The following is a 57,671-nucleotide window of genomic DNA, read 5'->3' as shown; positions in this document are numbered from 1 at the left end:
TAAAGATTTGGAAATCACCACAACTCGATCTGGTGGTAAAGGTGGGCAAAACGTCAACAAAGTAGAAACTGCGGTGCGGATTGTTCACCTTCCTACAGGTCTTGCAGTGCGCTGTACAGAAGAGCGATCGCAGCTGCAAAATAAAGAGAAAGCCCTAAATCGCCTCAAAGCAAAGCTTTTGGTCATCGCTAAGGAACAACGCGCCCAAGAAATTGCCGAGATTCGTGGTGATATGGTAGAGGCTTCCTGGGGAAACCAAATCCGTAACTATGTATTTCATCCTTACCAAATGGTGAAGGATTTACGCACAAACACAGAAACAACGGCAATTGGCGATGTAATGAATGGCGAACTTGATACATTCATTCAAGCTTATCTGCGTCAAGAAAATAAATTAGTAGAAAACACTTCTGCATAATTTGGAATTATTTACAAGTGCTAAGTAATGATTTTTATATTACTTAGCACTTGTTATTTATTTTTGAGAATTTCAGATTAGCGCGACACCAATAGCGATCCCTGCGGGTAAGCAAGCTACGCGCAGCGTCTCCTAGAGAAGTTTTAGCAAGTATTCAAGGGTCATAGCCCGTCGTAGACATCGCATAAAATTCCCTCTTAGCCCGCATTTCTCACAAGCTCCAAAGCGATTGATGATGAGTAATAAGTAATGGGTAATGAGTAATAAGTAATGGGTAATGAGTAATAAGTAAAAGAGCAACAGGCGCAAAAAAGCGTGCAAGAACTTCTTACTTCTTACTATGCACTCCTTACTCACTACTGGTTGCATAGTAAGAAGTAAGAAGTAATGAGTAAGAAACAAGAAATAAGATATTGAAGTATTCGCTCATAACTCATTACTCACTACTCATTACTCCTCCATTCGAGATGTGGTGAGAAATCCGGGTTAGGGACTTTCAAAAAATAAATTATCCGATTTCACCGAATCAAAACGATTTTCTCTCCCCTGCTCCCTGCCCCCCTGCCATTCCCTTCTTGGGGCGTTTTCAGAGAATTTCTGAGCAATATACAGGCGATCGCTATTCTAGCCCAGACCAACTGTTACAGTTATAAAAGAGTCTGTAGACAAATAACTATGAGCAACTCTCCTTCAACAGAACCTCAACCTAGCTACGTAAAACTTGCCATGCGAAACATGGTGCGGAAGGGTGCAACTTCCCTGAAGCATTTTGGATTGACCGCCGTAGGGCTTTTAGCTCTCTTGGTTGGTCTTGCTTATCTAACTCACTAACGACAAAACCGTAAACCTCAGATAAGGAGACTATGTGCCGCTGAGTGTTGAACTATATGTGGATGATTCTTTTTACGAGTTGTCCCCAACGACATCTGTAAAAATTGCGGACGCTGATTCCCGAATTTCTCCTGAAACTTGGGAAAATTGGTTTAATCACTGGTTGGAAATACTTCACCCTCACATTCCGCCAGCGCCAAGTTATGAAATCGGATTGCGTTTGACAGACGACTCGCAAATTCAAGAACTGAATGCTCAGTATCGTCAACAAAATAAGCCTACAGACGTTTTAGCTTTTGCTGCTTTAGAAGTGGATTTTCCACAAAGCAAAGAAATGCTTGCCTCTGTACCATTATACTTAGGTGATATTATTGTTTCTGTAGATATAGCACAGCGTCAAGCTCAACAGCAGGAACATAGCTTACAAACTGAGCTAGCTTGGTTAGCATCTCACGGTTTATTACACCTCTTGGGCTGGGATCATCCTGACGAGGAAAGTTTGGGGCGAATGTTAAAACAGCAAGTAAGATTGCTGAACGCAATAGGTATTGCTATTGACATTGAATAGCAGTAGTTATGTGTTCTTAATGTTAATTTTGGGTAATGCTTTTATAATACTTCTGTGGAAAATTGCTTAAAGATTGCCTCAAAGTTAATTCTGCCATTAAGATCGGCGAATATTCCCACTGTAGCAACTCTATTTTTGTATTTTTAAGTCTATGTCCCCAAAAATTTCTCCATCACCAACGTCTACCTCGTTACAAACACTGGTGTCTAACGAACGGGAATTTTCCTGGAAAGTAGCCTCTAATCTATTTGTGAGTTTTAAATATGCTTGGGCTGGAATCAGCTATAGTTTTCAAACTCAACGTAATTTTCGCATCCACGTAAGTGTTTGTGCAATGGCGATCGCTTTAAGCGTCTTTTTGCACCTGCAAGCCGTGGAAATAGCGGTAATTGGTATAACTAGTGGTTTAGTTTTGGCATTAGAGTTATTAAATACAGCGATCGAGTCTCTTGTGGACTTAACCGTTAAGCAGACATACCATGAATTGGCGAAAATTGCTAAAGATTGTGCGGCTGGTGCAGTTCTTGTGTCTGCTTTGGTAGCCGTACTGGTAGCTGGTACGCTGTTGCTCCCTCCTTTGGTAAAGTTAATTATATCGACTTTGTAAATATGATTTGCGTAGGCGTAGCCCAACCCAGGTATCGCAAAGTGACTTGGTAAAAGGATTGCACTCTACCCGCATTTTGAGGAAGACATTATAAGCAATTCAAAATTTTAGAAGTGGCCGGTTGTAAAGTAGCCGCTTTATATTTATCTGTCTACTTTAGCGTTATTTTTATATCTAGCGAACAATTAGCATCAGTAATCTGATGAGAGCTAAAAACCAGGGGTGATGAGCTTTGATTATAGTTATCGACAATTACGACAGTTTTACATATAACTTAGTGCAGTATCTGGGAGAATTAGCAGCAGAATTCCCAGTGGCAGATGATATTAAAGTTTTTCGTAACGACAAGATATCCATAGATGAGATTCGGGCATTAAAGCCGGAAGCTGTGGTTATTTCTCCTGGGCCTGGTCGCCCGGAAGATGCCGGTATTTCCTTAGAGTTAATTAAACAGCTAGGCCAAGAATTGCCAATCTTGGGTGTCTGTTTGGGACATCAAAGCATTGGTCAAGTATTCGGTGGTAAAATAATTCCTGCTCCAGAATTGATGCATGGCAAAACCTCTCAAGTGTCTCATACTGGAGTGGGGGTTTTCCGGGGATTAGAAAATCCTCTAACCGCCACCAGGTATCATAGTTTGGTCATCGAACGTGAGACTTGCCCAGATGTGTTAGAAATCACCGCTTGGGTTGAAGATAACACCATTATGGGAGTGCGACACCGGAACTATCCTCACATTCAGGGAGTCCAGTTTCACCCAGAGAGTGTCCTGACATCTTCAGGAAAACAGTTATTGCGAAATTTTCTGGAACAGTTACAGTCGAGAACATAATTAATGAAACGACGACAATTGATGGGCTATGCTGGGGCGGGGTTGGCCACAGCTTTAGTTACTACCTTGACTGAATCTCAAGCTGACGCACAATCTAGCGGTTTATCAGTTCAGTGGCTAGGTCATACTTGCTTTCTTTTTACTGGTGGCGGTGCGAAAATTCTTGTCAATCCATTTCGGTCGGTCGGCTGTACTGCTAAGTATCGTCCACCAAAAGTTGCAGCAGATTTGGTACTAATTAGCAGTCAACTGCTAGATGAAGGTGCTGTAGATGTACTACCGGGAAATGCAAAACTCATCTACGAACCAGGAGTTTACGAGTTTAAAGGTATTAAGTTCCAAGGAATTGCCATAGACCACGATCGCAAAGGTGGTAAACAGTTTGGCTCAAATACTGCTTGGAGTTGGAAGCAAGGTGGAATTAATATCCTACACTTAGGCGGGGCTGCTGCACCTATTTCCATTGAGCAAAAAATCTTGATGGGACGGCCCGATGTAGTATTCATTCCAGTAGGAGGCAGCGCAAAAGCCTACAATGCTCAGGAAGCAAAGCAGGCTATTCAAGTATTAAACCCTAAACTGGTGATTCCAACCCATTACCGGACACAGGCGGCTGATGCTGCTAAGTGCGATATTTCACCACTTGATGATTTTTTGACTTTAATGCAAGGCATGAAAGTACGACGCAGCAACGGAGATAGTATTTCTATTAGCCCTAAAGATTTGCCAGAAAATGGGGAAATTCAGGTTTTGACTTACAAATTTTAACGATCTGGAGATGAAGGAGTAGGAGAAAATGAGAAAAAACAAAGGCTATTAATCGCGTCTTTACTCCCACCTTTTGTACAGACGCGATTAATCGCGTCTCTTGACTTTTAGAACGTATACCAGCCTGCACCAAGCTTATCTGCATCGCTGATAGTATCTCTAATTGCTGTTGTCCCATCCATAGTCCAAATTCTGTCTGAACCTGCTGTCTGATCGCGCCAGTAGATATCGGTCTTACCGTCGCCGTTGAAGTCGCCAAAAGATGGTGTCAAGTCCGCCTTATTAGTTGGTAAGAAAGCTTCAGTAGTAACTGTTGTACCATCCATCAACCAAGCAGTGTTCTCGCCTGTGGTTCCATTGCGCCAAAAGATATCGGTCTTACCATCGCCGTTGAAATCACCAATTTTGGAAGTCCAGGATGAGTCAAGTGTTCCCAAAGCGCCTTCTGTGACTAAGATACCATTCATCGTCCAAACCTTATTCTCGCCGGTTCCAGCGTTTCTCCAGAGAATGTCAGTCTTATAGTCGCCGTTGAAATCACCAAGGTTAGCAGTCCAGGCTGCGTCTTGGGATTGTAGTCCAAGTTCAGTCTTTTGCGTACCATCCATAAACCAAGCGCTGTTATCGCCAGTTGTAGCGTTGCGCCAGAAGATATCACTCTTGCCATTGCCGTCGAAATCAACAATGGTAGGAGTTAGTGCTGGGTCTGTAGTGTCTAGAACAGTTGCACTCAAAACTGTTGTGCCATCCATCTCCCAAATAGCGTTCTCACCGGTTGTACTATTGTGCCAGAAGATATCGGTTTTGCGATCGCCATTGAAATCCCCGATTTGAGGACTCCAAGCTGCATCAACGCTAGTTAGAGAAGCTGCATTAGCAACTTTGGTTCCATCCATCAGCACAACGCTATTCTCACCGGTTGACTTATTGCGTAATAAGAAGTCGGTTTTGCCATCATTGTTGAAATCCGCAATTTTGTAATCGTATGCGGATAGGTCATATTTACCCAAAGAACCCTGTTCAAGAACTTTTGTGCCATCCATCAACCGAATGACAATCTCACCGGTTGTAGAATCGACCCAAACTTTGTCTGTTTTGCCATCAGCGTTGAAGTCAGGAGTAATCGCCGCGCTAGTTAAGTAAGGATTAGGATTAGGATTTGCTGATGCTGTGATGGTATTGCTAGCTTGGGTAGATAATTCAGGTTGTAATGTTTGCGAGGAACTATTACTTTTAAATTCCAAATCAGAATTTAAAGTTGTCAAGCTTTGTGATTTTGTAAAAGAGTCTGATGCCCATTTAGATGTATTCAAAGACAAGTTTGAGGAATCTGACTTTCCAAACATGATGTGTTTTTATTACTGGTTGTCATATTTTTTTAGCTTTTTTTGGAAAGGCTTTTCTGTAATCAAATAACATTTACTAAGTTTTCCATATTTCTTTATAACTATTTCTTTTTGATAAATGTCAGTCTTTGAAGATAAAATTATGTTTATTTTAAATAATTGCAACTAAAACTTAAAGTTCACATAAATCATTCAAGAATATCTAGCTGTATTTTATGTACATATAAATGGTAAAAAACTTATTTTATGAATATTCTAAATTCCTCAATCAGAACAGAGCTTTCGAGTTATTAAAAAATTCTAAAAAATGAGTTTTTCAAGATAATTGATTGTTTTCCAATGATTTATGACTTGAGTGGAAACAAATATTGGTTAAAATAATTTAGATTAGCAATTAACGAAAAGCATGAATTGTGCAGTCGCTGGTTGCCAAGAGTGTAAAATAACACGATACTTTAATACATATATCAGTTATGCAAGCAGAATATCGGCAGCGTCGTGAGCAGTTAATGGCAAAAATTGGTGATGGTACAGCCATTTTTCGCAGTGCGCCAATGGCAGTAATGCACAACGATGTCGAGTATGTTTATCGCCAAGACAGTGATTTTTTCTACCTGACTGGTTTTAACGAACCGCAGGCAGTAGCAGTATTAGCACCGCATCATTCAGAACATCGGTTTGTGCTGTTTGTCCAACCGAAGGATCGCGAAAAGGAAGTATGGACTGGTTATCTTTCTGGAGTAGACGCAGCCAAGGAAATGTATGGTGCTGATGAAGCGTACCCCATTAATGAGTTAGATGAAAAGTTGCCGCAGTATTTAGAAAAAGCTAGCCGCCTTTATTATCATTTAGGACGCGATCGCACTTTCAATGACCAAATCCTGAGACATTACCAAAGTTTGCTGCGGACTTATCCTAAACGCGGTACTGGGCCGATAGCTATTGAAGATACTGGCCCTGTTCTCAACAGCATGAGACTAATTAAAAGTGAAGCAGAATTGGGATTGATGCGTCAAGCCGTTGCGATCGCAGTCGAAGCACACAATTACGCCCAAGAAATCACCGCACCCGGACGTTATGAGTATGAAATTCAAGCGGAGATGGAACGCATTTTTAGAGTGCGGGGTGGAATGGGGCCAGCTTATCCTTCGATTGTGGCCTCTGGGGTGAATGCTTGCGTACTCCACTACATTGAAAATAATCGTCAAATGCAGGATGGAGAATTACTGCTAATTGATGCTGGTTGTGCTTACGGTTATTACAACTCGGATATTACGCGGACATTTCCTGTTGGGGGTAAATTTACGCCAGAACAAAAGACACTGTATGAGATTGTATTGGAGGCGCAAAAACAAGCGATCGCTCAAATTAAACCAGGTAATTCCTTCAAATTAGTTCATGATACAGCAGTGCGCGTTATCACAGAAGGTTTAGTTGAACTTGGCATCCTCAAAGGTGAAATTGATAAGTTAATTGAAGAAGAGAAATATAAGCCATATTATATGCACCGCACCAGCCATTGGTTAGGTTTGGATGTTCATGATGTGGGTGTTTACCAGCACGGTGAAGATAAACCGCAGATTTTACAACCAGGTCAAATTTTGACGGTGGAACCGGGACTATATATTGTGCCTGACACCAAACTGGCAGAAGATCAACCACAGACCGATCCTCGATGGATTGGCATTGGTATTCGCATTGAGGATGATGTGTTAGTTACATCTGATGGACATGAGGTGTTAACTGCGGGAGTTCCCAAAGCAGTGGATGAAGTAGAAAGATAAAAAATGGGGATGGTTCGTACCATCCCCAAACTAAAATTGAGGACAAGCCATCAGGGTAGTTGTCAGAATTCCTAAGATTTTGTCTATTTCTTTAATAAAGTAATCATTTTTATCGATAAAGATGGTATTTCCACAAAGTTTGAGAAATTTCCAATCTGTTCCTGTTGTAACTACACCATAAATTTCATCGATAATATTTCCTTGTTGCTGGTTAAACAATTGAGATGCAATCATTGTCGCAATACATTGTCCTAAACCAGATTTAATACTCTCATTTTTAGCTTCTACAATAGTCACGACAGGACTAGTAATATCATATTGTTCTGGTGAACAACTGAGAATAAAATCACAGCGCCCTTCTAAGCCTTTAGCAGCATCTACATTAAACTCTGAACCAGAAAATATACTAATTTGGTATTTAAAGAAGCGTTTAACTTCAATTAAAACAGGCATAATAATTAGTTCAGAACGAGCTTTTTCTGTATTTATTGCTGTCACCAATGGTAGATGCTCAGAGAAAATCAAATTTAGATATTCAGTAGGTGAAACTATCTGCACATCTGTAAATAAATCTTGATTTTCAACAAAGATTAATTTAAAGTCTGTTTTTACTTTGCTAAGATTAAAGGCGCTGTACGGCACTGTATCACCCCTCAATCACGCTTAACTGCATAGTATGATCTTGTTAGGCATCGCTAAGAAAGTAAGTTTGATGATATCTCAGATCAAGAACAGCCTTCAACAAATTCAACTTCCGGTAGTTTACCTGAGCGAAACTGAGTGACACGCTTACCATCAGTCTCGAATACCACACGATAGTTTTGGTTAACACGGTCTTTCGGGACAAATGTCAAGTAGTGTCCGCCTTGGACGTATTTATGAGGTGTGACTTTAATTTGTCCTGGGTAGAGAGACTTTATTTGCGCTTCGGTGTCGCCAATTTTTGCACCTTTAAGGGTAGTAATTTGGGTATTCTGCCGTACATCTACTCTAGAAATGCGACCTTTTGTAACCATAAACAAAAGATTTTTGGGTTCGTTTTGTGGCTTAACATAGTAGCAACTATTATTCGGCGAATCTCCCGCTAGCTTAGTACCAGCAGCTTTTGCCGCTTGGGAAACAGTCATCCCAACTCTTACCTCTCCGATACCATTGATGGACAATTTCGATTTATTTGTCAGTTTCGTCTGTGCTACAACTGTGCCGACAGTTAGAAAAGAAACTGCCAATGTTAAGGAAGCAAGAGTCAATAATTTGACTTTATTATTCATAAATTGTGGGAATAAAGGTAGGTAGATTTTTACATACAGTACCTATTTAAGCGCACAATTTGGTCATAATCTGCTAGTGCGCCTTTATCATCATGCAATCCCATACGCGCCCGCGATCGCTTGATATAAGCATCGACATCATTGGGATTTGTACGTAAAGCAGCAGTTGTAAGCTCAATTTGTTGTTGCCTATTTTTTCTGATCTGCTCAATTCTTTGCTGACGATTTTGAGAGTAATAAGTTAAGAAACAAGGCTGAAGGGATTACGGTATAGGCGTTTTAGCCTTTTAGGAAGAATTCTTAACAAGGGGTCAAAAACGGGGTAAATTTTTGTAGATTTAATGTTGAATCTGTTCCCCCAGGTTGCCTCAAACAATTGTAGATTTGAGATTGACGATAGCGTTCGCGCAGCGTCTCGTAGAGAGCGTCTTTGAGATTGACTGCACCCACTCTTGGATGCCGATTGTAGATTTGAGATTGACAATTTTAGATTTATTCCGCCCACTTTCCTGCTGGGCTTGTACCAAAAACAAACAATAATAATAAAAATTCAGCATTAAGGGGTATGAGTAGCATTCGCGCAGAAAACCAGGTTAAGAGGTATTACAGGAGTAATACAAGCATATTCAAAGGCTGAAACCCTTGTTTTCTCGTTGAGTAGTGAGTCGGTAATAAGTTGAAGTTAATGACCTTCGTTATCAGGAAAATCCTTAGCGAATAAGGCTTTTAAGTTTATCCCGATTTTTTGTTCTGATGATACTCATACCCGAATGGCACTAAGAAAAGCTGAAAGCTTTGCCTGGAGTGGGTGTAGGAGGTGTGGGGAGTGTGGGGAGAATGAGGAGGAATTGAGAATGGGTACGGCATCTATCGCTTGGGAGCAACCCAGTACCTCCCACACTCAAAAGCCTTATAAATAATGGATTCGCCGTTATCTTAGTGCCATTCTACTCATACCCCAACACCTACATTCTTTATGAGAGTAATCTATGGTAACAACAACTCGACAGCAGCGGTTTGATGTAATTGTGATTGGCTCTGGAATTGGTGGGTTGACGGTTGCCGCGATCCTATCTAAGCTTTATCACAAAAGCGTTTTAGTGTTAGAACAGCATTTCACCCCTGGGGGATTCACCCATACCTTCGAGCGCAAGAGAAAATTTAGTTGGGATGTGGGGCTGCACTATGTTGGAAATATGGGAGATGGAGGCACTGGCAAAGCTGTGTTTGACTATCTCACCAATGGCAATTTGAATTGGCACAAGATGCCCGATCCGTTTGAAAAATTTGTCTACCCGGACTTCACCTTTGAGGTTTATTCTGACCCCAATCGCTTTGAATCTGATCTAATCCAGCGCTTTCCTCACGAGCAGACAGCCATTCGGCGGTACTTTAAGGATGTCCAGAAAGCAGCATTTTGGTTTGGAGCGCATTCAATGTTGGAGCTATTTCCGGTATTGCTGCATCCTCTACTCAGGCGGTTTGTTCGTCATTTCGGGGCTATTGCTAGACAAACGACCCAGCATTATTTGAACAGACATTTTCAAGATGCCCAACTCAAAGCATTACTGGCTTCCCAGTGGGCAGATTATGGCTTACCGCCATCCCAAAGTTGCTTTGGCATTCATGGTGCGATTGTTACCCATTATTTTAAGGGCGGCTGGTATCCTGTGGGTGGGGCAAAGGCGATCGCCCAAGCCATTATTCCCGTGATTGAACAGGGGGGTGGTGTCGTCATCACCCAACGCCGAGTCACAGAAATCTTGTTGGAATCCGGGGTGGCAGTGGGGGTGAAAGCCCAAGATACAGCACATCCCAAGGCAGACCTGGAAACGTACTTTGCACCTATTGTGGTGTCTGATGCCGGAGCCTTCAATACTTATGTGAAGCTGATTCCACCCAACTACGCGCTGGCAGAGCGCCAGAAAATTCAAGCGTTTCCAAAAAGTAACAGTATGGTGACGGTATATTTAGGGTTCAAAGAGAGTCCACAGCAACTAGGGTTTCAGGGTGAGAACCATTGGATTTACACGACCTATAACCACGACGCAATTGCCCAAGCTCCACCCATTCCTACCGATAATTTAGCTAAATTCTGCTATCTCTCATTTCCATCGCTCAAAGATCCATTAGCTGAGGTGCATACGGCAGAAATCATTGCCCACGTTGACTATGATTTCTTTTCGCAGTGGCGGGAACAATCCTGGCGACGGCGAGGCGCGGACTACACTGAACTGAAAACCCAAATTACCCAATCCCTGATTCAGTTAGTGGAGTACCACTACCCTGGCTTTCAGGATTTGATTGAGTATGCCGAACTCTCGACTCCACTGACGGTGGAACACTTTGATGCTAGCGATCGCGGTGCTATCTTCGGCATTCCCTGTATTCCTGAACGCCTGGATCAATCCTGGATCGGGGCTAGAACACCAATTAAAAATCTATACCTGACCGGAGTCGATACACTTTCACTCGGCATTATGGGAGCGATGATGGGTGGAGTGAAAACAGCAGGTGTTTTAAATGGAGCATTCGGCTTTTTTAAGATTATGACAACCATTATGAGAAGGTGACAGAGAAAGCTTTAAATTAAGTTTCATCATCTGTTGATGTCCTAACCACCAAGGCTTGTGCTATTTTTACTTAAAAAAAATGGGTATAGCCTTTTGAGCATACCCATTTCAGTGATTTTAGAACAGTGGTTACAGTTGCGGTACGTACTGCTGTTTCTCAGGAACTTCAGCGTACTCAGCCACAATTTGGCGGAATTCTTCGCCGTCAATGGTTTCTTTTTCGATGAGCAAATCGACTAAGCGATCGGTGACAGTGCGATGGTCACGGACAATCTTCTTAGCGTTTTCGTAGCATTCTTCCACGATCGCTCGTACTTGTCCATCAATGCGGGAAGCGATGGATTCAGAATATTCAGATCGGGTTGTCCAATCACGACCCAAGAATACTTCACCCTGTTGGCTTTCTAACGACAGCGGCCCTAAGTCAGACATCCCGAAACGAGTCACCATCTGCCGCGCCATTCCCGACAACTGTTGCAAGTCTCCACCAGCGCCAGTTGTTACTTCCGCAGCCCCAAAAATCACCTCTTCAGCAGCGCGACCGCCCAAAGCACCAGTAATCCTGGCTTTCAACTGTGAACGAGAAATTAATCCTTGTTCTTCATTGGGAGTAAACCAAGTTAAACCCTGTGCTTGTCCTCTTGGAATTAAAGTAACTTTCTGCACTGGATCATGGTCTTTTAACAAAGTGCCAACTAAGGCGTGTCCAATTTCGTGGTAGGCAATTAAGCGCTTGCTCTTGCTATCTACCAAAGGAGTGCCTTCCATCCCTGCGACTACCCGATCCACCGCATCATCAATTTCGCGGAGGGTGATCGCTTCTTTACGTCTTCTCGCAGTCAAAATTGCCGCTTCGTTGAGCAAGTTAGCTAAATCAGCACCAGTAAATCCAGGAGTGCGGCGAGCGATCGCATCTAAAGATACGCTAGTGTCTAGTTTCTTGTTCCGCGCATGGACTTCCAAGATTTCCAAACGCCCTTTGATATCGGGTGCATCGACTGTTACTTGTCGATCAAAACGACCGGGACGTAATAAAGCTGAGTCTAATACGTCGGGACGGTTAGTAGCAGCAATAATAATGATGCCTGTGTTACCTTCAAACCCGTCCATTTCGGTGAGCAACTGGTTGAGGGTTTGCTCTCTCTCATCGTTACCGCCACCGATACCAGCGCCCCGTTGCCGTCCTACTGCGTCGATTTCATCGATGAAGATAATGCAGGGGGCGTTGTCTTTGGCTTTCTTGAACAAATCGCGGACGCGGGATGCACCCACACCAACGAACATTTCTACAAATTCCGAACCGGAAATACTGAAGAAAGGTACGCCTGCTTCGCCAGCGATCGCTTTTGCTAATAAAGTTTTACCAGTTCCCGGAGGCCCAACTAACAGCACTCCTTTGGGAATTCGTGCGCCTACAGCAGTAAATCTTTCTGGCTGCTTGAGGAAGGTAACGACTTCTTGCAGTTCTTCTTTAGCTTCTTCAATCCCAGCTACATCATCAAATTTGACTCCAGTTTTCGCTTCCATTTGGAAACGCGCTTTGGATTTGCCAAAGTTCATTGCTTGACCTGGGCCGCCAGGGAGGTTGCTAGAACGCCGGAACAAAAAGAACAGCCCAGTAATCAATAAAACTGGAAATATGAGATTGCCCAACAATCCCCAGATTGCGCCATCATTCCGCATGGGGTGAGCATCAAAACTAATATCTTTTTCTTTGAGCTTGCTAATTAACTCAGGAGCATTAACAGGCAAATCCACCCGCCACCTTTGGACGCGATTTTCGATGTCTGGATCGCGGGCTTCGATAATAGCTGTCCTACCGCCTTCGTACAGATCCACACTGCTGACGCGATCGCCATCTAAGTATTCTAGAAAGCGCCCATAAGTCATGCGGGTATTGGCTGCATTCTTACTCATGTCAGTAGGAGCGCCTGCAAAGGCCCCTTGCCAGAAGAAAAAGCCAATTACCAAAGCCGGCAATGTCCAGAGTACTACGACTTTCCAAGAGAATTTCATCTTAATTTGCCTCTAGATGCCTATACAACTCGTTAGCATTAGCAACCGAATGTTTAATCACTCTGTCACTTTAAGCTGTTAAACGGATGTCTATAAATCCATTTTGTTTAATTTGATCTCTTTTATGCATTGCCATAGAGCGATTGGCGCATTATGGCGATGCCAACAAGAATCTTAATCAAAGTTAACTTAATTTTAATACAATATCGCACGAGAAAAGGGAGCGCAACGGGATGTAAGCTAATGTTGTTCCAACCCGTGACATAGCAGAGATGGGGGAGCAGGGGGGACAAGGTGGACAAGGGGGATAGGGGTGAATTATTGAACAATTGAACAAGTCTCTCTCTTGTCTCCCCCCTCTTCCTTGTCTCTTCTTCATGCCCAAGGCCCAATGCCCCATGCCCAATTCCCTACTTAACTTCTGTAATTTTTAGAGTGTAAGGAAGGTACTTGCCTTTTTCGTAAGAACCAACCCAAATCTGATAACTTCCAGGCAGCCATTCACCAATAATGCCAGCATTTTTGCCATCAAAATCATCATTGCACCAAGTACCACCCGGGCCCTTGACAATTATGGTGGTGTCTTCAGGACTTTGGACTTGCAACTTTAGGTAGTCGAATTTACTTGTTAGCGCTAATGTGTGGTCTGGTGTTTCATCAACAAATCCGGTACAAGGGCCAGTGGCTGTTTCGCTTCTCCCACCTACTTTACTCCCAGGTATTGAACCACCACTCATCCCACGAACTGTCAAGGGGTCTGGCGAAAACTGGGGGCTAATAGTTACATCTCCAAATATCGTTGGCGCTTCTTGAGCATCAGTCACAGCGTTAACTGTCGATGTGATTAAGAGCGTAACTATCATCAACGATAATCTCATCCCTTTATTGAGCGCTTTTGTCGGCATTGTAATTACGTTCGCTTCTAAGTGTTTTTGAAGACATCATTTTTACACACCAAGTTCCCAACATGAGGAGAATTGACTACCTATTTTAGATTTAAAATTAAGGATAATTCATTAGTAATTAGTCAATGATTTCTTGTTCTTATAGTTGCTCTACCTTATAAATCAATACGCTTGGGTTAAGGACTACTGGTAAAAATTTTGGGTTTTTGAGACGCGATAAATCGCCGTCTCTACAAGTGTTTTGGTCTTATCTGAACTGTATTGCCTTATAAACAGGGGCACACCTTTGTGCGCCCCTAAAATCGAAAATATTTCTAAAATTCGGAAGTAATTGCTAATTAGCTTCTGTTATTGCCTGACTCAAGCGTGACTTATCTAAACCAATCTGATTTAGCAGTAACCAAGATTGAATAAGGTCGGGGCCATGAACATCTCCAGTTAAGGCTGCTCGGAGCGATCGCATTACTAAGCCTTTTTTAACTTTTTGCTCTTTCACCACTTGTTTGATAATGTCCTGGGCGGCGGCTTCTGACAGCTGCGGCTGATTTTCTAAAGCTGTGACAATCGCCTCAAGGACAGCAGTAGAACCCTCTTGTTTCAGTTGTGTGCTGCCTTCTTCGCTAAATTCAACTGTATCGCTAAAGAACAGTTGGCTTTGAGATACTGCATCTACTAAACGAGTCAAGCTTTGGCTAATTAAAGTTACAAGCTGTTCTAACCAGGGGCGTTCTCTTCCACCATCAAATTTATACCCAGCCGCTTGCCAATAGGGTATAAGTAAATCTGTGAGTTTATCTACTGGCGCATGGTGGATATACTGACTGTTTAACCAATCCAGCTTGTCCCAGTCAAATTTTGCACCTGCTTTATTTACACGCTCAAAACCAAATTCTTTGGCTGCTGTTTCTAAGGTAAATATTTCTTGCGTCGAGTCTGGTGGCGACCAACCCAACAATGTCATGTAATTCACCAAGCCTTCAGAGGTAAAGCCCATTTTCTGAAAGTCAGAAATAGAAGTAACTCCATCCCGCTTAGAAAGCTTGCGCCCTTCCATGTTCAAAATTAACGGTGTGTGGGAGAACTCTGGGATTTTTGCACCCATAGCTTCATACAGCAGAATTTGCTTGGCGGTGTTGGCAATATGGTCTTCTCCGCGAATGACATGGGTGATTTGCATATCGATGTCATCCACTACAACGACAAAGTTATACAGTGGTTGACCGCTACCCTCTTCTGAGGCGCGGGCGATGACCATATCACCACCTAAATCGCTACCTCGCCAAGACATTTTTCCCCTTACTAGGTCATTCCAGACAATTTCTCGCCCATCTTCAATTTTGAAGCGAATTACAAAAGAACGACCTTCTGCTTCAAAAGCAGCACGTTGTTCTGGTGTGAGGTTGCGGTGACGGTTGTCATAGCGGGGAGCTTCGCCCCTAGCTTTCTGAGCTTCTCTTAGCGCTTCTAGTTCTTCGCTGGTGGTGTAGCAGCGATAGGCTAATCCTCGATCTAACAGTTTTTGTACTGCTTCTTTGTAAAGATCCAGGCGTTGAGATTGGAAAAATGGCCCTTCATCCCAGTTAAGACCTAGCCAGCGCAATCCTTCAAGAATATTATCGGTGTATTCGGGACGCGATCGCTCTAAATCTGTGTCTTCTATTCTTAGTATAAATTTACCGCCGTGGTGACGGGCAAATAACCAGTTAAATACAGCCGTTCTAGCTGTACCAATGTGTAAATTTCCAGTTGGACTCGGTGCAATACGGACTCTGACAGTCACAGTTAATTCTCTCTTTCGGAAAGCATGATAAATGTAGCTTATATTCAAACCCCCAATTCTGGGTCAATCCTTTTGGGGAATTCCAAATCAAAAATCACCGAAGTTGGGTTTGGTGATTCACTACTCATAAATTTAGAACGGGACTGACGGGGCTCGAACCCGCAACTTCCGCCGTGACAGGGCGGTGCTCTAACCAATTGAACTACAGTCCCTTGTTTGGTCAACTTTGCTATTATCACTATTTTTTTTCTGCTTGTCAAGCATTTTGGAGAGAAAAATTAGAAGTTATTTTTACCCCATCTCTCCAAGGTGCAATACCGTTAAATAGACCTTGATAATACAACCTGGGGCTTAGATTCCAGATGCTGCAATATCCGGGATTGAATTTGTTTATACTGCTGTTTTAATAGCTGTTTGCTCATGTGGGGCACAGAAGTGGATGGTAGGCTATGAGTTTGTTGCACCCAAGTTTTCAACATTTGTCGCTGAGTTGGCTCAATACGACTGCTGAGAACGTTAGTACAGGAATGTGGTGCTTCCAGAGAAAATAAAATCAACGGATAGTGTTCATGTTCAGCCAGTAAAGTTACCATTCTAAGATTTTGGGAATTTTGCATATCTAAGTAACAGGGTAGCCACTTAGGAGTCAATTGCCGATTGTAGAGTACAGTTACCCACAACAGCATTGGGTGCGGGGATGTCATGAAGATAAATTGGTTGTAACGGGTAGAAAGAGCATAGTTTTTGATTTCTTGTCTAGGCAACATCAACCATAGTGCTGTCATAAATCCTTGTGCAGTATCTATAAGCTGGGGAAAAACAATTTCTTGAGTTGGTTTATTTTGAGGCCACAAAAGTTGCCGACAGCTTTGTTCTACTGCAATTGGTAATCCAGAATCTAAGGGGCGATTCAGGATGGAATCAGAAGATAAATTTGTTGGTAAACTGCTAGGATTAGATTGTTCTAAGCTATTTAATACTTGCAAAATTTGAGCAATATTTTGTGGGCGATCGCAAGATTTCTTGGCAAGACAAGACATAATCAAATTATTTAGCTTCTGAGGTATTTTGAGATTGGGTTTAACATCTGCGATCGTTTTTGGTGCTTCAAAATGATGTGCTTTATACCAGGCACCAAAATAATCAGTTTCTGGTTCCCAGGGTTTGTTGCCTGTGAGCATTTCAAACATCATCACACCCAGGCTATAAATATCAGAACGACTATCCAATTTTTCTCCATCTAGCTGTTCTGGAGAACAATAAGGCAAAGTACCATTAAATCCTCTATTTGTACTAGCTGTTGATGCATAATTTACAAATTTAGCAATCCCAAAATCCAGAATTTTAACTAATTGACCCAATATCGGATCGGGAATAACTAATATATTGGCAGGCTTAATATCTCTATGAACCAACGGACAAATTTTACCGTCAATATTAATGCCTTGATGGGCACATTGTAAACCCAAACAAATTTGGCGAGAGAGAGTTAAAAACATCGGCAACGGCAAGGGGATTAAATCTTTTAAACTCTTACCGCATAAATATTCCATAACGTAGTATGGTTTTCCTTTCTCATTTACACCATAATCATACGCCCGCACTATATGTAAACTTTTTTGACTCAAAGCTGCACTCATTAAAGCTTCACGAACAAAGTCTTGTTGCATCTTGATATTGACAACAGTTTGAGTCAAAAATTTGATAGCAACTGGTATGCCTCCTAACAAAATATCATTTGCTAAGAAAACTTCACCCATACCACCGCTACCAATTAATTGCTTTAGTTGATAACGATTGGCAAGCAAGCCCGTACTATTTGGAGATGTAAATGGGCTTTGATTCACTTTCTTAACCTCTGCTACTGAGTCCATTTAAAGTCAGCAATACATACATAAAAATCATAAAAATATAGTTAGGTAATGTTGGGAAGCATTTTGACAACGCACTTTCAAGAGCGCGATAAAAGTTTAAAAAAAATTTCAAATAATTTATTCATCCAATTTTTTAAACCTTCTTTCTCAGCTTTTTGATCTGCGGCTAATTTTTGTAAAATGTCTAATTTTAGTTTCTCGTACTCTGCTCTTAGAAGACTTTTTGCTTGATTAGGCAAAATTAATTCATTTGACCGTTGACTTATATCTAACCAATCTACAATTTGCTGGCGCTGATTAGCCGTGAGGCTTAGGGTTGTTACATGAGAGCAACGGTTTGGATCTTCTAGGGAAAAAAATAGTAGATGATAGTAACCTATCTCTGCTAAACTACGTGCTATATTCTGTCCTTTATTATCTTTTAAATCTAGGAAATAAGGTAGCCACTTAGTCATAGAAGGTTGTTCATCATATAATACTGTTACCCACAGAAGCATCGGATATACATTAATTTGACTAATGAATTCAGTACCATGTATTTTATCTAAAAACTTTGTAATCTCTTCTTTAGGCAACATTGCCCAAAAAGTTGGTATAGGTCTTTGAATAGTTTGTAGTAAATGGGGAAAACCAATTGACGCAATTGGTTTATTCTTAGGCCAATTTTTCTGCAAACACTCTTGTTCTGACAATAAAGTTGCAGGTACTAATTGAACTGGAAGTGAGAGTTTAATCATCTCACTACTATTACTAGGTATACCATCATTGAACTGAATATTAACCTTTTCTAAATCTTCTAATATTTGGTTGACATTTTGTGGGCGGTCGCTCACTTCCTTAGCTAAACAACTCATCAATAATTTTTGTAACACCTGTGGGATTTTGACTTGCGGATTAACTTCTTCAACTGTAGGTGGCATTTGAAAGCGATGCGCTTGATACCAAGTACCAAAGGAATTACTTTTTGTCTGAAATGGATGTTTTCCTGTTAACATCTCAAACATTAGTACTCCCAAACTATAAATATCTGAGCGCACATCTAAGAGTTTGCGCCCTTCCATGTGTTCTGGAGAACAGTAGGGTAAACTACCAATAAAAGAATCTGTCAGAGTCATCCCACTCCGCTCTGTTAAAAATTTAGCAATGCCAAAATCGAGTATTTTAACAATTTCTCCTTGTTTACTTTCTTCACAAAGAAATATATTTTCGGGCTTGATATCTCTATGAACAATGGGATAAATCTCTCCTTTGAGGCTAATACCTTGGTGGGCACATTGTAAGCCTAAACAAATTTGATTACAAATCTTCAAAAACTTCGGTATTGTTAAGGGCTGAATTTTGAGAATTTGTTTGAGATTTTTTCCTTGGAGATATTCCATTACATAAAAGGGGGTTTTATCTTCAGTAACGCCATAACTTAAGATGCGAACAATATGTTTACTTTTACGCCCCAATTGAGCGCCAATAAAAATTTCTCTAGCAAAGCGTTGCGACATTTGCTGATTTGCTAAACTGAGTGATAAAATTTTGATTGCTATCGGCATACCGCCTTTAGCAGTATCTTCTGCTAAATAAACCCTACCCATCCCCCCTTTGCCAATCAAATCTGTAATTAAATAGCGATTATTTAAAAATTGTCCAATGTAATTGTCTAATTCTGGTTTTTGCCCTACCATATTCTCAAGTTTTTTTGGTGCCATAAAAATCATTTATGAAAAATAGTGTTGGCAAATTACTTTAATAAGTCTAGATAATTACTAAAATTAAATCTAAAAATATCAGAGGTTGTAGGCAAATAATCATATACTGCCATTATGATTAATCTGTCTGCAAAGCTCCCTACACATTGTGTAACATATTTATTAAGGAATACGGTTGAGAAATTACACGTAAAGTACAAATAGTCTAGATAAATTTGCTTAATAGATTCAGTGAATACACAGGAATAAGCTTCAACCAAGTAAATAGCTGTAAAAGGACGATACTCTGTACAGTTAACGGTTGAGATTCGGCAGAAAACGGCGTAATAATCTCATCAGTGGTGTTTCAATTTTTATTTTAAAAGCTAATATCTGGGTACGTTGCAGCGAGTTAAAATTGTTATCACTGATGAGAATTAATGATTGTTGACCATCGGGTAGTTTAGGGCCAAGAGTTAAGCCTTCGATGTTGTCTAGCAATACATCTAGGGTTCTCAAATCTAACAGTAGTTTTTTCTGAACTGGTTTAATCTTTGTGGAGTCAACTGCTAAAAGGCTATCAATCTTATGAATATCATCAGCTTCTTCTAAAGAAATCTGAAATAAGGAAATAGCAAACCCTAAACCAGTAAAAGACCTTTCTAAACTTAGGAAGTGTCCTTGATTGTCAAGAGCAAGTAAATCAGGTAATCCACTAGCAAATTTGCCAGTCAAATTCAAAAAAGGTGAAACTGGTTCAGTTTTGTAAAGAAATTCCTTTTCTGGCTGGCTATTGAGCAAGTTGTATTGCAAAATGCGGCAAGGGCTACCGATATTGGGTTTAGCGGCGACACCATCTTGAATTAGAGCATTTTCGGTAGCTGTAAATAGATGCTTGTTATCAGGTGTGATGGTGAGACTTTCAAAAGCTAAATTGTTGCGGATACCTTGTTGACCGCTTTTATCTGGCAAAAATTTGTTTGGAACAGGGAGTGTTTTAATTTCCTTTCCAGAAGATATTGAAAACTCTTTAATAAAAGGATTAATTAATTTTGTGACATCGCCTTCAGAAGAAATAAATACAGTTGCTTTATTAGTTAATGCAATACCTTCTGTATCGGTTTCACCAGGGCGAAATGCTTGACCTTTTTCATTTAATAATGTGGTTAAACTTACAGGAAGAACTTTACCCTTTTGTAGAGAACCCTTGCTTAAGTCTATTTTCAGGGTATAGAAACGGGCATTACCTTTTTGCCCACGGTCATCGGAAATAGCATAATAAAGGTTCTCTTTTGCATCGTATGTAATTCCAGATAAACCTCCGAGTTCAATATTTTTGAAGATTAAACCTTTTGGTAAAGTTGCTTCTCCGATAAACTCTATGCTACTAACTTCAACAGCACTTAATGGTAAGCTTTTGAATAAAAAGGTTATAACAAAAATAATTATGAATAAGAAAATAATTTGTGGTAGTGCGAATATTTTTTTGATTAGCTGCATAGAGTTTTTATGAAAATATGAATAAAATCTTGATTTTAATACCATTTATGAACAAATTTAGCGAATTCAGTGCTGATAAATATCTGCCGCAAATATAAACAGATTACATCAACCTCAGCCTAAACTTAACTCGGCTGCAAAATTTAGTTAGTAGAATTGACAAGCAAAAAGCGATCGCAACTTAGAAAACTTCATCAGTAGCGCAGATATGGGGTTAGTAACCAGCTAAATTACATCTTCAGTGTTAATTGCTGAAATTGCAAAACACCATTTTTCTTTACAACAGCCTTTTTTTGGAGCGTTGTTGCTGGAGTGCTAACCAGTATAATAGCCTGGATATTCTTTAAAAAAATTCGTCGCTAATCACTTTTAGCTTTGCGTCCTTTGCGGTTCGATATCTTAAATCATGTCTACTCAACCTACAATCCAAAGCATATATACCGATGGCGCTTGCACCGGGAACCCTGGCCCTGGCGGTTGGGGAGTTGTCGTCTACTTTAGCGATGGCTCAATCCACGAAATGGGTGATGCATCCCCTAATACCACTAATAATAAAATGGAAATGCAAGCTGCGATCGCAGCCCTGCAATTCCTGCAAACATCTCAACAAGTTGAACCAATCACCCTCCATACCGATAGCGAATACCTAATTAACTGCGTTACCAAGTGGGTGAAGGGCTGGAAAAAGAAAGGTTGGAAAAAGTCAGATGGTAAACCTGTCCAAAACCAAGAACTTTTGGAAACTCTTGATGAACTCAATACGCAACAGGTAAAATGGCAACACGTCAGGGGACATTCTGGTAACATAGGTAACGAACGTTGTGATGCGATCGCTCGCAGCTATGCTACTGGCAAAATTCCTCCGCTACAACAATTAACTCCAACAAATTTTTATAAATCTTTACCTGCCAAAAATGACCTAAATGTAGCAAAAGTAGCTGATTATGAAAAAAACTCTCGAATAATTAACCAAAGTCCTCAAGAAATCAGTACTTCTGCACCCGAAATAACCGTTATGGAACCATCAACTGGGCCAAATGCGGCCGCTACCGATGAGAAACCTCCAGAAATGAGGGTTTCGCAACTTCGTAGCTTGGTCGAAACTCTGCGTATCGCTGACGAAATTTCCGAAAAAGGCTACTTAATCACTAGTTCTGAGTTAGCAGACTTGATGGATGTTCACGCCAGTGCTGTTACTAGTCGAGGAGATCAATGGCGCTGGCGAAACTGGATAGTGTCACGGGTACGCCGTGAAGGAAATCAAATTCTCTGGGAACTAGAACGCGGGGATCAAGTAGGAAGTGAAGAGGAGTAGGGAATTGGGAATGGGGAATGGGGACAAGGAGAATAACTATACTCAATTCCCAATGCTCAATTCCCAATTCCCAATTCCCCACTATATATACTTGCGTCCTCGCCACTCGCGTGGCTTGCGGAATGCAGATAAGAAAATTCGCAGCACAGCTAGGGGATCTGCTAAAGGTGAAAGCCAGAATAACCAGCCACCTTTAGCATTTTTGCGATCGTAAGAAGGTGCGATCGCAAAAAGCATTGCAAAGCGAATCACCACTAAGAATAAATTCAGTCCCAATAAAAGGATTAAGGGAGTGGGTAGAGACGCGATTAATCGCGTCTGTGGGGGAGAAATCAATAAAAAACTGAGGACAATTAAAAGGGGTAGACCTTGAACAGATGTAAGTAGCCATAAATCTCCCCACAACTGCGAACGAGAAGTTGCATCTTTAAGATCGAGACTTCGCCCCCATTCCTTCCACGTCTCCATCGCCCCTTCATACATCCTTACTTTTAACACCTTTGCGCCATCTAAAAAGCCCACTTTATACCCAAGAGTTGCAATATTTCTTGCCAAGGTGACATCATCACAAAAAGAACTACTGGCACTGCTATAGCCACCCACAGCAGCTAAAACGGAGCGACGACACAAAAAACACTGCCCATTTGCCATCACCCGTTCAGGCTGCTCTGCATTGATCCCAGCAGGATCAAATCGGTAAAGCAGAGTCATTAACAAAGCTGGTTGTAGCCAGCACTCTCCTGGATATTTGAGGATGAACTGAGGTGAAAGGGAAATCAAGTCATAGCCTTGTGCTTCGGCCGTTTGTACCAAACTGGCAACTAAGCCAGGATGTGGTTTAATATCAGCATCTAGCCCCAGAAACCACTGACTACCCTCAGAACTATATAGAAAACCGTTATGCAACGCCCAAGGTCGCCCCACCCAACCAGAAGGTAAAGGATCGTCCGTCATCACACGAAAACGCGGATCTTTTTGCTGTGTCGCTTTTACTAAGTCTGGTGTGCCATCACTAGAGTTGCTGTCTACAACGATAATTTCCCGAACTTCGTAGCTTTGCTGACTTAAACCAGCTAACAGAGGGCTAATACGAAGCGCCTCATTCAACGTGGGAACAACGACACTAACCTTACCCAAAAGTTCCAGTGTTGGCTGTTGTGGTTTTATTGGTGGCAGCCGTCTTGGCCCCTTTAGCAGACGCGAAAACAGAATCGCCGTTGCTGGTACTTGGATAAGTAGGAATAAAAGGGATATGGCACTTTCTAATATTAAAGCTTTGTCTACTGTTGTCAAAATACTTATCAATTAAAATTACGACTATACAAAATAATTGGGAATTGGGAATTGGGAATTGGGAATTGGGAATTGGAAATAGATTATTTCCTAGTCTCCAATCCTAGTCCCCAGTCCCCAATCCCTAGTCCCTAGTCCCTTACCTATTTCAAGGCAACTTCAACCTTTGCTACTGATACTTCTTGGGTTACTGGTTCAACAGCAACTTGATTGGGTGTGGTTGAACTCCTCAACCACAGCGTCACGGCGGGAACCACACCAAGGACTAAGCCCAGCAATACAGGAATGGAGAAGCCAGCAGCTAAACTTAGTCCGGCGGCGAAGGCAAAGTTAGTTAAATAAACGACTAAGGGTAGATTGAGTTGCGATCGCTCTAATTTAATCGATGTATTTCTCCACAACAAGCCTGCCACACTCATAAACAGGGCACTAGTACCAAACCAACCTGCATAATTCTGGTAAGGTGTACCAAAGAAAGCTCCTGGTTGTTCCCAATACCAAAAAGGCAGAGAAGTTTGACTCATAGCTGGCTCAAGGGCAAAATCCCAACAAGTGAAGAGTAAAGCACCAACGGCTATAGCCGCAATATGGCGACCCCAACTGGGTTTTTGAGCCACTTTCAAACCACTTCTCGCAATTAAATAAGATGACAGCCCAACATAGAACCAAGATAAAGGAATTGTGAAAGGAACTAGCCCCGCAATCTTATAACCCAAACCACTTAAGTAGCTATAATCACCAAATGGGAAACCTGTACTGGTTCCCAGTAGTTCACTTCCCAAAGAGATAAACATAGCCGGCAGCATAAATGCTAGCCAAGTTCCTAATCCTAGCGTCCGGTAGGCATAAATAGAGACAGCTATTGTCCCCAAGATGATATCAACTACACCGCCACCAGCCATACTTAACTGTACGGCCGTTTCTCCAACCTGCGATAAGTTGAAAATTATTTCGGCATTAGGTACGACTAGTAGCATCCCTACCAGTCCAAAGGCTTTTGACACGATATGACCAATCAGGCATACGCGTTCAGCGATAACAAGTTGTCTCATGATAATTCCTTAACAAGATGTGACACGCGGCTACTCGGCTGCTAACAGTTTACAAATGTTTAACAACATATTTAAATACTTTGTGCCGCAATTCTCTACAAACTTGTTTGGCTTTCTTGGTAAGAGCATAACAACCGATTGATTGAAGCTATATATGAGAAATATGATGATAAACCTACTAGTCTAATCTATATACTCAAAATCTACATAATTTCATCTGTAAAAACTTCTGGTTTCTTGTCCTAGTGATACCCGTATGCTAAATAACTCCTTTCATTCAAGGATCTCTTTGAGGGAGGATAACCATCATAGATTAACTAAGTCTGAAAGTAAAATAAAGTCTTTAGCTAACTCGGACGAAAGCCCTACATCTCAAAGTTTGCACAGCGTTATATTTGCGTAGCGGGCGATCGCCTGAGAAGAAAAGGATACGTTTAGTAACTGTTAAGAATGATACATTTACCCCAGACAATCACACCAGGGACTAGGAAGTATACCGTAATCTAGAAGTTGTCGATGAATAACTTCTAACTTAATGACTAACAGACGGCAATTTTTCAAAGGGATAGCAGCACTTTCTAGCTTATCTTTAGCTGGTTGTGGCTGGAGGCTGGCTGAAGTGCGTGCTAATTCTAATACTTCTAGTCAGCGTGACCAACTTTATATCTTTACCTGGACACAATATACTGACAACCAATTACTGAAAACCTTTAGCACCCAAACTGGTATGAAAGTGCTAGCGGATGTATATGATTCTAATGATGTCATGCTGGCTAAGTTGCAAGCTGGAGGCGGTGGTACTTACAGCATCATCTACCCATCTGATTACATGGTGCAGAAGATGGTAAACAAAGGTTTGTTAACAGAAATAAATCACGATCGCTTAATCGGTTTAGAGAATTTATTCCCCCGGTTTCAGAATCCTGGTTATGACCTCAATAACCGATATAGCATCCCTTTTAACTGGGGGACAACAGGTTTACTTTACAATTCCGAAAAAATCAAAGATGCGCCACAAGACTGGGATTACCTTTGGCAGAACCAAGAAAAACTTAATCAACGGATGACCTTGCTTAATGATGTTCGAGAAGTGATGGGTGCAACATTACGGATGTTAGGTTATTCTTACAACTCGAAAAACGAACAAGAAATCAAACAAGCTTATGAAAAGTTGAAAGTTCTAAAACCTGCGATCGCACGTTTTGACACCGATGCTTGGCAAAATCAAATTCTGGCAGGAGATTTACTGTTAGCAATGTGCTATTCAGCAGATGCGGTGAGAATATCTCAAGAAAACCCTAAACTCAAATATGTAATTCCTCGCAGTGGTTCTTCATTATGGACAGACACTATTGTAATTCCTAAAACAGCCCCCAATTTAGCAGGAGCTTATGCTTGGATCAACATGATTCTGCAACCAGAATTAGCAGCCCAAATCAGTCAACGTCTGAGTATTTCTACGCCTAATAAGGCTGGATTTGAGCAATTGCCAAAAATAATTCAAAACAATGGTAATTTATTTCCCTCAGAGTCGCTTTTAGCAAATTGTGAACGGGTTACTCCTGTCGGAGATTTTGAAGAGGTTTACGATCGCTATTGGACTGAATTAACTAGTAGTTAAAGGAATTAGGAGTTAGGAGTTATAAGTGATGAATATTGATAAAAATGGGATTTCCCAGATGGAAAAATTTAATCGCCTACCAGGAAATTGGCTGCAACCTTTGATATTACTTTCACCATCGGGTATTTGGCTATTACTTTTGTTGGTGCTGCCAACTTTGATAATTTTCGAGTTGAGTTTAGTTGCAGATATCCGTCCGGGAGATTTGGTTAATCCTAATGGATTTCAAAACTATATCCGAATATTCGATCCGCTTTATGTGCAAGTAATTGGGCGATCGCTATTTTTCGCCTTTGGAACCACCATAATTTGTTTAATTTTGGGCTTTCCAGTCGCCTATTGGATTGCTCAAATAGCGCCGCAACGTTGGCGGAATTTGCTGCTATTAGGCTTTGTTTTGCCTTTGTGGACTTCCTCGTTACTCCGCTCTTATGCTTGGATTACAATCCTTCGTCCTACTGGTTTATTGAATAGTTTACTCAACACTTTCGGTTTACCTACTTTGCAATTACTTAACCAGAGTCAAGCTGTATTTATTGGTATGAGTTACAGCTTATTACCCTATATGGTTTTGATTTTATATGCGTCTCTCGAAAAACTAGACAAGCGTCTGCTAGAAGCGGCGGCTGATTTAGGTGCAAATCCTGTGGAAACTTTTTTCCAAGTAACCGTACCACAAATTTTACCTGGAATTACAGCTGCCTCTATGCTGGTATTTATCACAGGCTTGGGGGATTTTGTCGATCCAGAATTACTTGGTGGTGCTTCTAGTATGACAGCAGCGCGGTTAGTTTATAACCAGTTTCTTGGGGCAACCCAAAATTGGGGATTTGGTTCAGCTTTAAGTATGACGTTAATTTTGCTTGTTAGTATTGCGATCGCACTTTTAATTAAGTTTGGCGAACCTGAAGCCAAACGCTAACTTTTCGTCACTCATTTATAATAATGGCATCAAACGCCAGCGAGACAACGGTTATGTTCTCACCCGATCTCAAAAATGCGTTACCAACTACTGATGAACTTCCCTGTTCTGACGATACGCCAGTGGATAACGAAGATCAAAATTTTTTGCCCAATATTTTACTTTTCTTACTTAACTCCATTTGGGCAAATAGCCTAAATTGGTACTTCGGAGTAGATATGGGTGTTTATCACACCACAGGGATAAATCCTAGAGTACCTGTAGTGCCAGATGCCTTTTTAAGTGTGGGAGTCGAACGGAAAAAGGGAGGTAAATCACGCAAAAGTTACGCGGTTTGGGAAGAAAATGGCATAGTTCCAATATTCACATTAGAAATGGTATCCCACACTCCCGGAGGTGAATATGAAGAGAAGCTAAATATATACAGAAAACTGGGTGTATTGTACTACGTAATTTATAATCCTGAATTTTGGCGACGTGACCAACATCAACCCTTTGAAGTGTATAAGTTGATAGATGGAAATTACCAACTACAAATAGGTGAACCTTATTTAATGCCAGAGGTGGGGTTAGGTATTGGGCGACACCAAGCTGTAATTGCCGGGATACAACAGGAATTTTTATGTTGGTATGATGAGCAAGGAAACCGTTATTTGACAGATGCAGAACAAGCACAACAAGAGCGATCGCGGGCTGAACAAGAACGACAAAGGGCTGAACAGTTAGCGCAGTATTTACGGTCTTTAGGTGTAGATCCAAATAATCTACCTACTTAATTAAAGCGATCGCATTTCCAAAATTATCAGTAATTAATTAGTAATTCTTAATAATACTTGAGCCTATTGATAAAGAAGATAATTACCAATTACTAATTATTTGATACCATAATCAAATCGTTTAAATCATCTGCACGGCTGTTAATTAAAGTTTTAATTGTAGAAAGGAATTCATGTTCTAAATAAGGCTTGGTTAAGTAAGCTTTTGCACCCAATTCTTGCGCGAGTTGGCGATGCTTTTCAGAACTGCGAGAAGTGAGAATCACAACAGGAATTTTGGTTAAATTAGGATATTGACGGAAATTGCCCAACAACTCAAAACCATTCATTCGTGGCATCTCTAAATCAGAGACGACAACTTGAATTTCTGGATGTAACTGCAACTTTTCTAAAGCTTCTACACCATTTTGAGCTTGTATTACTTGATAGCCAGATTTTTGTAGAGTGAGAGAGATAGTTTGGCGTAGACTAATTGCATCATCTACTACTAAAACAACTTTTGGTAATTTATTCTCTGACTCTTGAGAATAACTGGATTGGGTTTCTATAGTTTTTGTGGAAGTAGATGTAGGAAGTAATGGTGTAGATGCAAAAGTGTCTCCCGATATCGCCAAGGCTTTTTTATTTGAGGGAGAAGGTATTGGTAGCGCCATGATATCAAGTGTTGTTTGTTGAAGCCTATTAGATACCAGTACAGAAGCATCAATCACTAAGATAAGATTGCCATTAGCTAAACTACTACAACCATAAATATATTTTGGCTGGGCAATCGCATTTCCTAAAGGTCTGATTACCAGTTCTTGTTCACCAATTATTTGGTCAACTTCCAAGGCAAACATTCCTTGATTTCGTTTTAGCAAAAGCACCGGATTTGTCTCTATGCTTGAGTTGTCAGTAGTGTATGCAGTACCAGTATTCAAAAATGAATCATTATAATCAATCAATTTTGAAAGTTTGCGGAGGCTGACCATAGTCTCATCATTGTCTGTATTCCAATGTAAGACTTTTTGACCTTCAATTTCTTTGATCTGTTGTTCAGAGGGAATCAATATTTTTTCGATGCTGTCTAAAAGAAGAGCGTAAACAATACCTTTGGCTTGAACCAGCATTAATTTTTCTGTAGTCATAGAAAAAGGAATTTTGAGTATGAATATTGTTCCTTGATTGGGTGAGGATTGTACTGAAATTGAACCATTAAGTGCATTCATCTGAGTCCGCACAATATCCAACCCCATACCACGCCCAGAGATTTCAGTTATTTTATTAGCAGTAGAAAATCCAGGCGAAAATATCATGTCTAAAAGCTCCGGTTCTGCCAGATTAAAAGCATAACTTCTAATTTTTTCTTCAGTTTGTATGGGATATAATTCAGCAGCTTTTCTACGAATTCTGTCTAAATTCAATCCTTGACCATCATCCCGAACTTCGATAACAGTTTGGCTACCCTGATGATAGGCGCGGATTTCAATTAACCCTTGTTCTGGTTTACCAAGCTCCCGGCGAAGTTGCGGAGCTTCAATCCCGTGGTCAAAAGCATTACGGACTAAATGTAATAAGGGATCGTAGAGTTTTTCTGCGATCGCCTTATCTACTAGTACTCCAGTACCAGTAAGCTTCAATTCTACAAGTTTGGCATAAACGTTCCCAAATTTGTTTACCATCTGTGGGAAACGATTTAAGATATTACCTAAAGGCAACATTCGTGCTTCGACTAAGCTTTCTATAATATTAAGAGTTAAGTTCTCCTGTTTGTCACTAATTTGAGCAGCTTGCGTTACAAGCAACTCAAGAGATTCTGTTGTTTCTTGTAATTGCAGTGTTTCTTCTATTGCCTCATGCAATGTCGTATGGAATTCTGTATAGACATCCATTTCTAAAGAGTCAAATTTCACTGCAAAATTTTGTGTTTCTTGTGAGGAAATATTGGAAATTTGTAATGGTAAATCACGTAATTCATTTAAAGTTGTTTGGTGTCTCGTAATTTGCCGGATTAATTGATCGATGATTTCTTTAACTTGTTCATCTTGCAAACTACGCCGTTTTTGGTAAATCAGCAATTCTCCAGCTAGATAATTGAGGTGTTGTAGCCTTTCTGTATCTACTCGAATAGATGAAGGTTGGCGAAAGTTTTTAGTTTGAACATACTGTGATTTATCTTCTATTTCTTTGTTGATTTGTGTTGCTAAATCAGGCATAACTTCAATAGCTGTTTCAGGAGCATCTATAGCTAGCTGCTCATTAACAGTTAATGAATTAAGGTTTTCTGAAGAATCATCAGTCAGAGTAGTCAGCACTCGCCCTGCAAAGTTTTGGCTAGTTTCTTCTCCCCATATTGTTTCTAGTAAATTATCAGTAATTTGAGAAGATATCGATTTGGGTATTTCTTTAATAACTAACAGTGATTGTAACTTAGGACTGTCAAGCCAATTTATCTCTTTACTGGTGACAGGAGGATAGTTTTTATATTCTTCTGCTAATGCATGAATTCGATTTTGTAATATTTTAACTACCGAAATATAATTATCGGTTTTACTTACAGAGTACTGAAATTTGGCTACTGCAAATAAGATAATTAATACGATCCCATTCCGATAAATATAAAGACTTTTACTATCTTCTTCATCTTGGATAAAATCAAGAAACTTTTTCAGCCAATTTTCGATATAATCAAGTAAAGTATCTCTTTCTAAGCTAGGAACTAATAAAGTCAAATTAAGGTCTGTTTCTGGTATGAGTATTTCGTGATTAAACCAGCCAAAAATGTAGCGAATTACTTTTAAATAGAATTTGGCAGTTTTTGGCTTTACAGATTCGTTTTTATTATTATCAGATGTAGTGAGGAACTGGTAAAATTGTTCTTCGTTGAATGTATCAATAGATGAATTATTTTGCAATTCTTTAGAGATGTCATTATTTGTCGCTATCGTGAGTTTTTGCAAAGCTGGAGAAGCTTCTCCGCCAGATGTGCGATCGCCTTCTAATATCAATTTTTGTGCTTGTTGTAAATCTGCAAGGGCAATTTCTGCAATTTGCTGTACCTGAGTGGGATTTGCTTGGAGTGCTAACAGAATTGTTTGAGAAATTTCTCCCAATCCAGGTAAATTTAGAGATTCTGCTAAACCAAGAAAAACTTCAGCTTGAGAGTGTAAAAAATCAATAAAATCATCAATACTTGGTGGATTGTTAAGAGCTTCAGCAATACTGTTTAGACGTTGTTCTACTCCAACTTCAAAAACTGACTGCACAATATCAAATCCCAATTCCTCAGAAGTAGGAATATGGGCTTCATCACCAAATGCATCACCCAGCTTTTCTTGTAATTGTGCAAACACTGAAGTTGCTCGATGGAGCAGTTCTTCATCATTAACAGTGCTGCCTATTAGTTCGGTATTTAATGCTATGCTAAGACACTCATAAGCTTGGATTAAAAGTGTTTGCAATTCAGCATCAACTATCACCTTGGGATTATACAGAGCTTTAAAAACATCTTCTAAAAAATGGGCTATCATCTTAATTACTTCTAGCCCAACATTAGCAGCGCCACCTTTAAGTGTATGAGTAGCTCGCATTAAGTTATGCACTTTAGCAATGCTATAATCTTCTGATAAAGTAAATAGTTCTTGTTCAATAATTTGGACTAATTCTGGGGCTTCAGCTAGAAAGTAGATGTATCCTTGTTCACGAATTGCAGCGTCAGTAATCATAATTAGGGAGTTAGGAGTTGGGAGTTAGGAGTTAGGAGTTGAGTGACCAATTGATTTTTCAGTTGTCTTGACTATTGAACTCAAAATCCGAATGATTTCGTTTGCATAGATTAGTTCATTTGTTAAATCAATATTTACTAGTTTGGACTGTTGTAGTAGACGTAGCTAGTATTTGGTTTCTCTAGCTTCTTTGTATGCAATATACATTTTTGCCAAGAAATCTTTTCTACTCTAACCACCGCTAGGCTTTTCAACATTCGCGCCAATACTTGTCGCACTTCGTAGTAGTTGCTTAGAAAGCACATATTCACGTTGCTCTTGCAATTTGATATATAGGTGAATAATTTCTAAAGCAAATTTAAAACTTTTTTGTTGAATAACACTCTCTGATAATTACTCTTCTCCTCTCTTTAACTAAAAAGTTATAAGTAATTAAGGTCAAAGCATTTTACATTTGCCAATAAAATAGTGCTTTATATAATTAATGCTTTGACCTAATAACTCCTAACTCCTAACTATTTTTTATTTGACTTTAAACTTACTAGCAGTTGTTAATAGCTCTTGTGCCATTCCTGATAAATCTTGAAACACAGTCGCAATTTCTTGAGATTCAGCAAAAGTCTTATTAGCAATTTCTGCTACATCTTGCATTGATTTTGTAACTGTTACAGATTGAGTCATTTGTTTTTGGGTTACTGCGGTAATCCGCTCGATTAGCTGACTAATTTCGGCAGTTGCAGAAACGATCGCATTCAAGTTTTGGCGAGTGTCACTAACTAGATTTGTGCCTTCTACTACCTGCTGAATACCGATTTCCATTGCTACTGCAACTTCCCCAATTTCTGCTTGAATTTCCTGAACTAATTTTTCTATTTCGATAGTTGCTGCTGCTGACTGGCGAGATAAAGAACGAACTTCATCAGCTACAACCGCAAAGCCTTTGCCATATTCACCAGCACGGGTGGCTTCAATAGCTGCATTCAGAGCTAGTACGTTTGTCTGTGTAGCAAAATTACCAATCAAATTCACCACTTTGGAGATTTTTTGCGAAGATTCACTAAGGCGTTTAATCTTTTTGCCGGTTTGAGCAACGGTTTCACGAATTCCTTGGATTGCTTTTACAGTTAGGTTCATCGCAGTATCGCCAGACTCTACTGTTTCATTGGCTTGTTGCACTGCTAGTTGCACTAACTCAGCATTGGCTACCACAGCTTGAGTAGAGTCCACCATCTGTTGAATTTCGCCTAATGCTGCGGTAATTTCCTCAGATTGTTGTTGCGCCAGATTATTCAGTCCAGCTAGTGAAGTCTCGCTATTAGTAGAAGTTTGAGCAACTTGTTGAGCAGCCCCCTGTACCTGAAGAACTATTTGCCGCAGTGCTTGCAGAGTATTATTGTAAGCATCAGCGATCGTGCCTAGTTCGTCTTCTGTAATGGGTGCGCGTACTGTTAAGTCGCCGTTGAGAGCAGGTCTAAGGGCTGTTAGGAGTTGAATAGATCGTTGTTGTAGTAACTCCTTGGCTGCCTTTTCTCGTGCTGCTGCTTCTGCTAATTTTGCTGACTGTCCTTGTACTTGTTGCAAATATTCAGTATGTTGTAATGCAAGTCCTAACTGGTTGCCAATGCGTGCCAACAAGGTGACTTCTGATTCTTCCCAATCACGAGTTCCAGAATTCTGATAAGCTGCCAGTAATCCCCACAATTGCTCTCCAGCAAATACAGGAACAATTACATAAGCTTTGACTTCAAATTGCTCTAAAATTTCAATGTGGCAAGGAGAATGACCTACCTGATAGATGTCATTTACGACAAAGTTTTCACCTTGGAGATATCGACCTCCCTGAGTTTCTTGCAAGTGGGTATCTTCCCAGACAGTTCTGATATCGGGGCCTACTAGTTTTACCCAATTATGAGCTACTGATTCCGCTACAAATTCGCCAGTCCAGTTAGGATTGAACCGATAGACTGCAACGCGATCGCAGCGTAGTAATTGCCGGACTTCTTGAGTGGTTGTTTTGAAGATTTCTTCGACATCTAAAGATTGCCGAATGCGGTTACTAATCTTGGTGACAGCTTTCTCTTGTTCCGCTATCTGAGCTAGTTTGTCAGATTTCAATCGCACTAATTCAAAATAATCTATCTGCGATTTAGCTAGGCTAAATTGCAAGCTAGTCTGAACCAAAAAGTTCACTTCCCAGGTTTGCCATTCACGAGGGCCAGAATTTTGATAAGCTGCCAGCAAACCCCATAATTTTTCCCCGAAGAATATAGGAACAATTATGTAAGCTTTGGCTTCAAACTGCTCTAAAATCTCAATATGGCAGGGAGCAAGCCCTACTTCATAGATGTCATTAACGATAAAGTTTTCACCTCTGACATACCTACCCCCTTTAGTATCTTGCAAGTAGGTATCGTCTAAAACGGTTTTAATATCAGGCCCTACCAGCTTTGTCCAACCAGAACTCACAGACTCAGCCACAAATTCGCCACCCCAGTCAGCGTTAAAGCGATATACGGCGACGCGATCGCATTTTAGTGATTGACGCACTTCTTGAGTGGTTGTTTTGAAGATGCTATCTACATCTAAAGATTGCCGGATGCGGCCTACTATCTTAGTGAAAGCTTTTTCTTGTTCAACTATTTGAGCTAGTTGCTCAGATTTCTTATACATTTGTTCGAGATATTCACCTTGTGAAATAGCTACGCCAAATTGCATTCCAATTTGAGTTACAAAGCTTTCTTCCCAAGGTTGCCAATCACGAGGCCCAGAATTTTGATAAGCTCCCAGTAAACCCCATAATTTCTCTCCAGAAAATATGGGGGCAATGATGTAAGCTTTCATTTCATACTGCTCTAAAATATCGATGTGGCATTGAGCATGACCCATTTTATAGATGTCTTTGGCCACATAGCTTTCACCCTTAGCGTAACGTCCTCCTTGGGTGTCTTGTAAGTGGGTATCTTCCCACACCATATAAAAATCAGGGCTGACCATTTTTATCCAGCCATTACCTACTGACTCAGCGACAAACTCGCCACTCCAGTCAAGGTTGAAGCGATAAACACCGACGCGATCGCATTTTAGTAATTGACGTACTTCTTGAGTGGTTGTTTGAAAAATCTTATCGACACTTGATGCCCGCAAAATTTTGTCGATAACTTTAGCTACTGATTTTTTTGCTAATATTCGCTGTTGTTCTTCTTTTTTGAATTCAAAGCTTTGCAGTTTGTAGATTAATTCTGTTGTAATTTGAGACAGGAGACTAATTTCTACTTCTTGCCACTGCCGTGTTGAGTAGCAATTATTTACTGTCAGTAAACCCCAAACTTTACCTTCTACTACAATCGGTACGCTCAAACTAGCTTTAATTTGAAATTTATCTAGCAGTTGCTTTTGATAAGGAGTGAGTTGAATCTGACTGATATCATCAATAACTACAGGTTCTAGATAGTCTTGATTAGTATATAAACCAAAAATAATTCCCGGAATATTTTCACCAAGAGTAGGTGTCCAACCTAGCGTTCTAGATTCTGCTAAAACCTTGCCTGAATCAAGGGAATTAAACTGATAAATTAAGGCGCGATCGCAGCCAATTTTTTCTCTAATTTGCGCTACAGTAATTTTGAGTAGTGTATCTATATCCGGCGCTTGGCGCAGATGAATTGTGATGTCTTGCAACTGTCGCCGCCAAGTTTTAAATTCCTGAGCGATCGCATTTAATAAAGATATTTCATTGCTAGCAATATTTGCTATATCAACCTTCCCGTTCATATTTTCAACTTCAGGGATTAGATGTTCAGTTTCATGGCTACTGTTATACAAAAATGTCATTAGATTGTCCTCAAAATATTTTATGGATAATAATGGAGAATTTCGCAGATAATAATGAACTATTGTTTGGTAAGTAAAGATTAGAATTTGTCAAAATACTATACCTAAATCACTCATTATCAAATGTTCAATGATGAATTTTCCACATTGGCGCTTGGATAATTGTCATGGCATCCAAGTTGAAAATCACATCTTCAGATTCATTAATAAAATATCCCTCTAAGAAAGGTGATATTTTAGGATAAAATAATTCGGCACTTGGGGGTTTCATCTGTTGAGTATCCAGCCATTCAATATCTATAAGCTGTCGCACTAATAGTCCCAAATACTTGCCATTGTTTTCCAAAACAATCGCCATCATTTTTGAAAGTAAATTTACTCCTTGAGAAATTGGAGGATAACCTAACATTGCCTCTAAGTCTACTAACCAAAGCATCTCACCACGCCAATTATAGATACCCAAAACGCAACTAGGCATCTGAGGAACACCACATATTTCTGGTAATGATACTTGCAAAACTTCTGTGATATATTGTAATGAAATTACAGCTGTATCCCTGACTCCCAAATTAAAACTTAAAAACTTATCTTTGGTTTCCAAAGTTATCGATCCTTTATCCTTGATGATTTATCTTTAGCGACTACTTGCAGTTATTATTTAATCTGTTATTACTTCTAAATTAGAAATATTAACTTTTTTGTATGTCTATTTAATAAATTGCTACTTGTTAATTAGCTGCTTGACAATTACCACTAATTCCTCTCGATTAATTGGTTTTGATAAATACCCCTCAGCACCTAACATATTACCCCATATTTTATCTACATCACTATTTTTTGTAGAACAGAAAACTACAGGTATTTTGCTAGTATTAGGGTTATTTTTCAGTTCTCGACAAATTTCAAAACCACTTTTCCCTGGTAAAATTACGTCGAGAAATATTAGGTCTGGCTTATTTTGATCTATTTTGTCTTGAGCCTCTTCACTGCTTGTAGCACTAATCACTGAATAACCTGCCTGTTGCAAGTAACGGCTGATTATTTCCATATCTGTTAAGCCATCTTCAACAACTAAAACAGTATTCATGTTAATTATCCTTTAATTTTTTTAAGTATGTAAACAAATTAGACATACAAATCCTAAATGATTGATGAACAAATATATAGAAAATCCTAGTGGCTAACCCCTTGTATCGAAATACATTTTTTTCTTCTCCATAAATAAATTTAGGGGCTTGTATCATGAGTCTGTTTCGGTCATACTTAATATTTCACAACTCAAATAGAATTAGACAAATACAAAAATTGTATTTGTCTAATTTTGATTCAATCTTTATGTATTAACCTCAGAAGAAGTACGTAATGAACAGAGCTTAATATATATTTTTGTTTTTAAATTCCTTACTAAGTTTTGATATTTATGAAAAAGATTAGGTAGCTTTCAAATCGCTACCTAATCTTTTTCTAAATTTTGAATTTTAATTTCTTATTTATCACCCCATTAACTTAATGCTTATTAAGGTGGTAAATTTTTGTCTGGCTGTTTGTAAGCAATAGGCTAATAATTAATTTAAAGAAAAATGACTAATTTTCTCTAATTATCAAGATAAGTTTGCTTTTTTAAGCGTGGCTTCCTGCTGCCTTCTGTTTCCTGCCTCCTGAAACATATTGGCATTGGCTTTACTCTTCTCAATAGGGACACTTGATGTAGGTAAATACTTACGTAGTATACTTATTACCTTGTCAGGCACTACGGGTTTAGTAATAAAATCTGTAGAACCGACAACCTTGGCACGAACTCTATCTAAAAGGCCATCACTACCTGTTAATATAATCACTGGTGTATTGGCAAAGGCAGATATTCGCCGCAACTGAGTGCAGATTTCATAACCACTTGCGACTGGCATAATCAAATCCAAAAAAATTAGGTCTGGTTTATCTTGAATGAGGGTTGGAAGTGCTTGTACAGCATCTTGAATCTTGATAAACCTTAGTCCATTGGAAGTGATAATATCCTCTAGCATTTTACAGACTTGAGGGCTATCATCTACACAGGCTACTAGTGGAGTACTCGGTTTCTTCGGTTGTGTAGTGACAGGCTTATTATTTACTTCAGTCACTATTAAGGGCATGTCATCTACTTCCACTAATTCGATGATTCCTTTAAGGATATAAGGAAGCAAGGAACGGGTAAGTGGCAGTACATTCTGCTTCATTTTCACCCCTAAATCTCGCAGAGTCAATTTACCGTTGATTAAACTCACAAAGTTTTTGTAGACAGACGGACTTACCATCTGCTGGAGTTGTTCTGGTCGCCGCAGAACTGGTGCTAAGTCAGGAGAAAAATTTGCTAAACCTGCTTCTGACCAAGTTTTCCATGAATCTTGCATGTGCTTTACAGACATTTCTGCACTTGTAAAGCTCATTGGTGTTTCTAAGATAACTTCTTGATCGCGATTGCAACTTATAGAAGCAAAATTTCCTTGCAGAGCTAGATCAAATAATAGTTCTGTAATGGTGTTTTCAGCAATAGACTGAATCTGTTCTCTCTGAATTTTCTGTTTTTTATGAAATATTTCTAGAAGACGGTAATCCCAGTAATCTACTGATACGTCTTGCGAACGCAACAGCAACTTATCAACATCAATTTGAGGACAATTTTGAGCCATCTGTCTACGCCATCGGCGGAAGGGATGAGTTCCACCTGTTGCCCAAACTATCCGTCCCAGCCGATAGTAAAAAGTCCATTGGCTGCCTTTTGAACTTTTAATATTTAATTTGCCATTATATTGTAGTTGAGTACAAGTTTTAAATTCATTTACTAGATTATTTGAAAGAATAAGTTCCGAGTGGGTCATACTTTGTTCCTTATATTAAAAAGCCAGGTTATTAAGAACCCACACTAGCTATATAGTTGTCAAATAGACATCTCAAAAAGTTTAAATCCATTTTGGTAAGTAGGTAGGCGTAATTAAATATAAGATCAAACCTCACCTTCAATTCCTCTGCTTATTAATGAGAGGGAATTCGGAGGCAGGATGAGGTTTTATATTTAATTTGACCCACTTACTTATATAGCAGTTTAAATCAAATTTATTAAAATCAACGATGATGATAAAATAGCAAAAATCTTGATAGTTCATAAAATTTTATTGCACACAGCTTATTATTGGCAGACTTTAGAACTGAAGTAGATTGCTATAGTCCACATCATTAAGATACATTCAGTATTCGTATATTATTTTAAGGAATTTCTTAAGGTATTATATCCGTATAAGTTCTGATTTTTTTGCTAAAATAAAGGTTACGCAGTCTCTAAAGCTTTTTAGTTTAGTTATTGAGATCAACTATAACTGTTATAAATATTTATTTAAGTTTATATTTTTTAATGTTTTTAAAAAAAGGTGTCCTACTCAGACAAGTAGCAGCCACCTATAGAGTATTTAGGAAAATTTTTAAGGTTGGTTGTGGTTTTGATAGCTTATAACAGCTGCCCTAAGATTACTTTGGTGTTCTGAAAGAAGCCGATCGCCCTCATCTTTTTCCAAACCAGTCCAGTGCATTAATAATGCTAGCTTAACCCACTTGCCACTGCGTTCTAATAAAAAACCAGCAGCTTCCCGACTTAAACCTGTGAGGTCTTGTAAAATTCGTAAAGCGCGATCGCGTAGCTTTTGATTTGTGACGGCCACATCCACCATCCGATTGCCATAAACTTTGCCTAGTTTGACCATTACCCCAGTGGAAAGGATATTTAAAGCTAACTTTGTGGCTGTACCAGCTTTCAGACGAGTTGAGCCGGCAATGATTTCTGGCCCTGTCAATAGGCGAATGTCGATATCAGCATCAAAGCTAACTTGTTCAGCCGGAACACAGGCGATAAAAATAGTGCTGGCTCCCCGTTGCCGAGCAGCATGAAGCGCACCGTGGACATAAGGCGTTGTTCCACCAGCAGTAATGCCAACTACGACATCTAGCTGGGTAATGTGTCGCCCTGCGATCGCAGCTTCACCATCTTCGATACTATCTTCTAAACCCTCCGAACTGCGTAGCAGCGCACCCGCACCACCAGCAATAATCCCCTGTACCAATTCTGGAGGCGTGCAAAAAGTGGGTGGACACTCAGCAGCGTCTAATACCCCTAACCGACCACTTGTGCCCGCACCAATATAAAATAAGCGTCCCCCGTGGCGCAAACGCTCTGCGATGGTATCAATTGCTTGTGCCAATTGAACTTTTGCCGCCGCCACCGCCGCAACTGCTTTTTGGTCTTCGCTATTAAACAGTTCTACCAAGTCCAGAGAACTAAGCTGGTCTAAGTTAAGACTGTTAAGATTTACCATCTCGGTTAAAAGATGCCCACGTTCTTGCAAGTTTGTCATTTATCCCTTGTCCTTTGTCTGTTGTCTGTTGTCATTAGTCAGTTAGCGACCACCAATGACTAATACTTCTCTACGAGAGGCTGCGCCAACGGCTTCTCTACGAGATGCTACGCATAGCTTGCTTCCCCGTAGGGATACGCTCAGTACAAGTGCCCAATTACCAATGACTAATGACTAATGACTAATTAAAGTAATCCTTCCAATTTGCGACGCATCTTCTCTAGTTCAGAATCAGATAACTCTGGTTCTTCTAGTGGCTGTTGATTGAGAGGGAAGGTGTCCTCAATAGTATCCTCCTTCTGGGCATCTACTTGCCAGTCCGTTTGATCGACGTTCAACTCTGGGGGAGTGACAACTAAATTGCTGTTTTCTGGGATAATTTCCCATTCATATCCAGCACTTTCACAAAACTCCTTGATTTCCTCAGCATCCATTGGCTCTGGTGTAGGTGAGGGGAAATCTTGGGCTTCTAGCATTAGGGCAAAGCGCGTCGCGTCATCTTCTGACTCGAACATCAGAATTTTATTGCGTAGCTTGCCGCCGTAGGCATCGCCCTCTCGGATCGTGTGAATCCCCTCATTTTCCGTCCGAGCATTAAAAATCAACACAAAAACACGCATAGGTGTAATCATCTGTCTTTTTTAAAGTCTATTCATATTAAAGTTCTAGGTTGTACCTGTGCGAAAGTCAAAGGAACAATTTTCAATCTATTCAGATCAGATTTACCTGAAAACGCCAATATTCTTAAGCATAAGTATTGGAGCAAGCAAATACCGTAACTCAACCAATGAAGTCTTGGATTTAGTTGGCGTATCCTGGAAATGGCATACTGAATCAATGTGTCAGTTAATGCTTGTGTGTGCCAGCGACATCCGGCAATTAATACAGTGAAAGCAAATGACTAAATCTCCCAATCAAGATATTCACTCCCCCTGCCCTATCCGCAAGCGTCTGTGGTTGCTGGTGTTGAAGCGGGGTAGCATTGCTTTGGGCGGACTTTTGCTGTTAGGAGTGATCGTTGGGATTTGGCGGTTGTGGACTTTTGTCGAAACAGAGTTAACCCCGTTGGCACAAGAAAGTCTGACTACTACACTCAACCGTCCGGTAAAATTGGGAAAAGTCACAAAATTTTCCTTGACGGGAGTGCAGTTTGGGGCTTCAGCTATCCCAGCCACACCCACAGATGCAGATCGGGCGGCAGTCGAATCTGTGGAGGTGGGTTTTGACCTGTTACAACTAATTTTTAACCGCCATCTAAAGCTAGATGTTACCTTAGTCAACCCAGATATTTACATCGATCAGGATGATGAAGGGCGCTGGGTTTCTACTAGCATCGCTTCATCAGGTAAAGATGGTGCAATTAAAACTGATTTGGATTATCTGCGGTTTCGCAATGCCAAGCTGGCCTTGATGCCGGATAAGAGAGTAGAGGAGGCAGGGGAAGCAGGGGAGGCAGGGGGAGTAATATCTTCCGCGTCTCCCACTTCCCCCATAACATTTTCTCAACTGAATGGATCTGCCCAACTTTTAGCAAACAACCAGTTAATCCGGTTTGATGTGGGGGGGCAAGCAGATAGTGGTGGCAATATTTCTATTCAGGGAGAGACACGTTCTAAAGTGCTAGCAGGTAACTTTCAATTGCAAGCACAAGATTTTTTCGCTGCGGATATTACTCGCCTAATTAAGTTACCAGTGAACTTACAGGCGGGTCGAGCTAATGGCGACTTGTCAGTTCGGTTGACACCAGGACAGCAGACTTTATTGTATGGCAATGCGGCTGTGCAAGGGGTAACACTTCAAATACCCAAAGTTCCGCAACTGTTGAGTAATAGCCAAGGAAACCTGCGTTTTCAAGGAACGGAGTTGCAGTTAAACAATGTTACTACCAACTACGGCAAAATCCCGGTAGTGGCTACAGGAATTATCGACACTCAAGCAGGCTTTAAATTATCAGGGCGGGTAAATGCGGTAAGTTTGGCTAATGCCCAGGATACCCTGAAGGTAAAACTACCTGTGCCGATCGCAGGACAAGTACAAGCAGATTTGCTGATTACCGGATCGACTAAAGCGCCAATTCTCTCAGGTTCAGTTAACACAATCCAAACTGCCCGGATTGATAAAGTTGATTTTAATAACATCAGTAGTAAATTTGAGCTTGTTACTAGTTCTAGTTCCTCTTTACTGACCTTAAAAGATATTCAAGGTAAAGCCAAAGTTGGTGGTGATATCACGGGCGTTGGTACAATTCAACTTGGTAAAACACCACGAATAGATTTAAATTTCGCTGCGAAGAATGTTCCGGGGGATGCGATCGCAAAAGTTTATGAAACAACACCTGCGTTCCAAATCGGCAATGTCTCCGGTACTGCCCAACTAATCGGTGCTTCTACCAATGTCCAAACTTTGGTACAATTTCAAGCTCCCAATGGAACTTACCCTGGAACTGGTGAAGTTGCGATCGCTCCAAATCGCAATGTCTCTTTCCGTAATGTGGCTCTTAATGTCAGTGGTGGTACAGTCAGAGCAACTGGGAGTTATATCGATCAACGTTGGCAAGCTGTGGCTGTTGCCTCTAGGGTAAAATTAGAACCCTTTGTAGATAAAAGTCAACTGCAAAATGTCTCTTTGGCGGAGGCACAGTTTAATGGTCGTCTCATCCTTTCAGGCAGCACAGCACCATTTGAAATTGCCACGATTCGCACAGATGGCGCAGGGGTTCAAATTGGTGGCGGCACAGTTGCAGTTTCTAATGTCAAACTACAAGACCAAGGTTTCTCTGCTCAACTTGTAGCTAATGGTGTACGGTTAGGGCAAATATTAAAACAGTCTCCCCCAGCTTTAAATAATCCATTGGCGGGTACGTTCCAAATTGCAGGCAGCAGAGATAATTTCAGTCTGAAAACTCTCCGTGGCAATGGTGAAGGTAGCCTTGCTATTGGCGGTGGTACGGTTACAGCTAAAAATATCCAACTTGCTGATGGTGTTTACCAGGCGCAAGTTCAGGCTAAAAATGTAGCTGTGCAGGAGTTGGCATCAGTACCAAAGCAGTTTACAGGGGCATTAAGTGGTCAATTCGATGTAGCGGGTTCTGTTGATTCTTTTAAACCAGAAACTATTCAAGCTAGCGGTCAGGCGCGGGTAAATGTTGCGGGTGGGACTATTACAGCCTCTAATATTCAACTTGCTAATGGTGTCTATCAGGCGCAAGTTCAAGCTAAGAATGTTCCTGTGCGCCAGTTGGCAGCAGTACCACCGCAGTTTCGAGGGACGTTAACTGGTCAAGTAAATGTGGCGGGTTCTGTTGAGTCCTTCCAAGCTAAAGCTATCCAAGCCATTGGTCAGGCGCGGGTAAATGTTGCAGGTGGGACTATTACAGCCTCTAATATTCAACTGGCTAATGGTGTATACCAGGCGCAAGTTCAGGCAAATAATGTCCCGTTGCAGCAGTTGGCAGCAGTACCACCGCAGTTTAGAGGGACGTTAACTGGTGAAGCAAACGTGGCGGGTTCTGTTGAGTCCTTTCAACCGCAAACTATCCAAGCTAACGGTCAGGGACGGCTCGATGTTGCAGGTGGAACGATCGCAGCTTCTAATATCCAATTGGCTAACGGTCGTTATCAAGCTGTAGTTAATGCTTCTGGTGTAGAATTAAATCGCTTCAATCCGCAATTGCGGGGTCAGTTTGGCGGTCAGTTACAATTAGCTGGCACTGTCGGATCGTCCAAATTAGCTGATGTGCGTGCTGCTGGACAGGTGCAATTATCTCAAGGTATCCCTGGTCTTGAGCAACCCTTGACGGCTGCGATCGCCTGGAGTGGTGAAAGGCTTACCATTGAACGAGCAACTGCTCCCGGTTTAAGTGTTACTGGTAACATATTAGCCAATGCAAAAAAGGCGGGCATACCGGAAATTACGGCATTAAATCTCAACGTCCAAGCGCAGAATTACAACTTAAAACAGTTACCGATAAATCTACCTAATCAGGTTGCTGTGGCGGGGAGTGTAGATTTTAATGGTCAAATCACTGGTAAGCTGCCTTTACCAAATGTGGTAGGACAAATTAATTTACGGGATTTAGTTGTTCAAGATATTGCTTTTGAACCGTTGTTAACTGGAAACATTGATTCAGCACAGGGACGCGGTTTGAGTTTAAATTTGGCAGGAAATAGCGATCGCTTGGCTTTTAATTTAGATGCCAATAATCGCCCGAAATCTTTCTTAGTTAAATGGCAGGAAGCATCAGCCACAGGTAACGTTCAAGGGAATGATTGGGCGCTCAAAGTTGCAAATTTCCCCTTACAAATATTTAATTTGACTCCGCCACCAATTACTAGATTGGGTGCTGGTAAGATAGCTGGTTTATTAACTGGGGATTTGCTATTTAATCAGCAGACATTGGCAGCTACAGGGAATTTAGCGATCGCTAATCCGCAAATTGGCTGGATCAAAGGCGATCGTTTAGCTGCTCAATTCCGCTACGATAACGGTAAAGCCACACTCACCAGTAGCGAATTTATCAAAGGTAAAAGTAGCTATGCCCTTGTCGGTACGTTTGCCCAAAGCCCTAAAGGGCCTCAACTACAAGGTAAACTGAACGTCAGCCAGGGAGAGATCCAAGATGTTCTGACTGTAGCACAGATATTTGATTTACAAAATTTGCCGGGTGGTTCAGCAGAAATCTATGGCACAGCAGAGGATCTAACCACCACCCCCCAAGGAGTGCCAAATCAACCCTTATTAACCCAAATCCAACGGTTTTCTGAAATTGAAACTTTGGTAGAAGAACAGGAAGAACAGCGACTTAATTCCACTCCAATACCAGATTTGGCAGACTTAAAGGGAACTTTCAATGGAGAAGTAGCTGTAAATACAGCTACAGCCAACGGATTATCAGTAGATTTTAATTTGAATGGACAAAACTTTGCTTGGGGTAAAAAGGAAGAACGAAATCGTTATTATACTGCCGACAAAGTGATTGCCGAAGGTAATTTTGAAAACGGTGTTTTGAGTTTGCGACCTTTACGGCTTGAATCTGAAAACAGGTTGATTGCCTTTACGGGTAACGTTGGTGGTGATGAACAATCTGGACAGTTTCGGGTAAATAATTTTCCGTTACAACTATTGAATAATTTTGTCAAACTGCCAGTTGGAATTACAGGGAATCTTAACGGTACAGCAGCAATAGCCGGCAGCATTGCTAATCCTCAAGCTAGGGGAGAATTACAAATCACGGAAGGATTATTAAATCAGAAAGCAATAGAATCAGCAAGGGCAAGTTTCAGCTATGCTAACGGACGCTTAAACTTTGGTAGTAGTGTAGCAATTGCTGGGCCAAAACCTGTTGATATTAATGGCAGCATCCCTTATAAATTGCCTTTTGCATCTGTAGCACCAGATAATGACCAAATCAATTTGGATATGAAGTTGGAAAACGAGGGATTAGGACTGTTAAACGCATTGACTAATCAAGTGGTCTTTGAAAAAGGTGAAGGAGAAATAGACCTGAAGGTACGCGGAACATTGCAAAAACCTGAAGTACAGGGAATTGCTACTGTTAATGATGCTACTTTTTCAGCCCAGGCTTTGCCAGGTAAGCTCAGAGGTGTAACAGGTAAAGTACTGTTTAATTTTGACCGCATCTTAGTAGAAAATCTTCAGGGTAGATTTAGCCGTGGGAAGGTACAAGCTGCTGGAGAAATTCCCATTTTTAACAATCAGAACGCCACCATCGACAATCCCCTAACTGTTGATCTCGAACAACTAGCGTTAAATCTCAAAGGACTTTACCAAGGAGGCGCTAGCGGCAATTTACAGATTACTGGTTCTGCTCTAAACCCGGTAATTGGCGGTAAAGTGAATTTGTTTGATGGTCAGGTATTACTGGCAGAATCTACCAACACAGATTCATCTACAAATAGTAGCCTTGGTGTATCACCCACAAAAGAGAATAAGCAGGGTAAAGATGAAATTGGGAATGGCATGGGAAATGGCATCGCTAAATTTAATAATCTAGATTTAGAACTTGGAAAAAATGTCCAAATTACTCGTCCGCCGATTCTCAATTTTCGCGCTACTGGTAATCTCATTGTTAACGGCTTCATTAATCAGCCGATACCCGATGGTACTATCCGCTTAGAAAAAGGAGGGGTGAATTTATTTACTACCCAATTTAACCTTGCTCGTGGCTATAAACACACCGCAACTTTTAGCCCTTCTCAACCTCGCGATCCCAACTTAGATATTCGGCTATTTGCCAAAGTACTAGATGTTACTCAAAGTAATGATTTTAGCCGGATAAATTCTACAGGTTTATCAGCATTAGAGAGTGTGCGAGTCGAAGCTACTATCAACGGTCTTGCTAGTAAACTAAATGACAATCTAGAACTAACAAGCAGTCCGTCACGTAGTCAAACCGAAATTGTTGCTCTTTTAGGAGGTGGATTTGTAGACACTCAAGGACGTGGTGACAGTACTTTAGGTTTGATTAATATTGCAGGTTCGGCTGTGTTTAACAATTTTCAGTCAGCTTTTAACCAGATTGGGAGTACTTTTGGTTTAAGTGAACTGCGGATATTTCCTACCGTTATTTCTGAAAATCCTGAAGCGGGAAGGAGCAGTTCAACTTTGGAATTAGCAGCCGAGGCTGGGGTTGATATTTCTTCCAAAATATCGGTTTCTAGTATCAAAATTTTAACAACAAATGATCCCTTTCAATGGGGTGTTAATTACCGAATAAACGATGAATTTCGTGTGCGTGCTTCCACTAATTTAACCGATGATAGTCGTGCAGTAGTAGAGTATCAAACGCGGTTTTAAAGAAGGTTTTTTGGGAATTGGGAATTGGGAATTGGGAATTGGGGACTGGGAATGGGGTATTCTCCTTCTCCCTTTGTCCCCTTGTCCCCCTACTCCCTGCTCCCTACCCCCAGTCCCTAATCCCCTATTCTTCAGCAACCCAAGTACCATGAAATCCATAAGGCACTCGTTGGGGAATTATCACCCGTGCTACAGGTTCGGCAGTCACATCTTGGGCATTGACCACTACTAATTCTGAAGTGTTTGAATTTTCATCGTGGATGAAAGTTACAAGCCAGCCATCATCCTCAGTAATTGCACCAGAACGTGGCGCAAACACAGCTTCACCGCCATAGCGTCCCTCTCCGAATAGGTGAGTTTGGGACTTTCCACTGCTTAAGTCGTACTTAATGATACCTTCAAATAAAGGTAGGGGACTATTCGCCATTTTGTTGGTGTAACCATATCTGGTTTGCCGCCCCAATAGATTTTCGTTGACGCGGGGAAATTCTGAAGCTACATCGTCTAACATTTCTTCACGCACTGTCCCCGTATTCAGGTTAAACCGCCAGCGATACAAACGCGGGATATTTGCATCTGGGTCGGGTTGCGAATTATCTAGATTCAAAACAGTAGTAGAACTCATACGACAGGCAATCAGCACGACTTCATCGCCATCATCGTAAGCGTTGAGGGTATGGAAGACGTAGCAAGCAGGAGTCTCAAACCAGCGGATATTACTGTTGTCACCGTGGCGTGGTACAATACCAAAACGACTGGGGCGATCGCGCTCGAACATCATAACGGGTTCTCCCCGGTGCGATCGCTCGACGCTAAAAGTCAATGGCAAATCCATGAAAATTGTGTAGTTTGCAGTGATGGCAAAATCGTGCATCATCACTCCTATGGGCAGGTCTATTGGCACTGTCCGCAACAGTTCGCCTTCTGCCGACACTACACTATATTGGACGTATGGTGGTGCAAACAGAGAGTAGCCAAAGAAGACCATCTCACCCGTAACCGGGTCTACTTTCGGATGGGCTGTGAAGGCAGAAATCAGTTTCCCATCGTAGTTATACTCGCCAATGGTTTCTAATTCAGGAAGCTTGATAGCGTGAGGTTTACCTCCCTCATTCAGTGCCAACATCTGACCCGCGTGCCACACTAAGGCAGTATTAGCGGTGTTTTTGCGGGGGCCATGAGGATTATCCGTTTGCGGTGGTTCTAAAAGCCCACTCCACAAAGCCTTACCCGCTTCTCGTTCTTTTTTCCACCCGGCTGTCTGGATGTAACGGTTGCGATAAGTTGCTACGCCGTTACTAATTTGTACACCGTGCAACATCCCATCTCCGTCGAACCAGTGATATTGACCGATAGGTGTCCATTGAGGGTTAGGGCCATTTCGCACAAACATCCCCGACAAGTCAAGAGGTAATTCTCCAATGACTAGCAGTTTGTCGGTGGTGATTTCTTCACGGATTGGAGCAAAATTGCGATTAAGATAAGGATTAACTGCTATTGTTGCCATTTTATAAAATCTGATAATGTGATGTACATGGCTTTTCTTTACTGATAACATTTATCACTATCTTCAGCCAATCAATATAAGTCTGTTCTCTTCGGATCGCTAACTCTAGCACCAGCCTTTGCATTACTTGCTCGCGGTTGGCAGACTCATCACCAAGTGATGGCAAATCAATGATTTCACATTCAGAAAGCTTTTTGATTCGAGCCGCCAATTGTTGCTCTAGTAGATGAATAATGGTTTCATTCGGCAATTGCTCTGCAAAATGCAACTGGAGGAGCAAAGGTTCTCGGATAGTCGGTAAAGGCTGATGAGTTTCAAGCCATCGCGCAAATTCAGCTTTTCCTGGCTCCGTTACACTGTAGACTTTACGGTTGGGGCGATCGCGTTGAATCTCAACTGTACAGGTAATCCACCCTTGTTCAACTAGCTTATCAAGAGTTCTGTAAATTTGTGCTTGGTCTGCTGGCCACAAATGGGCAATACATCGATCGAAGCAGCTTGTTTTGAGGTCGTAGCCCGTCATTTCTTGCTGCTGAAGAAAACCTAGAATTACGTATGCTAGGGACATTAAGACAGTTTTCCCATAATTGACATTTCCTCAATAGATGTACTTCCTATAATTTTATGCTATTATATGATTAATCACATATAAGATTCAACAGTTATAATGTAATGCACCTTAACAAGGAAACCGAATTCATGAAGCGAGCTTGGGCAGATAGTTAATGGTGCTGTTTGCACAGACGCAGAATTAAAACTTTAATTACGAATTAGTAAAAGACTATTGTAACGAGAGGATGGGTAACATTGACTTCTAACACACTTTCACAAAGAATACGTCAACATCAATATTTGCGTGATTTACGCAACAAATTGCTTCATCTGCACAAAATGTTGCTGGACACCGAACGTATTGCCTACGAACAGGTTAGTGGACGAGTATCAAGCGGAGAACTTCTTCAGCTAGTTATCGCTCATGAACAATTTGCTTGGCTACATCGGATTTCTGAGGTGGTTGTGCAAGTTGACGAAATGCTGCAAGCAGATGAACCGATTGCAATAGAAGATTTTGAAAAGTTAATTGCTGATGTCCGCACGCTGATTATACCGTTAGAAACGGGCAATACCTTCGAGAGAAAGTATTACAATGCTCTCCAGAGTGAACCTGCTGCTGTGTTGGCACATGCGGAAATATCAAGATTTCTCACGACTAAGGTTTAAAGAGTAAGACTTGGGGCTTAAGCCCCAAGTTCTAGAGCAACTTCACAGGCAAGCGGCATAAGTTTTCTTGTATCAGATAATGTGATCATGAATAAGCCATACACCAAAAGAAGTGCTATGGTTTTTTTCCAACCATATCCGCCATTCTTCGCGGCTATTGGGGCAGAAAGTGGGAATTTCTCTGTTCAGTTTGGATGCACCAGTTTTCTTATCTTTACTAAAGCTAAGATTTATTTCTGTATTTTGCTGCATTAGTCGCTTACTGCTTAGTGCTACGATTGCTAAGTCCAAATATATATGCAATAAAAGTTGTTTGAGCTACTAGGATTCCCAGGGCTGTACCACCAAGTGCTACGCTAGCTTGAAAACTTCCAAGCTCATCAAGCTTTCGGGTTTCAATAAATATTGTGCGTTCGAAATTGAATTGCCATCTTGCTGCTTCTGAGTTGCCAAGATAACTCAGAGGTAGACTTAGAATATAGCCAAGAATAGTAAATACTAAAGCTGTAGGAATAGTCAGCTTCAAGTTTTGAAATAGTAATGAGCGCATGGAACAAAAATCAGCTAACTTTAAAAGTTTTACAACTATTTTGATAGTTAGAAATATATCCGAAGGTTGACATTTAGTATTTTGAAAGTTGCAAACAAAGTAGGGAGGCTACACACCCTGATCTATAATTTTTTCTGATATAGGATTACTATTTGATTTGTGAACGAAATTAGGTATTGTAGCGTGTGTTAGAACGGAGTTCGTAACGCACTATTATCAAGGGTTTGATGCGTTACGCTGTCGCTAACACATCCTACGGATATTTTCATAAATAAAACCGGATTCCTATATCAAACTAACCCAGAACGCAATGCAACGACTGCTGCTTGTACGCGATCGTCTACTGCTAATTTATTCATAATCCCTCGGACGTGAGTTTTGATAGTGTTGGGACTGAGATAGAGTTTTTCGGCAATCTCTGGGTTACTTAAGCCGTCTACCATGAGTTTCAACACTTCTAACTCGCGCCCAGATAAGTTGGCGTTGTTGCTGCTGGGTGCAGGCGGTTTGAGGTTGTCAATTACTCGCCGCGCAATTTGGGGATCGAGATAGGCTGCACCATCAACTGCGGCTGCGATCGCACTTAACAATCGTTCCACACTTGCACCTTTAATACAATACGCATCTGCACCACTAGATAGCGCCGCAATTATTTCTGTCTCCGTTTGATGAGATGTCAGCATCACTACATGAGTTGCTGGTAGTGCCGCTTTAATTTGCTGTGTCGCTGCAATGCCATCCAATCGCGGTAATCCTATATCCATAACCACCAAATCGGGTTTTAGTTGCAGTGCAGCTTGAACTCCCAAATAACCATCTTCTGCTTGTCCAACAATCTCCAACTGAGGATGAGCCATTAATGATTGCTCTAATCCCAGTTGCATCATCGGATCGTCTTCGACAATTAACACCCGCAAAGGCGGAGCATTGGCTGGTAAATTTAAGGGATAACGAGTGTCTAAAGACATATTTATTAATTAGGAGTCATTTGTCATTTGTCATTTGTCATTTGTCATTTGTCATTTGTTATTTGTTATTTGCTTTTTTCTCCTGGTAATAAGCAATGAAAAATACTTCTCTATGATAGGCTGCACCAACAGTTTGTCTACGAGACGATGTTCGCGTTCGCTCAGTACAAGTGATCAATCACAAATGACCAATGACCAATGACTAATGACAAATTTATTTTATTCTTCGACGCGATAGCCTAACTCTGCTAAACTAATCCGCGACTGTCTCCATTTTGGCTGGACTTTGACAAACAATTCTAAGTAAACTTTACCAGCGATTAACTTTTGGATTTGTTCGCGGGCTTCACTACCAATTGCTTTGAGCATTCCTCCACCTTTGCCAATGAGTATGCCTTTTTGAGAATCACGCTCAACGTTGATGGTAGCAAGTACACGAGTAATGCTAGGAGTTTCTTCTACTAAGTCAATGGCGATCGCTACTGAATGGGGTACTTCTTCACGAGTCAATAATAAAATTTGTTCTCGGATTAATTCACCCATAATAAAGCGTTCTGGCTGGTCAGTTACTAAATCTGGCGGGTAATATAACGGCCCAATTTCTAAATGTTCAATTAATAATTCTTGAAGTTGCGGTAATCCTACACTCGTCTTGGCAGAAAATTTCACAATTTCCCATTCATGGGACTGGGCCATTTGGGCGTAACTATCATCTAGAAACTCAGAATCGGACGGTTGTTGGTCGGTTTTGTTCATGCCCAAAATCACCGGGGTTTTGCTGCGACTGAGCAATTCGGCAATATAGCGATCGCCCGATCCACAAGCCACGGCTCCATCTACCACAAATAGCACTACATCTACCGATTCAATGGCAATTTTGGCATTTTGCACCAACACCTCGCCCAATTGATGATGGGGCTTATGAATTCCTGGCGTATCTACAAATATTAACTGCGCCTCTGGTGTAGTTAATATGCCGCGCAAACGGTTACGTGTAGTTTGTGCTACTGGTGATGTAATGGCAATTTTTTGTCCTACCAATTGATTCATCAAAGTAGATTTACCGACATTAGGACGACCAACAATGCCGATAAAACCTGATTTAAAGTCAGGAGGAGCCTGTGGAATTTTCACCTCTCCTGAAAAAGAGAAGTTGTAATTATCAATACTAGTCACCTTTGGCTCCACCCTCATATTTTATAGCTGGGATAACTTGGTTTTTTCTTAGACACAAAACAAACATAAAATTACCCTGGCACTTTTAGGGGCACTTTTAGGGATTACTTTTGCCGAGGTTTAATCTACTACTGGCTCTACACCTATATTTTACAGCTGAGATAACCTTAGTTGTAGAATTCAGGAGTCAGAATTCAGTAGTCAGAATATTAAAAAAATTAAACTCTAAATTTCCCTCGTTTCGTCGGTAATGAAAGCAAACCTAGATAAACTCTGACTTCTGGCTCCTGAGTTCTGAATTCTTAGATTTGGTTTTTTTAGATCCAAAACAAACATAAAATTACTTTGGTATTTACTAGAGGCGCATTTGCTTAGGTTTAATCTGTTGCTAATGTCTTAAGTTTCATCGGCTACTCAATATATATTTGGATCAAAATGTCAATAAAAAATATGGGAGAACCCAAACGCATTGGAATTCTTACCAGTGGAGGTGATTGTTCTGGTTTAAATGCCGTAATTAGGGCTGTAGTAAATTGTGCTGTGGATACTTACGGCTGGGAGGTTTTGGGAATTCGTCAAGCGACTCTAGGATTAATGGCGCGTCCGCCACAATTCACTAAGCTGGAAGTCGATCGAGTTGACTCGCTGTTAACTGCGGGTGGCACAATGTTAGGGACAACCAATAAAGGCGACCCTTTTGCTTTTCCAATGGCGGATGGGAGTTTATGCGATCGCTCCGAAGAAATCATTGCAGGTTATCATGAGCTAGGTTTAGACGCTTTGATTGGTATTGGCGGTGATGGTAGCTTGGCAATTCTCCGCCGTCTCGCCCAACAAGGTGGCATTAATCTAGTAGGTATTCCCAAAACCATTGATAACGATATTGGTGTTACCGAACACGCTATCGGTTTTGATACAGCAGTTAATATTGCCACGGAAGCATTAGATCGGTTACATTTTACTGCTGCCAGTCATAGCCGAGTCATGATTTTAGAAGTGATGGGGCGTGATGCCGGACACATCGCAATAGCTGCGGGAATTGCGGGGGGAGCAAATGTCATTTTAATCCCTGAAATCCCTTATACCGTTGAACACATTTGCCACAAAATCAAAGAACGCCAAGAGAAAGGCAAAAACTATTGTTTGATAATTGTTTCTGAAGCGGTTCGTACCCATGACGGGGAAAATGTAACGATTACAAATCGCTTAGGTCAATCTCGATACGGTGGAATTGGTGAATATTTGGCAGATAAAATTATTGAACACATCGGTGTAGAAACGCGAGTTACAGTTTTAGGACACATTCAACGTGGTGGAACTGCTTCACCACTGGATAGATTAGTTGCAACAGCCTTTGGCGTAGCGGCGGTTAATCTGATTGCAGAGGATAAATACGATCGCATGGTGACATGGCAAAATCGCCAAGTTTTAAGTGTACCAATTACAGAAGCGATCGCTCAATATAGTGCTGTCGATCCCGATGGTACTTTAGTTAAAACCGCCCGTGGCATGGGTATTTATTTAGGAGACTAAACATACAGAGTAGGGACACAGCAATGCTGTGCCTCTACTATCACCTGTAATTTACGCAAGCGATAACTGGTATAGTTTATATCTAATAACCAAAGTATATAACTGTAAATCTAATTATCTACTTTTATTTAAACGGATTCACAATCTCTAATTCATCCTGCATATCTTCCTAATATAGGATTACTATTTGATTTTTGAACGGAATTAGGTATTGTAGAGTGTGTTAGAACGGAGTTCGTAACGCACTATTATCATAGGTTTGATGCGTTACGCTGTCGCTAACACATCCTACGTATATTTTCAAAAATCAAACCGGATTTCTATAGAGAATACTTGCTTATACAGCAATACGGTTCAGTTAAGCATCTCTTTCTTCTCTCTGCGTTCTCTGCGCCTTGGCGGTTCGTTAAAAAAGTGACTTTGGTAACAGAGTTTTAGCCTTAACTGAACCGTATTGGCTTATACAGACAGCGCACAAGCAACAATAAAACTCGATTTATAACTATGTAAGTTTTGAGATTCTCAACTTAGCATTGCTGGGTATTTTTGTCTTTTCTTAGTCTAAACAGCAATTGAAAGCAACGCAGCATAAAACAAATTTAACGAATTGGATTATGTACTGTCACTAACTTTGTACCATCAGGAAAAGTAGCTTCAACTTGTACATCATGCACCATTTCTGGTATGCCTTCCATGACATCTTCCCGCGTTAATAGTGTTGTACCATAACTCATTAATTCTGCTACAGTCTGCCCATCTCTCGCCCCTTCTAAAATAGCAGCAGAAATATAAGCAACTGCTTCAGGATAATTCAGTTTTAAACCCCTTTCTTTACGTCTTTCTGCTAATAAAGCAGCAGTAAAAATCAATAGTTTATCTTTTTCCTGGGGTGTCAATTGCATTTTTATCTCCTCTGTGTTCTCTGCGCCTCTGCGGTTCGTTTAAACCTGCCAAACTCTTGGTATACAATTACCACGATTCAGGAAAGAAATTCGTAGCATCTGCCAAACATCAATAAACCAGTTTCTCACCTCAGATGTAGAAGAACCGCGATATCGACACAATAATCCATGCTGTAATCGGCTAACACCCGCTTCTCCTTCCCCATCCCACAAATTTCGCGTTTTTTCAATTATTTCTGCTGAAACTGCACTACCAACCCAAACAAGACTACCTACTATTGGTTTTCCAGCCAAGCCGTGGGGACTGTGGAAAATATCTTCGCTACCCCGTAACAATTGCCGATCGATCCATAAGGGAACGCCTTGCTGCCAAATTTCGGTATGCGATCGCCATTCTCCTTGTAAGAATTTTTCTCCCCTAGCAGTGCGACCAAATCGGGTAATTTCCCAGCCTAACCAACTCCCCCCGGTTGCTAATTCTACCCGTAAATCTTGTCGATAAATCGCGCCGTTAAATAAAATTGTCTCTTGCGGCAACCATTCTAAACAAGCACCAGCGTCAACTTGCATATCGATAGTTTGTCTAGCTTGTAAGCCATTACTGCGATATATCTTGCTTGCTGCTGCTGTAGTAATTAAAGCTTGGGCTTGGGGTTGGAGGTGGATGTTAGAAGATAAGCGATCGCCTCCTACCATGCCCCCAGCCGTGTGTAAAATGACGCTATGACAAATTTCCCCTTCTGGATAAAATGGGCGTTGTACCTTTAGGGGTGCTTGGTGGCGATCGTAAATTAATTGGGTTGTGTTTTTGCGATCGGCATAGACTAAATTTAGTTTGCCATGCCAGCCTTTTGCTATTTGTGAGTTGCAGGTCATTTATAAATCTAAGATTAAAGTTCAGATACCTTATATTTATTTAATGCATTATTTGCTGCTTTACCTGCAATTTATCATGATTTTTTCGCCAAAATTACATAATCATCTAATGTATAACATGACTGATATTTCTGACTAAAATATTGTTGGAGTATCTGACTCATATACAGTTGCTCTGGTAAGTTTTCTTGAGCAAATTTGCCAAATTTAGCACCTGACAAAGGTATTCTTGAACTTGTTGAGGTTAGATATTTATACCAGACCATTTCTAATCCAAGTTCTGCCAGAAATTTATCCACTACAATCTTTTCCTGCTCTTTGTTTTCACTTTGATGAACATCGTAAATTTTGAATAACTTTTTATCTTGCACAATTAGCAGAATATAACCTGAATTTTTTAAGCTAGTGGCAAATATTTGCTTGTAAGTATTATTAGATTCAACCCTCTTGGCTGGATCTGTAAAAAAGCAGTGGGAAATTACGATAAAGTCAAAAAAGTCTTTAGGCAGATTATTCGATTTATTTTCCCAATTAAAAATATCGGTAGTTACAAAACGAAAATAAGCATTCACTGTAGTTAAGCGCGACTCTATATATCGTCGCCAAAACTGAAGTCCACGAAACTGGAAGGCATCTTGTTTTTCTAAAGAGTAGTATGATATGTGCATTTGTGGGATATCAAAAAAACCGCTACTACTTTGGAGAAATAAAGCTAAACCATAGGCAACTGTTCCTGGCCCTGCTGCAATATCAAGGATATTAACCTTGCTTGGTAGTAAAGCATCCTGGTAAATCAGAAACCAAGCTAAATATGTGCAATATACATTTTCTAAAAAATACTTCATAAAATAGACATGAGGAGTTAGACTAAAACGGTAGTCTGGTTCTTGTCCAATTTTTAAGTTATTAATATCCTCAAGAGCGTCTTCTAACTTAATAAATAACTGTTTATCAGGAATCTTACTAAATTCTTCTTTAAGATATTCAACTAACTTTGATTCTAATTCATCAAATATACGTTCATCAATTCCAGTAGATTGCAGTTTATATTCATCGTGCTGGATTAAACTAAAAACTTTATAGATATATTTAACAAATTCCTCATCTGGCATTAAAATAAAATTATCGTTTGTCTTTAAATTTTCGGCTATTTGTTGACTTAAAGTTTCTGTTTGCCGTTTATATTCTTGGGAATAACGTTCAAGTTGAAGTTTATCTCTAAATAGTTTTTCTAACCATGAGAATCTTGCACCCGATTTTTGAATCTCTTGCAATAATTGGACTGCACGTTGGATATCACCACGTTTTAAAGATAGTTTGAACTGCTGACTTCGCCACCAATTGATTATAATTTTATTCATAACCAAATCCTTCTTTGCCTTCCATAATTTCTACACCGGGAAGCTGAGAAACTAATTTTTCCTTAAATTTCATATAGCTTAATTTCTCATTTTCATACCACCAAGGGTATTTTTGCTTAATTTCTTCAGCTTCTTGACGAGTTGATGCTACAAGAGAACGGCTCTGACTTGTAGAGTGGAAAGCTTGAATTACAACTCTATCGGCGATCGCTAGTTTTTTAATAAAAGCAGCCTCGTCAGTTGGTAAAGTAGGAAGGAGAGGGGTAACAGTGATAGAAATTTTGGGAAGAAAACCTTTAAGACGATCGATGTTTTGTTTAATTTTATTGATGGCATTTAGTCTGGCTTTAATACTTGGCGATCGCGGTTCAAAATCTTTTCTAACTAATTCGCTGCCTGTGGGAATACTCATATTAATTCGCAATCGCTGAAATCGTTGTAAATAATCAATATCTCTAACAATAATTGGGCTACGAGTTTGAATTACTAATGTTGGACGATAATCAATCATGACTTCTAACAAGCTACGAGTCAGTTGATGTTTAGAATCTAGTGGTTGATAGGGATCTGTAACGCTACTCATGTAAATTCTAGGAGGCTGATGAGGATTTTTTTGATACCATTTATCTAATTCTTTAGTTAAAATTTCAGTAGCATTTTCTTTAAAAATTACCCATTTACCCCAATCTTGGCGCATTTGAGTGTTAGGGCTAAATGCTGCTGCATAGCAATAACTACAGCCGTATTGACAACCGCGATAAGGATTCAGGGTAAAATCATAAGCAGCAATAAAACCTGTAGCTTTTGTTAAGAGTGATTTAGCATTTTGTGCATAAACATTGACATCTCCAAACTTTTCTCGGACTAATTTGGTAGGAGTACATTCGCAATAACCTTCATATTTTGGTTGTGCCATCTGATTCCTGATATGAGATTTAGATTTTTGAGTTTTCGGGTTTTGAAGACGCGATGAATCGCCGTCTCTACAAGTGTTTGTATTGTGTTATAATTCCCAATTTTATTTTTAACAGAACTTATACCAATTCTGTATGAAGATGCGCTAAACCATATTGAAGTACAAGAAATAAGAAAGAGAAACGAACCGCAAAGGAC

44 protein-coding genes and 1 tRNA gene (1 of these 45 running past the window's edge) are annotated in these 57,671 nt (G+C 40.5%); 16 read left to right on the top strand and 29 right to left on the bottom strand.

Annotation, left to right across the window (positions count from 1 at the left end; translation table 11 throughout):
* The 6 genes from prfB to RMZ41_RS00200 form a co-directional block, all read left to right on the top strand.
* The gene (gene prfB / locus RMZ41_RS00225) for a peptide chain release factor 2 (RefSeq protein ID WP_322643128.1) occupies nucleotides 1-418 on the top strand (it extends 705 nt beyond the left edge of the window). Within the gene, nucleotides 1-418 belong to an annotated coding region that runs on past the window's edge; the region does not span the whole gene.
* 675 nt (nucleotides 419-1,093) lie between these two features.
* The gene (locus tag RMZ41_RS00220; RefSeq protein WP_094329633.1) at nucleotides 1,094-1,249 is read left to right on the top strand and encodes a DUF3285 domain-containing protein; all 156 of its coding nucleotides are present in this window, start codon (nucleotides 1,094-1,096) and stop codon (nucleotides 1,247-1,249) included.
* A gap of 40 nt (nucleotides 1,250-1,289) precedes the next feature.
* On the top strand, nucleotides 1,290-1,817 hold the full coding sequence (gene ybeY, locus RMZ41_RS00215) for an rRNA maturation RNase YbeY (RefSeq protein ID WP_322643169.1): 528 nt from the start codon (nucleotides 1,290-1,292) through the stop codon (nucleotides 1,815-1,817).
* Nucleotides 1,818-1,968: 151 nt separating this feature from the next.
* The gene (locus RMZ41_RS00210) at nucleotides 1,969-2,424 is read left to right on the top strand and encodes a diacylglycerol kinase family protein (RefSeq protein ID WP_322643129.1); all 456 of its coding nucleotides are present in this window, start codon (nucleotides 1,969-1,971) and stop codon (nucleotides 2,422-2,424) included.
* 232 nt (nucleotides 2,425-2,656) lie between these two features.
* Entirely contained in the window at nucleotides 2,657-3,256 is a 600-nt protein-coding gene (locus RMZ41_RS00205) for an aminodeoxychorismate/anthranilate synthase component II (RefSeq protein ID WP_322643130.1), read from the top strand.
* A 3-nt stretch (nucleotides 3,257-3,259) separates the two neighbouring features.
* On the top strand, nucleotides 3,260-4,024 hold the full coding sequence (locus RMZ41_RS00200; protein ID WP_322643131.1) for an MBL fold metallo-hydrolase: 765 nt from the start codon (nucleotides 3,260-3,262) through the stop codon (nucleotides 4,022-4,024).
* 107 nt (nucleotides 4,025-4,131) lie between these two features.
* Here RMZ41_RS00200 and RMZ41_RS00195 read toward each other — a convergent pair whose 3' ends face one another.
* On the bottom strand, nucleotides 4,132-5,370 hold the full coding sequence (locus RMZ41_RS00195; RefSeq protein WP_322643132.1) for a VCBS repeat-containing protein: 1,239 nt from the start codon (nucleotides 5,368-5,370) through the stop codon (nucleotides 4,132-4,134).
* 473 nt (nucleotides 5,371-5,843) lie between these two features.
* Between RMZ41_RS00195 and RMZ41_RS00190 the strand changes: the two genes are divergently transcribed.
* On the top strand, nucleotides 5,844-7,154 hold the full coding sequence (locus tag RMZ41_RS00190) for an aminopeptidase P N-terminal domain-containing protein (RefSeq protein WP_322643133.1): 1,311 nt from the start codon (nucleotides 5,844-5,846) through the stop codon (nucleotides 7,152-7,154).
* A 30-nt stretch (nucleotides 7,155-7,184) separates the two neighbouring features.
* On the opposite strand, the gene RMZ41_RS00185 is transcribed toward RMZ41_RS00190, so the two are convergent.
* Together RMZ41_RS00185 and RMZ41_RS00180 are read right to left on the bottom strand one after the other, a co-directional pair.
* Nucleotides 7,185-7,796: a hypothetical protein gene (locus RMZ41_RS00185; protein ID WP_322643134.1), complete on the bottom strand. Its 612-nt coding sequence runs from the start codon at nucleotides 7,794-7,796 to the stop codon at nucleotides 7,185-7,187.
* Nucleotides 7,797-7,879: 83 nt separating this feature from the next.
* Entirely contained in the window at nucleotides 7,880-8,425 is a 546-nt protein-coding gene (locus RMZ41_RS00180) for a hypothetical protein (protein ID WP_322643135.1), read from the bottom strand.
* 989 nt (nucleotides 8,426-9,414) lie between these two features.
* On the opposite strand from RMZ41_RS00180, the gene RMZ41_RS00175 reads away from it, so the two are divergent.
* Nucleotides 9,415-10,998 (top strand): NAD(P)/FAD-dependent oxidoreductase, encoded by a 1,584-nt coding sequence (locus RMZ41_RS00175; protein ID WP_322643136.1) that lies wholly within the window; start codon nucleotides 9,415-9,417, stop codon nucleotides 10,996-10,998.
* 129 nt (nucleotides 10,999-11,127) lie between these two features.
* Here the strand turns inward: RMZ41_RS00175 and ftsH2 are convergent, their stop codons facing one another.
* From ftsH2 to RMZ41_RS00140, 7 genes are all read right to left on the bottom strand, one after another.
* Entirely contained in the window at nucleotides 11,128-13,014 is a 1,887-nt protein-coding gene (gene ftsH2 / locus RMZ41_RS00170) for an ATP-dependent zinc metalloprotease FtsH2 (protein WP_322643137.1), read from the bottom strand.
* Nucleotides 13,015-13,424: 410 nt separating this feature from the next.
* The gene (locus RMZ41_RS00165; RefSeq protein WP_322643138.1) at nucleotides 13,425-13,919 is read right to left on the bottom strand and encodes a hypothetical protein; all 495 of its coding nucleotides are present in this window, start codon (nucleotides 13,917-13,919) and stop codon (nucleotides 13,425-13,427) included.
* 334 nt (nucleotides 13,920-14,253) lie between these two features.
* A complete protein-coding gene (gene gltX, locus RMZ41_RS00160; protein ID WP_322643139.1) occupies nucleotides 14,254-15,699 on the bottom strand; it encodes a glutamate--tRNA ligase in 1,446 nt (481 codons plus the stop codon).
* Nucleotides 15,700-15,837: 138 nt separating this feature from the next.
* Nucleotides 15,838-15,911: transfer RNA gene (locus tag RMZ41_RS00155), tRNA-Asp, on the bottom strand.
* Nucleotides 15,912-16,019: 108 nt separating this feature from the next.
* Nucleotides 16,020-17,546, bottom strand: a complete 1,527-nt coding sequence (locus RMZ41_RS00150) for a serine/threonine-protein kinase (protein ID WP_322643140.1) — start codon at nucleotides 17,544-17,546, stop codon at nucleotides 16,020-16,022.
* 104 nt (nucleotides 17,547-17,650) lie between these two features.
* Complete coding sequence (locus RMZ41_RS00145; RefSeq protein WP_409874707.1) at nucleotides 17,651-19,249, bottom strand: serine/threonine protein kinase; 1,599 nt, start codon at nucleotides 19,247-19,249, stop codon at nucleotides 17,651-17,653.
* 318 nt (nucleotides 19,250-19,567) lie between these two features.
* Complete coding sequence (locus RMZ41_RS00140; protein WP_322643142.1) at nucleotides 19,568-20,752, bottom strand: esterase-like activity of phytase family protein; 1,185 nt, start codon at nucleotides 20,750-20,752, stop codon at nucleotides 19,568-19,570.
* A gap of 406 nt (nucleotides 20,753-21,158) precedes the next feature.
* Between RMZ41_RS00140 and rnhA the strand changes: the two genes are divergently transcribed.
* Nucleotides 21,159-22,067 carry a ribonuclease HI gene (rnhA, locus tag RMZ41_RS00135; RefSeq protein ID WP_322643143.1) on the top strand — a complete coding sequence of 303 codons (909 nt, stop codon included), beginning with the start codon at nucleotides 21,159-21,161 and terminating at the stop codon, nucleotides 22,065-22,067.
* Nucleotides 22,068-22,148: 81 nt separating this feature from the next.
* Here the strand turns inward: rnhA and cruG are convergent, their stop codons facing one another.
* Both cruG and cruF read right to left on the bottom strand, forming a co-directional pair.
* Nucleotides 22,149-23,360, bottom strand: coding sequence for a 2'-O-glycosyltransferase CruG (gene cruG / locus RMZ41_RS00130; protein ID WP_409874685.1), 1,212 nt, complete (start codon nucleotides 23,358-23,360; stop codon nucleotides 22,149-22,151).
* A 143-nt stretch (nucleotides 23,361-23,503) separates the two neighbouring features.
* Nucleotides 23,504-24,412, bottom strand: a complete 909-nt coding sequence (gene cruF, locus RMZ41_RS00125; RefSeq protein ID WP_322643144.1) for a gamma-carotene 1'-hydroxylase CruF — start codon at nucleotides 24,410-24,412, stop codon at nucleotides 23,504-23,506.
* A 535-nt stretch (nucleotides 24,413-24,947) separates the two neighbouring features.
* On the opposite strand from cruF, the gene RMZ41_RS00120 reads away from it, so the two are divergent.
* From RMZ41_RS00120 to RMZ41_RS00110, 3 genes are read left to right on the top strand one after another with little or no spacing between them, the layout of a single operon-like run.
* Nucleotides 24,948-26,033, top strand: coding sequence for a spermidine/putrescine ABC transporter substrate-binding protein (locus RMZ41_RS00120; protein ID WP_322643145.1), 1,086 nt, complete (start codon nucleotides 24,948-24,950; stop codon nucleotides 26,031-26,033).
* Nucleotides 26,034-26,061: 28 nt separating this feature from the next.
* Nucleotides 26,062-26,955: an ABC transporter permease gene (locus RMZ41_RS00115; RefSeq protein WP_322643146.1), complete on the top strand. Its 894-nt coding sequence runs from the start codon at nucleotides 26,062-26,064 to the stop codon at nucleotides 26,953-26,955.
* A gap of 53 nt (nucleotides 26,956-27,008) precedes the next feature.
* Complete coding sequence (locus RMZ41_RS00110; protein ID WP_322643147.1) at nucleotides 27,009-27,731, top strand: Uma2 family endonuclease; 723 nt, start codon at nucleotides 27,009-27,011, stop codon at nucleotides 27,729-27,731.
* A gap of 92 nt (nucleotides 27,732-27,823) precedes the next feature.
* Here the strand turns inward: RMZ41_RS00110 and RMZ41_RS00105 are convergent, their stop codons facing one another.
* The 7 genes from RMZ41_RS00105 to murQ form a co-directional block, all read right to left on the bottom strand.
* A complete protein-coding gene (locus RMZ41_RS00105) occupies nucleotides 27,824-31,435 on the bottom strand; it encodes a hybrid sensor histidine kinase/response regulator (protein WP_322643148.1) in 3,612 nt (1,203 codons plus the stop codon).
* Between the two features lie 231 nt (nucleotides 31,436-31,666).
* Nucleotides 31,667-31,813 carry a four helix bundle protein gene (locus tag RMZ41_RS00100; protein WP_409874706.1) on the bottom strand — a complete coding sequence of 49 codons (147 nt, stop codon included), beginning with the start codon at nucleotides 31,811-31,813 and terminating at the stop codon, nucleotides 31,667-31,669.
* Nucleotides 31,814-31,957: 144 nt separating this feature from the next.
* Complete coding sequence (locus RMZ41_RS00095) at nucleotides 31,958-35,266, bottom strand: GAF domain-containing protein (protein WP_322643149.1); 3,309 nt, start codon at nucleotides 35,264-35,266, stop codon at nucleotides 31,958-31,960.
* 127 nt (nucleotides 35,267-35,393) lie between these two features.
* Nucleotides 35,394-35,867, bottom strand: a complete 474-nt coding sequence (locus RMZ41_RS00090; protein WP_322643150.1) for a chemotaxis protein CheW — start codon at nucleotides 35,865-35,867, stop codon at nucleotides 35,394-35,396.
* Between the two features lie 120 nt (nucleotides 35,868-35,987).
* Nucleotides 35,988-36,353: a response regulator transcription factor gene (locus RMZ41_RS00085; protein ID WP_322643151.1), complete on the bottom strand. Its 366-nt coding sequence runs from the start codon at nucleotides 36,351-36,353 to the stop codon at nucleotides 35,988-35,990.
* 514 nt (nucleotides 36,354-36,867) lie between these two features.
* A complete protein-coding gene (locus RMZ41_RS00080) occupies nucleotides 36,868-38,124 on the bottom strand; it encodes a response regulator (RefSeq protein WP_322643152.1) in 1,257 nt (418 codons plus the stop codon).
* A gap of 597 nt (nucleotides 38,125-38,721) precedes the next feature.
* Nucleotides 38,722-39,648 (bottom strand): N-acetylmuramic acid 6-phosphate etherase, encoded by a 927-nt coding sequence (gene murQ / locus RMZ41_RS00075; protein ID WP_322643153.1) that lies wholly within the window; start codon nucleotides 39,646-39,648, stop codon nucleotides 38,722-38,724.
* A gap of 55 nt (nucleotides 39,649-39,703) precedes the next feature.
* Between murQ and RMZ41_RS00070 the strand changes: the two genes are divergently transcribed.
* Nucleotides 39,704-39,826 (top strand): hypothetical protein, encoded by a 123-nt coding sequence (locus RMZ41_RS00070; RefSeq protein WP_322643154.1) that lies wholly within the window; start codon nucleotides 39,704-39,706, stop codon nucleotides 39,824-39,826.
* 7 nt (nucleotides 39,827-39,833) lie between these two features.
* Here the strand turns inward: RMZ41_RS00070 and RMZ41_RS00065 are convergent, their stop codons facing one another.
* On the bottom strand, nucleotides 39,834-40,280 hold the full coding sequence (locus RMZ41_RS00065) for a DUF3110 domain-containing protein (protein WP_322643155.1): 447 nt from the start codon (nucleotides 40,278-40,280) through the stop codon (nucleotides 39,834-39,836).
* A gap of 265 nt (nucleotides 40,281-40,545) precedes the next feature.
* On the opposite strand from RMZ41_RS00065, the gene RMZ41_RS00060 reads away from it, so the two are divergent.
* Nucleotides 40,546-46,464 (top strand): translocation/assembly module TamB domain-containing protein, encoded by a 5,919-nt coding sequence (locus RMZ41_RS00060; protein ID WP_322643156.1) that lies wholly within the window; start codon nucleotides 40,546-40,548, stop codon nucleotides 46,462-46,464.
* 124 nt (nucleotides 46,465-46,588) lie between these two features.
* Here the strand turns inward: RMZ41_RS00060 and RMZ41_RS00055 are convergent, their stop codons facing one another.
* Together RMZ41_RS00055 and RMZ41_RS00050 are read right to left on the bottom strand one after the other, a co-directional pair.
* Complete coding sequence (locus RMZ41_RS00055; protein ID WP_322643157.1) at nucleotides 46,589-47,971, bottom strand: carotenoid oxygenase family protein; 1,383 nt, start codon at nucleotides 47,969-47,971, stop codon at nucleotides 46,589-46,591.
* A 1-nt stretch (nucleotide 47,972) separates the two neighbouring features.
* Nucleotides 47,973-48,539 carry a PadR family transcriptional regulator gene (locus RMZ41_RS00050; RefSeq protein ID WP_322643158.1) on the bottom strand — a complete coding sequence of 189 codons (567 nt, stop codon included), beginning with the start codon at nucleotides 48,537-48,539 and terminating at the stop codon, nucleotides 47,973-47,975.
* A 239-nt stretch (nucleotides 48,540-48,778) separates the two neighbouring features.
* Here RMZ41_RS00050 and RMZ41_RS00045 point away from each other — a divergent pair, with 239 nt between their 5' ends.
* Nucleotides 48,779-49,192, top strand: a complete 414-nt coding sequence (locus RMZ41_RS00045; RefSeq protein WP_322643159.1) for a hypothetical protein — start codon at nucleotides 48,779-48,781, stop codon at nucleotides 49,190-49,192.
* Between the two features lie 259 nt (nucleotides 49,193-49,451).
* Here the strand turns inward: RMZ41_RS00045 and RMZ41_RS00040 are convergent, their stop codons facing one another.
* The 3 genes from RMZ41_RS00040 to era form a co-directional block, all read right to left on the bottom strand.
* Entirely contained in the window at nucleotides 49,452-49,742 is a 291-nt protein-coding gene (locus tag RMZ41_RS00040) for a hypothetical protein (RefSeq protein ID WP_322643160.1), read from the bottom strand.
* A gap of 290 nt (nucleotides 49,743-50,032) precedes the next feature.
* The gene (locus RMZ41_RS00035) at nucleotides 50,033-50,710 is read right to left on the bottom strand and encodes a response regulator transcription factor (protein WP_322643161.1); all 678 of its coding nucleotides are present in this window, start codon (nucleotides 50,708-50,710) and stop codon (nucleotides 50,033-50,035) included.
* Nucleotides 50,711-50,929: 219 nt separating this feature from the next.
* Nucleotides 50,930-51,904 carry a GTPase Era gene (gene era, locus RMZ41_RS00030; protein ID WP_322643162.1) on the bottom strand — a complete coding sequence of 325 codons (975 nt, stop codon included), beginning with the start codon at nucleotides 51,902-51,904 and terminating at the stop codon, nucleotides 50,930-50,932.
* 432 nt (nucleotides 51,905-52,336) lie between these two features.
* Between era and RMZ41_RS00025 the strand changes: the two genes are divergently transcribed.
* On the top strand, nucleotides 52,337-53,419 hold the full coding sequence (locus RMZ41_RS00025) for an ATP-dependent 6-phosphofructokinase (RefSeq protein ID WP_322643163.1): 1,083 nt from the start codon (nucleotides 52,337-52,339) through the stop codon (nucleotides 53,417-53,419).
* Nucleotides 53,420-54,018: 599 nt separating this feature from the next.
* Here the strand turns inward: RMZ41_RS00025 and ureA are convergent.
* The 4 genes from ureA to RMZ41_RS00005 all read right to left on the bottom strand — a co-directional run bounded on the left by ureA (nucleotide 54,019) and on the right by RMZ41_RS00005 (nucleotide 57,474).
* Nucleotides 54,019-54,321, bottom strand: coding sequence for an urease subunit gamma (gene ureA, locus RMZ41_RS00020; RefSeq protein ID WP_322643164.1), 303 nt, complete (start codon nucleotides 54,319-54,321; stop codon nucleotides 54,019-54,021).
* A 39-nt stretch (nucleotides 54,322-54,360) separates the two neighbouring features.
* Nucleotides 54,361-55,197, bottom strand: a complete 837-nt coding sequence (locus RMZ41_RS00015; protein WP_322643165.1) for an urease accessory protein UreD — start codon at nucleotides 55,195-55,197, stop codon at nucleotides 54,361-54,363.
* Nucleotides 55,198-55,271: 74 nt separating this feature from the next.
* Complete coding sequence (locus RMZ41_RS00010; RefSeq protein WP_322643166.1) at nucleotides 55,272-56,558, bottom strand: photosystem II assembly protein; 1,287 nt, start codon at nucleotides 56,556-56,558, stop codon at nucleotides 55,272-55,274.
* On the bottom strand, nucleotides 56,551-57,474 hold the full coding sequence (locus RMZ41_RS00005; RefSeq protein WP_322643167.1) for an SPL family radical SAM protein: 924 nt from the start codon (nucleotides 57,472-57,474) through the stop codon (nucleotides 56,551-56,553). The genes RMZ41_RS00010 and RMZ41_RS00005 overlap by 8 nt, the downstream gene beginning before the upstream one ends.
* Nucleotides 57,475-57,671 lie beyond the last annotated feature (197 nt).

The sequence above is a fragment of the Nostoc sp. DedVER02 genome, from assembly GCF_034530675.2.
Lineage (GTDB): Bacteria > Cyanobacteriota > Cyanobacteriia > Cyanobacteriales > Nostocaceae > Nostoc.
The sequence above is the reverse complement of the archived record's forward strand: the minus strand, read 5'-3'. Positions and strand labels throughout refer to the sequence as shown.

Coding starts and splice junctions, on each gene's coding strand:
- RMZ41_RS00175 (WP_322643136.1), top strand. CDS start 9,415: ATGGTAACAACAACTCGACAGCAGCGGTTTGATGTAATTGTGATTGGC.
- RMZ41_RS00115 (WP_322643146.1), top strand. CDS start 26,062: ATGAATATTGATAAAAATGGGATTTCCCAGATGGAAAAATTTAATCGC.
- RMZ41_RS00010 (WP_322643166.1), bottom strand. CDS start 56,558: ATGAATAAAATTATAATCAATTGGTGGCGAAGTCAGCAGTTCAAACTA.
- ureA (WP_322643164.1), bottom strand. CDS start 54,321: ATGCAATTGACACCCCAGGAAAAAGATAAACTATTGATTTTTACTGCT.
- RMZ41_RS00220 (WP_094329633.1), top strand. CDS start 1,094: ATGAGCAACTCTCCTTCAACAGAACCTCAACCTAGCTACGTAAAACTT.
- RMZ41_RS00065 (WP_322643155.1), bottom strand. CDS start 40,280: ATGATTACACCTATGCGTGTTTTTGTGTTGATTTTTAATGCTCGGACG.
- RMZ41_RS00165 (WP_322643138.1), bottom strand. CDS start 13,919: ATGCCGACAAAAGCGCTCAATAAAGGGATGAGATTATCGTTGATGATA.
- RMZ41_RS00060 (WP_322643156.1), top strand. CDS start 40,546: ATGACTAAATCTCCCAATCAAGATATTCACTCCCCCTGCCCTATCCGC.
- RMZ41_RS00015 (WP_322643165.1), bottom strand. CDS start 55,197: ATGACCTGCAACTCACAAATAGCAAAAGGCTGGCATGGCAAACTAAAT.
- RMZ41_RS00035 (WP_322643161.1), bottom strand. CDS start 50,710: ATGTCTTTAGACACTCGTTATCCCTTAAATTTACCAGCCAATGCTCCG.
- RMZ41_RS00145 (WP_409874707.1), bottom strand. CDS start 19,249: ATGGTAGGGCAAAAACCAGAATTAGACAATTACATTGGACAATTTTTA.
- ftsH2 (WP_322643137.1), bottom strand. CDS start 13,014: ATGAAATTCTCTTGGAAAGTCGTAGTACTCTGGACATTGCCGGCTTTG.
- murQ (WP_322643153.1), bottom strand. CDS start 39,648: ATGACAAACTTGCAAGAACGTGGGCATCTTTTAACCGAGATGGTAAAT.
- cruF (WP_322643144.1), bottom strand. CDS start 24,412: ATGAGACAACTTGTTATCGCTGAACGCGTATGCCTGATTGGTCATATC.
- RMZ41_RS00180 (WP_322643135.1), bottom strand. CDS start 8,425: ATGAATAATAAAGTCAAATTATTGACTCTTGCTTCCTTAACATTGGCA.
- RMZ41_RS00140 (WP_322643142.1), bottom strand. CDS start 20,752: ATGCAGCTAATCAAAAAAATATTCGCACTACCACAAATTATTTTCTTA.
- RMZ41_RS00040 (WP_322643160.1), bottom strand. CDS start 49,742: ATGCGCTCATTACTATTTCAAAACTTGAAGCTGACTATTCCTACAGCT.
- RMZ41_RS00195 (WP_322643132.1), bottom strand. CDS start 5,370: ATGTTTGGAAAGTCAGATTCCTCAAACTTGTCTTTGAATACATCTAAA.
- rnhA (WP_322643143.1), top strand. CDS start 21,159: ATGTCTACTCAACCTACAATCCAAAGCATATATACCGATGGCGCTTGC.
- RMZ41_RS00005 (WP_322643167.1), bottom strand. CDS start 57,474: ATGGCACAACCAAAATATGAAGGTTATTGCGAATGTACTCCTACCAAA.
- RMZ41_RS00050 (WP_322643158.1), bottom strand. CDS start 48,539: ATGTCCCTAGCATACGTAATTCTAGGTTTTCTTCAGCAGCAAGAAATG.
- RMZ41_RS00120 (WP_322643145.1), top strand. CDS start 24,948: ATGACTAACAGACGGCAATTTTTCAAAGGGATAGCAGCACTTTCTAGC.
- RMZ41_RS00210 (WP_322643129.1), top strand. CDS start 1,969: ATGTCCCCAAAAATTTCTCCATCACCAACGTCTACCTCGTTACAAACA.
- RMZ41_RS00105 (WP_322643148.1), bottom strand. CDS start 31,435: ATGATTACTGACGCTGCAATTCGTGAACAAGGATACATCTACTTTCTA.
- RMZ41_RS00200 (WP_322643131.1), top strand. CDS start 3,260: ATGAAACGACGACAATTGATGGGCTATGCTGGGGCGGGGTTGGCCACA.
- era (WP_322643162.1), bottom strand. CDS start 51,904: ATGAGGGTGGAGCCAAAGGTGACTAGTATTGATAATTACAACTTCTCT.
- RMZ41_RS00070 (WP_322643154.1), top strand. CDS start 39,704: ATGACTAATACTTCTCTACGAGAGGCTGCGCCAACGGCTTCTCTACGA.
- RMZ41_RS00085 (WP_322643151.1), bottom strand. CDS start 36,353: ATGAATACTGTTTTAGTTGTTGAAGATGGCTTAACAGATATGGAAATA.
- RMZ41_RS00025 (WP_322643163.1), top strand. CDS start 52,337: ATGGGAGAACCCAAACGCATTGGAATTCTTACCAGTGGAGGTGATTGT.
- RMZ41_RS00055 (WP_322643157.1), bottom strand. CDS start 47,971: ATGGCAACAATAGCAGTTAATCCTTATCTTAATCGCAATTTTGCTCCA.
- RMZ41_RS00080 (WP_322643152.1), bottom strand. CDS start 38,124: ATGACCCACTCGGAACTTATTCTTTCAAATAATCTAGTAAATGAATTT.
- RMZ41_RS00095 (WP_322643149.1), bottom strand. CDS start 35,266: ATGACATTTTTGTATAACAGTAGCCATGAAACTGAACATCTAATCCCT.
- RMZ41_RS00110 (WP_322643147.1), top strand. CDS start 27,009: ATGTTCTCACCCGATCTCAAAAATGCGTTACCAACTACTGATGAACTT.
- RMZ41_RS00190 (WP_322643133.1), top strand. CDS start 5,844: ATGCAAGCAGAATATCGGCAGCGTCGTGAGCAGTTAATGGCAAAAATT.